General features: G+C 65.0%; 58 protein-coding genes and 1 pseudogene (1 of these 59 only partly in view). 33 read left to right on the plus strand and 26 right to left on the minus strand.

Features of this window, described 5'->3' with window-relative positions; all coding sequences use genetic code 11:
- Window positions 1-20 precede the first annotated feature (20 nt).
- Entirely contained in the window at window positions 21-200 is a 180-nt protein-coding gene (locus tag FJ973_RS02020) for a hypothetical protein (RefSeq protein WP_140491829.1), read from the minus strand.
- Window positions 201-399: 199 nt separating this feature from the next.
- Here FJ973_RS02020 and rsmI point away from each other — a divergent pair, with 199 nt between their 5' ends.
- Window positions 400-1,311: a 16S rRNA (cytidine(1402)-2'-O)-methyltransferase gene (gene rsmI / locus FJ973_RS02025; protein WP_140563839.1), complete on the plus strand. Its 912-nt coding sequence runs from the start codon at window positions 400-402 to the stop codon at window positions 1,309-1,311.
- A complete protein-coding gene (locus tag FJ973_RS02030; protein WP_181165189.1) occupies window positions 1,304-1,681 on the plus strand; it encodes a YraN family protein in 378 nt (125 codons plus the stop codon). Before rsmI ends, FJ973_RS02030 begins: the two co-directional genes overlap by 8 nt.
- Window positions 1,682-1,699: 18 nt before the next feature.
- Here FJ973_RS02030 and FJ973_RS02035 read toward each other — a convergent pair whose 3' ends face one another.
- From FJ973_RS02035 to FJ973_RS02070, 8 genes are all read right to left on the minus strand, one after another.
- Window positions 1,700-2,656 (minus strand): alpha/beta hydrolase, encoded by a 957-nt coding sequence (locus FJ973_RS02035; RefSeq protein WP_140491833.1) that lies wholly within the window; start codon window positions 2,654-2,656, stop codon window positions 1,700-1,702.
- Between the two features lie 34 nt (window positions 2,657-2,690).
- Window positions 2,691-3,371: an isochorismatase family protein gene (locus tag FJ973_RS02040; protein ID WP_140554724.1), complete on the minus strand. Its 681-nt coding sequence runs from the start codon at window positions 3,369-3,371 to the stop codon at window positions 2,691-2,693.
- A 115-nt stretch (window positions 3,372-3,486) separates the two neighbouring features.
- Window positions 3,487-4,791, minus strand: a complete 1,305-nt coding sequence (locus FJ973_RS02045; protein ID WP_140554725.1) for a Xaa-Pro peptidase family protein — start codon at window positions 4,789-4,791, stop codon at window positions 3,487-3,489.
- Window positions 4,792-5,110: 319 nt separating this feature from the next.
- Window positions 5,111-6,076, minus strand: a complete 966-nt coding sequence (locus FJ973_RS02050) for a GlxA family transcriptional regulator (RefSeq protein WP_140554726.1) — start codon at window positions 6,074-6,076, stop codon at window positions 5,111-5,113.
- A 100-nt stretch (window positions 6,077-6,176) separates the two neighbouring features.
- On the minus strand, window positions 6,177-7,346 hold the full coding sequence (locus tag FJ973_RS02055) for a PLP-dependent aspartate aminotransferase family protein (protein ID WP_140554727.1): 1,170 nt from the start codon (window positions 7,344-7,346) through the stop codon (window positions 6,177-6,179).
- Entirely contained in the window at window positions 7,343-8,800 is a 1,458-nt protein-coding gene (locus FJ973_RS02060; RefSeq protein WP_140524460.1) for a pyridoxal-phosphate dependent enzyme, read from the minus strand. Before FJ973_RS02060 ends, FJ973_RS02055 begins: the two co-directional genes overlap by 4 nt.
- Window positions 8,801-9,004: 204 nt before the next feature.
- Window positions 9,005-10,345 carry an FAD/NAD(P)-binding protein gene (locus FJ973_RS02065; RefSeq protein ID WP_140491845.1) on the minus strand — a complete coding sequence of 447 codons (1,341 nt, stop codon included), beginning with the start codon at window positions 10,343-10,345 and terminating at the stop codon, window positions 9,005-9,007.
- Between the two features lie 25 nt (window positions 10,346-10,370).
- A complete protein-coding gene (locus tag FJ973_RS02070) occupies window positions 10,371-10,862 on the minus strand; it encodes an Rrf2 family transcriptional regulator (protein ID WP_140491847.1) in 492 nt (163 codons plus the stop codon).
- 611 nt (window positions 10,863-11,473) lie between these two features.
- On the opposite strand from FJ973_RS02070, the gene tauA reads away from it, so the two are divergent.
- From tauA to FJ973_RS02090, 4 genes are all read left to right on the plus strand, one after another.
- Window positions 11,474-12,490 (plus strand): taurine ABC transporter substrate-binding protein, encoded by a 1,017-nt coding sequence (gene tauA, locus FJ973_RS02075; RefSeq protein WP_140524462.1) that lies wholly within the window; start codon window positions 11,474-11,476, stop codon window positions 12,488-12,490.
- Window positions 12,491-12,642: 152 nt separating this feature from the next.
- On the plus strand, window positions 12,643-13,416 hold the full coding sequence (locus FJ973_RS02080; protein WP_140524464.1) for a taurine ABC transporter ATP-binding protein: 774 nt from the start codon (window positions 12,643-12,645) through the stop codon (window positions 13,414-13,416).
- A complete protein-coding gene (gene tauC / locus FJ973_RS02085) occupies window positions 13,413-14,273 on the plus strand; it encodes a taurine ABC transporter permease TauC (RefSeq protein WP_140554728.1) in 861 nt (286 codons plus the stop codon). Before FJ973_RS02080 ends, tauC begins: the two co-directional genes overlap by 4 nt.
- Window positions 14,274-14,292: 19 nt before the next feature.
- The gene (locus FJ973_RS02090; RefSeq protein WP_140491853.1) at window positions 14,293-14,499 is read left to right on the plus strand and encodes a hypothetical protein; all 207 of its coding nucleotides are present in this window, start codon (window positions 14,293-14,295) and stop codon (window positions 14,497-14,499) included.
- 7 nt (window positions 14,500-14,506) lie between these two features.
- On the opposite strand, the gene FJ973_RS30735 is transcribed toward FJ973_RS02090, so the two are convergent.
- Window positions 14,507-14,692 (minus strand): hypothetical protein, encoded by a 186-nt coding sequence (locus FJ973_RS30735; protein WP_181167265.1) that lies wholly within the window; start codon window positions 14,690-14,692, stop codon window positions 14,507-14,509.
- A 310-nt stretch (window positions 14,693-15,002) separates the two neighbouring features.
- On the opposite strand from FJ973_RS30735, the gene FJ973_RS02100 reads away from it, so the two are divergent.
- The 4 genes from FJ973_RS02100 (at window position 15,003) to FJ973_RS02120 (ending at window position 18,247) form a co-directional block, all read left to right on the plus strand.
- Complete coding sequence (locus tag FJ973_RS02100) at window positions 15,003-15,371, plus strand: septal ring lytic transglycosylase RlpA family protein (RefSeq protein WP_140491856.1); 369 nt, start codon at window positions 15,003-15,005, stop codon at window positions 15,369-15,371.
- Between the two features lie 228 nt (window positions 15,372-15,599).
- Window positions 15,600-16,877 carry a polyhydroxyalkanoate depolymerase gene (locus FJ973_RS02105; RefSeq protein WP_140554729.1) on the plus strand — a complete coding sequence of 426 codons (1,278 nt, stop codon included), beginning with the start codon at window positions 15,600-15,602 and terminating at the stop codon, window positions 16,875-16,877.
- A gap of 173 nt (window positions 16,878-17,050) precedes the next feature.
- On the plus strand, window positions 17,051-17,671 hold the full coding sequence (locus FJ973_RS02110; protein ID WP_140491861.1) for a transglutaminase-like cysteine peptidase: 621 nt from the start codon (window positions 17,051-17,053) through the stop codon (window positions 17,669-17,671).
- A gap of 336 nt (window positions 17,672-18,007) precedes the next feature.
- Window positions 18,008-18,247, plus strand: a complete 240-nt coding sequence (locus FJ973_RS02120) for a hypothetical protein (protein WP_140491863.1) — start codon at window positions 18,008-18,010, stop codon at window positions 18,245-18,247.
- Window positions 18,248-18,336: 89 nt separating this feature from the next.
- Here the strand turns inward: FJ973_RS02120 and FJ973_RS02125 are convergent, their stop codons facing one another.
- Genes FJ973_RS02125 through FJ973_RS02140 form a run of 4 tightly spaced genes read right to left on the minus strand, consistent with a single transcriptional unit; the run spans window position 18,337 to window position 21,075 of the window.
- Entirely contained in the window at window positions 18,337-18,705 is a 369-nt protein-coding gene (locus FJ973_RS02125) for a helix-turn-helix transcriptional regulator (RefSeq protein WP_140491865.1), read from the minus strand.
- Window positions 18,706-18,715: 10 nt separating this feature from the next.
- On the minus strand, window positions 18,716-19,246 hold the full coding sequence (locus FJ973_RS02130; protein ID WP_140491867.1) for a Smr/MutS family protein: 531 nt from the start codon (window positions 19,244-19,246) through the stop codon (window positions 18,716-18,718).
- Window positions 19,243-20,346 carry a murein transglycosylase A gene (locus tag FJ973_RS02135; RefSeq protein WP_140554730.1) on the minus strand — a complete coding sequence of 368 codons (1,104 nt, stop codon included), beginning with the start codon at window positions 20,344-20,346 and terminating at the stop codon, window positions 19,243-19,245. The genes FJ973_RS02130 and FJ973_RS02135 overlap by 4 nt, the downstream gene beginning before the upstream one ends.
- Before the next feature lie 24 nt (window positions 20,347-20,370).
- Window positions 20,371-21,075 carry a Tim44/TimA family putative adaptor protein gene (locus tag FJ973_RS02140; protein ID WP_140514105.1) on the minus strand — a complete coding sequence of 235 codons (705 nt, stop codon included), beginning with the start codon at window positions 21,073-21,075 and terminating at the stop codon, window positions 20,371-20,373.
- Between the two features lie 213 nt (window positions 21,076-21,288).
- Between FJ973_RS02140 and FJ973_RS02145 the strand changes: the two genes are divergently transcribed.
- Both FJ973_RS02145 and secB read left to right on the plus strand, forming a co-directional pair.
- Window positions 21,289-21,789: an FxsA family protein gene (locus tag FJ973_RS02145; protein WP_140491873.1), complete on the plus strand. Its 501-nt coding sequence runs from the start codon at window positions 21,289-21,291 to the stop codon at window positions 21,787-21,789.
- Between the two features lie 165 nt (window positions 21,790-21,954).
- Entirely contained in the window at window positions 21,955-22,452 is a 498-nt protein-coding gene (gene secB, locus FJ973_RS02150; RefSeq protein ID WP_140491875.1) for a protein-export chaperone SecB, read from the plus strand.
- Between the two features lie 176 nt (window positions 22,453-22,628).
- On the opposite strand, the gene dnaQ is transcribed toward secB, so the two are convergent.
- The 5 genes from dnaQ to FJ973_RS02175 all read right to left on the minus strand — a co-directional run bounded on the left by dnaQ (window position 22,629) and on the right by FJ973_RS02175 (window position 26,332).
- Entirely contained in the window at window positions 22,629-23,333 is a 705-nt protein-coding gene (dnaQ, locus tag FJ973_RS02155; protein ID WP_140514104.1) for a DNA polymerase III subunit epsilon, read from the minus strand.
- Between the two features lie 107 nt (window positions 23,334-23,440).
- Window positions 23,441-24,022 carry a dephospho-CoA kinase gene (gene coaE, locus FJ973_RS02160; RefSeq protein WP_140554731.1) on the minus strand — a complete coding sequence of 194 codons (582 nt, stop codon included), beginning with the start codon at window positions 24,020-24,022 and terminating at the stop codon, window positions 23,441-23,443.
- A complete protein-coding gene (locus tag FJ973_RS02165; RefSeq protein WP_140554732.1) occupies window positions 24,019-24,861 on the minus strand; it encodes a shikimate dehydrogenase in 843 nt (280 codons plus the stop codon). The genes coaE and FJ973_RS02165 overlap by 4 nt, the downstream gene beginning before the upstream one ends.
- The gene (locus tag FJ973_RS02170; protein WP_140491900.1) at window positions 24,854-25,453 is read right to left on the minus strand and encodes a Maf-like protein; all 600 of its coding nucleotides are present in this window, start codon (window positions 25,451-25,453) and stop codon (window positions 24,854-24,856) included. The genes FJ973_RS02165 and FJ973_RS02170 overlap by 8 nt, the downstream gene beginning before the upstream one ends.
- A 57-nt stretch (window positions 25,454-25,510) precedes the next feature.
- Window positions 25,511-26,332: a pyruvate, water dikinase regulatory protein gene (locus FJ973_RS02175; RefSeq protein WP_140491905.1), complete on the minus strand. Its 822-nt coding sequence runs from the start codon at window positions 26,330-26,332 to the stop codon at window positions 25,511-25,513.
- A 404-nt stretch (window positions 26,333-26,736) separates the two neighbouring features.
- On the opposite strand from FJ973_RS02175, the gene hemE reads away from it, so the two are divergent.
- The 3 genes from hemE to rho all read left to right on the plus strand — a co-directional run bounded on the left by hemE (window position 26,737) and on the right by rho (window position 29,744).
- Complete coding sequence (gene hemE, locus FJ973_RS02180; RefSeq protein WP_140554733.1) at window positions 26,737-27,768, plus strand: uroporphyrinogen decarboxylase; 1,032 nt, start codon at window positions 26,737-26,739, stop codon at window positions 27,766-27,768.
- Complete coding sequence (hemJ, locus tag FJ973_RS02185) at window positions 27,768-28,304, plus strand: protoporphyrinogen oxidase HemJ (protein WP_140554734.1); 537 nt, start codon at window positions 27,768-27,770, stop codon at window positions 28,302-28,304. Before hemE ends, hemJ begins: the two co-directional genes overlap by 1 nt.
- Window positions 28,305-28,478: 174 nt before the next feature.
- A complete protein-coding gene (rho, locus tag FJ973_RS02190; RefSeq protein ID WP_140491913.1) occupies window positions 28,479-29,744 on the plus strand; it encodes a transcription termination factor Rho in 1,266 nt (421 codons plus the stop codon).
- A gap of 158 nt (window positions 29,745-29,902) precedes the next feature.
- On the opposite strand, the gene FJ973_RS02195 is transcribed toward rho, so the two are convergent.
- Entirely contained in the window at window positions 29,903-31,939 is a 2,037-nt protein-coding gene (locus tag FJ973_RS02195) for a thioredoxin domain-containing protein (RefSeq protein WP_140554735.1), read from the minus strand.
- Window positions 31,940-32,003: 64 nt separating this feature from the next.
- On the opposite strand from FJ973_RS02195, the gene mnmE reads away from it, so the two are divergent.
- The 7 genes from mnmE (at window position 32,004) to FJ973_RS02230 (ending at window position 39,938) form a co-directional block, all read left to right on the plus strand.
- Window positions 32,004-33,326, plus strand: a complete 1,323-nt coding sequence (mnmE, locus tag FJ973_RS02200) for a tRNA uridine-5-carboxymethylaminomethyl(34) synthesis GTPase MnmE (protein ID WP_140554736.1) — start codon at window positions 32,004-32,006, stop codon at window positions 33,324-33,326.
- 541 nt (window positions 33,327-33,867) lie between these two features.
- A complete protein-coding gene (mnmG, locus tag FJ973_RS02205; protein WP_140554737.1) occupies window positions 33,868-35,742 on the plus strand; it encodes a tRNA uridine-5-carboxymethylaminomethyl(34) synthesis enzyme MnmG in 1,875 nt (624 codons plus the stop codon).
- Window positions 35,739-36,371, plus strand: a complete 633-nt coding sequence (gene rsmG / locus FJ973_RS02210) for a 16S rRNA (guanine(527)-N(7))-methyltransferase RsmG (protein ID WP_140524487.1) — start codon at window positions 35,739-35,741, stop codon at window positions 36,369-36,371. Before mnmG ends, rsmG begins: the two co-directional genes overlap by 4 nt.
- A gap of 57 nt (window positions 36,372-36,428) precedes the next feature.
- The gene (locus FJ973_RS02215; RefSeq protein WP_140491929.1) at window positions 36,429-37,229 is read left to right on the plus strand and encodes a ParA family protein; all 801 of its coding nucleotides are present in this window, start codon (window positions 36,429-36,431) and stop codon (window positions 37,227-37,229) included.
- 57 nt (window positions 37,230-37,286) lie between these two features.
- Entirely contained in the window at window positions 37,287-38,174 is an 888-nt protein-coding gene (locus FJ973_RS02220) for a ParB/RepB/Spo0J family partition protein (RefSeq protein ID WP_140554738.1), read from the plus strand.
- Between the two features lie 314 nt (window positions 38,175-38,488).
- Window positions 38,489-39,115 (plus strand): DUF1326 domain-containing protein, encoded by a 627-nt coding sequence (locus FJ973_RS02225; RefSeq protein WP_140554739.1) that lies wholly within the window; start codon window positions 38,489-38,491, stop codon window positions 39,113-39,115.
- A gap of 34 nt (window positions 39,116-39,149) precedes the next feature.
- Window positions 39,150-39,938: a DUF2182 domain-containing protein gene (locus FJ973_RS02230; RefSeq protein ID WP_140524490.1), complete on the plus strand. Its 789-nt coding sequence runs from the start codon at window positions 39,150-39,152 to the stop codon at window positions 39,936-39,938.
- A gap of 50 nt (window positions 39,939-39,988) precedes the next feature.
- On the opposite strand, the gene holA is transcribed toward FJ973_RS02230, so the two are convergent.
- On the minus strand, window positions 39,989-41,032 hold the full coding sequence (holA, locus tag FJ973_RS02235; protein WP_140524492.1) for a DNA polymerase III subunit delta: 1,044 nt from the start codon (window positions 41,030-41,032) through the stop codon (window positions 39,989-39,991).
- 735 nt (window positions 41,033-41,767) lie between these two features.
- On the opposite strand from holA, the gene FJ973_RS02245 reads away from it, so the two are divergent.
- The 4 genes from FJ973_RS02245 (at window position 41,768) to lpdA (ending at window position 47,045) form a co-directional block, all read left to right on the plus strand.
- Complete coding sequence (locus FJ973_RS02245; protein ID WP_140554740.1) at window positions 41,768-43,000, plus strand: 3-methyl-2-oxobutanoate dehydrogenase (2-methylpropanoyl-transferring) subunit alpha; 1,233 nt, start codon at window positions 41,768-41,770, stop codon at window positions 42,998-43,000.
- 3 nt (window positions 43,001-43,003) lie between these two features.
- Entirely contained in the window at window positions 43,004-44,017 is a 1,014-nt protein-coding gene (locus FJ973_RS02250) for an alpha-ketoacid dehydrogenase subunit beta (protein WP_140554741.1), read from the plus strand.
- A 16-nt stretch (window positions 44,018-44,033) separates the two neighbouring features.
- Window positions 44,034-45,413: a dihydrolipoamide acetyltransferase family protein gene (locus tag FJ973_RS02255; protein ID WP_140554742.1), complete on the plus strand. Its 1,380-nt coding sequence runs from the start codon at window positions 44,034-44,036 to the stop codon at window positions 45,411-45,413.
- Between the two features lie 234 nt (window positions 45,414-45,647).
- Complete coding sequence (gene lpdA, locus FJ973_RS02265; protein WP_140554743.1) at window positions 45,648-47,045, plus strand: dihydrolipoyl dehydrogenase; 1,398 nt, start codon at window positions 45,648-45,650, stop codon at window positions 47,043-47,045.
- Window positions 47,046-47,294: 249 nt separating this feature from the next.
- Here the strand turns inward: lpdA and FJ973_RS02270 are convergent, their stop codons facing one another.
- Window positions 47,295-48,215, minus strand: coding sequence for a hypothetical protein (locus tag FJ973_RS02270; protein ID WP_140554744.1), 921 nt, complete (start codon window positions 48,213-48,215; stop codon window positions 47,295-47,297).
- Between the two features lie 69 nt (window positions 48,216-48,284).
- Complete coding sequence (gene leuD / locus FJ973_RS02275) at window positions 48,285-48,890, minus strand: 3-isopropylmalate dehydratase small subunit (RefSeq protein ID WP_140491959.1); 606 nt, start codon at window positions 48,888-48,890, stop codon at window positions 48,285-48,287.
- A 153-nt stretch (window positions 48,891-49,043) separates the two neighbouring features.
- Here leuD and FJ973_RS02280 point away from each other — a divergent pair, with 153 nt between their 5' ends.
- From FJ973_RS02280 to FJ973_RS02295, 4 genes are all read left to right on the plus strand, one after another.
- A complete protein-coding gene (locus FJ973_RS02280; RefSeq protein WP_140491962.1) occupies window positions 49,044-49,463 on the plus strand; it encodes a GNAT family N-acetyltransferase in 420 nt (139 codons plus the stop codon).
- 92 nt (window positions 49,464-49,555) lie between these two features.
- Complete coding sequence (locus FJ973_RS02285) at window positions 49,556-49,867, plus strand: metalloregulator ArsR/SmtB family transcription factor (protein WP_140514430.1); 312 nt, start codon at window positions 49,556-49,558, stop codon at window positions 49,865-49,867.
- Window positions 49,867-50,313, plus strand: coding sequence for an SRPBCC family protein (locus FJ973_RS02290; RefSeq protein WP_140554745.1), 447 nt, complete (start codon window positions 49,867-49,869; stop codon window positions 50,311-50,313). The genes FJ973_RS02285 and FJ973_RS02290 overlap by 1 nt, the downstream gene beginning before the upstream one ends.
- 41 nt (window positions 50,314-50,354) lie before the next feature.
- A complete protein-coding gene (locus FJ973_RS02295; RefSeq protein WP_140524501.1) occupies window positions 50,355-50,858 on the plus strand; it encodes an SRPBCC domain-containing protein in 504 nt (167 codons plus the stop codon).
- Window positions 50,859-50,918: 60 nt separating this feature from the next.
- On the opposite strand, the gene FJ973_RS02300 is transcribed toward FJ973_RS02295, so the two are convergent.
- Both FJ973_RS02300 and FJ973_RS02305 read right to left on the minus strand, forming a co-directional pair.
- Window positions 50,919-52,085 (minus strand): FAD-binding oxidoreductase, encoded by a 1,167-nt coding sequence (locus FJ973_RS02300; protein WP_140554746.1) that lies wholly within the window; start codon window positions 52,083-52,085, stop codon window positions 50,919-50,921.
- A gap of 28 nt (window positions 52,086-52,113) precedes the next feature.
- Window positions 52,114-52,236, minus strand: a pseudogene (locus FJ973_RS02305) (ATP-binding protein); the annotation flags it as partial.
- 63 nt (window positions 52,237-52,299) lie between these two features.
- Between FJ973_RS02305 and FJ973_RS02310 the strand changes: the two are divergent.
- Window positions 52,300-53,196: a CoA ester lyase gene (locus FJ973_RS02310; RefSeq protein WP_140554747.1), complete on the plus strand. Its 897-nt coding sequence runs from the start codon at window positions 52,300-52,302 to the stop codon at window positions 53,194-53,196.
- A 55-nt stretch (window positions 53,197-53,251) separates the two neighbouring features.
- The gene (locus tag FJ973_RS02315; protein WP_140493464.1) at window positions 53,252-53,458 is read left to right on the plus strand and encodes a DUF1737 domain-containing protein; all 207 of its coding nucleotides are present in this window, start codon (window positions 53,252-53,254) and stop codon (window positions 53,456-53,458) included.
- Here FJ973_RS02315 and FJ973_RS02320 read toward each other — a convergent pair.
- A complete protein-coding gene (locus tag FJ973_RS02320; protein ID WP_210240103.1) occupies window positions 53,445-54,122 on the minus strand; it encodes a hypothetical protein in 678 nt (225 codons plus the stop codon). The two genes, FJ973_RS02315 and FJ973_RS02320, sit on opposite strands and share 14 nt — an antisense overlap.
- Window positions 54,123-54,292: 170 nt before the next feature.
- Here FJ973_RS02320 and FJ973_RS02325 point away from each other — a divergent pair, with 170 nt between their 5' ends.
- Window positions 54,293-54,880 carry the 5' portion of a TetR/AcrR family transcriptional regulator gene (locus FJ973_RS02325; RefSeq protein ID WP_140514082.1) on the plus strand. Its footprint extends 42 nt past the window's final position, so 588 of the gene's 630 nt are visible here — the first part of the coding sequence; the start codon lies at window positions 54,293-54,295; its stop codon lies beyond the right edge, outside the window.

A 54,880-nucleotide genomic window follows, 5' to 3' on the forward strand; every position in this document is an offset into this window, starting at 1 on the left:
AGCGATTGGGCATCGTCCGGTCAGTGCTCCGTCGTGCTGTCGGGTTCGTTGTCGGGTAGCTTGATCTCTGGTGGCGGGCGGCGCGCGGGCCCCTGCTTGCCGTCCGTGGTGGCGGGCGGCTTCCCGTCTCCTTGCGCGGCAAAGCGCTTGCGGCCTGCATAGTAGGGCTCGAAAGCGTCCTGTATGGTCAGTCTGTCCATCCTGTCCTCCCGGGGGAATCAGGGGCTAAATCTGCGAAAGACGGTTTCGTTCCCTACTGTGGCGAAGGAATGGCGCTCGCCTTGCATTACAGCGGCTTTTGCAACCCGGCGCGGGCCGTGCCAAACAGGGCGGATGATTTCGGAACGTCCTTCGCGGCTCCATCTGGACGCGGGCGCGCCGCTGACGGAGAAGGCACCGGTGACTGGCGAGACGGGAAAGCGCAGCTATGTGATCGGGCAGACCGAGATCGCGGCCCGGCCGCTCGAACCCGCGCTCTATCTGGTGGCGACGCCGATCGGCAATCTCGCCGACATCACGCTGCGCGCGCTTGAGACGCTGGCCGCCGCCGACATGGTCGCCTGCGAGGACACGCGCGTGTCGCGCGTGCTGCTCGACCGCTACGGCATCCGCCGCCGCACCACGGCCTATCACGAGCACAATGCCGGCGAGGCCGGGCCAAAATTGATAGCGGCGCTCCAGTCGGGGCAGAGCGTGGCGCTGATCTCGGATGCCGGCACGCCGCTGGTTTCCGATCCCGGCTACCGGCTGGTCGGCGAGGCGCTCGACCAGGGCATTCGCGTCGTGCCCATCCCCGGTCCGTCCGCGCCGCTTGCCGCGCTCACCGCATCCGGCTTGCCTTCGGATGCCTTCCTGTTCTCCGGCTTCCTGCCGGTCAAGGCGGGGCAGCGGCTGGCGCGGCTGGACGCGCTTAAAGCGGTGCCGGCGACGCTGATCTTCTTCGAATCGCCGCGCCGGCTGGCCGAGTCTCTCGGCGCGATGGCCGAAGCGCTTGGCGGCGAGCGCAAGGCAGCGATCGGCAGGGAATTGACCAAGACCTTCGAGGAGATGCGCACCGGCACGCTGCGGGCGCTGGCCGACCACTATGCGGCGGCCGATACGCCGAAGGGCGAGATCGTGGTGTGCGTCGGTCCGGCCGAGGCCAGGGCGGACGAGCCGGCCGATATCGACCGGATGCTGTTGTCGCTCGCCGCCGAAATGCCGGCTTCGAAGGCGGCGGCGGAAGCGGCGAAGATGACCGGCGGCCAGAAGCAGGCGCTTTACCGGCGGCTGCTGGAACTCAGGGATGCCTCTGGAGAGGACCGTGGCTAGGCTCCCGAGCGTCAGCCGTCAAAAGGCCTACCGGCGCGGCCATCGCGGCGAATGGCTGGCGGCGGCGGCGCTGGTGCTGAAAGGCTACCGGATCCTGGCGCGCCGCCATCGCACCCGTTTCGGCGAGATCGACCTGATCGCGCGGCGCGGCGACCTGGTGCTGTTCGTCGAGGTCAAGGCGCGCCGCACGCTGATGGAAGCGATGGAGGCGATCGCCCATGAATCGGAGCGCCGCATCGAAGGCGCCGCCGACATCTGGCTGTCGCGCCAGCCGGATTACGGCAGGCTGTCGATGCGGTTCGACATGATCGCCGTGCTGCCATGGCGCTGGCCGGTGCATGTCCCGAACGCGTTTTACGGGCGCAATTGAGGGCTGCGTCGCTCGGGTTCAGTGTTCGACGGGCCATTCGCCCGCGCCAAGTGCCGCGATCGCCGCGATTATGCGCCGGAACGCCTCGGCGGCAGCCGGCACGGTGGTGCGGGCGCGCAGGAAACTGTGCACGAGGCGCTTCTCCTCGTGCCAGCTCGCTTTGCCGCCGGCGGCCAGGATGCGGTCGCGATAGGCCTCGCCGTCCGACGACAGCGGGTCGCATTCGGCGGTAACGACAATGGTGGGCGGCAGGCCGGAGAAGTCGGCGGCGCGCAGCGGCGAGAAGGTCGGATCGTCCGGCGCCTGTCTCTTGGCCGAGCGGACGTGGCGGTAGAAAGCGACGTCGCCGGTCGACAGAAGCGGCGCCTCGGCATGCTCGATGTAGGAGCGGGCAGTCTCGTCGCCGCCGAGGCCGGGATAGATCAGCACCTGGCCGGTCGGCCTCTTCGCGCGAGCGCGCGTCGCGTGACTGACCGCCGCCGCCAGATTGCCGCCGGCGCTCTCGCCGGACAGCAGCAGTGGCCCGTTCGCTCTAGCCGCCGCCCATTCGAAGGCGGCCAGAGCGTCGTCGAAGGCGGCGGGGTGGAGATGTTCGGGCGCCAGCCGATAGTCGACCGAGAGCACGGCAAAGCCGGTGCCGGCGCAGATCTCGGCGCAGATGTCGTCATGGCTGTCGAGCCCGCCCAGGATGAAGCCGCCGCCATGGTAATAAAGCACCGTGGCCCGCGCGGCCGTGCCTGCCATCCCGTAGTGCCGCACCGCGATGTTCCGGCCGGGGGCGGCGATGAGGTCGTCGCTCGCCGTCACCCCCGGCGGATAGGGCTGGCGAAGCGCCCGGCACATCCTGTCATAGATCGCACGCTGCTTGGCGATCGGCAGGTCGATCGTCTCGGGCGGATACCAGGCGTTGATGCCGTCTATATAGGCCCACAGCGCAGGGTCGAGCCGCGTCGCGTATTTGCTGCGACCGGTCATTTCAGTGCTGCCCACGGTTTCGGAAGGCATTGCCTCAAAGCTCGCTGTAAAGCCTGGCCGCGTTTTCAAAGCTGAAGCGCAGCGGCACCGAGCCCTCGACCTGCCAGACGGCGACGCTCTCGCCAGCCAGCAGCAGGCAGGCGCCGTCGGTGTCGGTGACGGCGCCGCCATAGAGCCGGTTGGCGAGGTTGAGGATTGCGGTCTGGTGCATGGCGGCACTGCCGCTGCCGCAGGCGTCCTTGACCAGCAGCACGCGAAAGCCGCGCGCCACGGCGTCCTTCACGGTGGCATCGATGCAGGCCTCGGTCCACACGCCCGATATGACCAGCCATTCGATGCCGGAAGTCTTGAGCCGATCGGCCGCCGGCCCCGCCCGGAAGGCGCTGGCCTCGGCCTTGATCAGCAGCGTCTCCCCCTGGGCCGGCGCCACCTCACGGCAGATCTCGGTCAGCGGATCGCTTTTGTCGGAGAAGGCCGACTTGCCGTCGGCTCCAACGGGATGAAAGGGCCGCTCCTGCTTGTCGAGATCTACGATATAGGCCCAGTGATGGAGCGGCACATTGTTCTGCCGCGCCGCCGCTTGCAGGCGCTGGACGTTGGCGAGGATCGTTTCAAAACCCTCGACCAGGTAGCGCGGGTCCTGCCGGTGCTCTTCCTGCAGGTCGATGAAGACAGCGGCCACGGTGCCGCGCTTGAGGGAGATGGGGCTTTTCATACGGATGCGCCTGGGATCCAAGATACTTCCAAACGCTGGAGGGACAGAGGGGGGCGCCAAGGAATGAGGCGCTCGTTCTTCAGCTGCGGTACGTCAACTAAACCGGCCGCTGGCATCAAACCTGCTTCTCCAGAAACTCATCCTCATAGGGAAAGCGCGACAGGAGCTCGGTGCCGGTCTCGGTGACCAGGATTTCGTCCTCCAGCTTGACGCCCTCGCGGCCGCCCTTCTCGCCAATATAGCTTTCCACGCTCACCACCATGCCTGGCACGATATGGCCGTCGCGGCCATAGGTTTCATAGTCCATGGCGTGCGCGATGAAGGGTGTCTCGCCATGCATGCCGACGCCGTGCATGACCGAGGTGTAGCGCTGGTCGACGAAGCGGTCGGGGATCTTCCAAGCCTTTTCGGCGATCTCGCGGAAAGCCATGCCGGGCTTCACGATCGAGATATTGTGCTGAACCTGGTCGTGCGCCATGCGGTAGAGCGATTTCTGATAGGGGGTCGGCTTGCCGGGCCCGCAGCGGAAGGTGCGCGAGAAATCCGAATAATAGCCATAGCAGCCGATCGTGTCGGTATCGAGCGCCAGCAACTCGCCCGGCCGGATTTTTCGCCCGCTGGCCTCGTTGAACCAGGGATTGGTGCGCTGGCCGGACGTCAACAGCCGCGTCTCGATGAACTCGCCGCCCTGGCGGATGACCTCGCCATACATGATGGCGAACAGCTCGTTCTCGGAAACGCCGGGCTTGATCGCCTCGCGCACCGCATAGACGGCGGCTTCCGCGCCGGCCATCGACACCTGCAGGCATTTCACTTCCTCCGGGGTCTTGACCGCGCGCACCGCCAGGATCTCGCCCTGGCAGTCGCGGACGTCGCAGCCGCGCTTCTCCAGCGCCAGCGCCTGCAGATGGCTGCAACGGTCGAGCCCGAGTTTCATCGAGCCGCCGCCATGCTGCTTCAGGAGTTCGGCGATCTCGTCGGCGAAGGGACCGGCGGTCTCGTCGTCGCGGCCCGATACCGACGACCAGACGAGCTTGGAAGGACGCGCCTCGTCGATCGTGTCGAGCACCATCGAGACATGGTAGCTCTGCGGATATTCGAACAGCACGATCGGCCCTTCGGTCGGAATGAAGAAATAACGGGTCGAGTTGCGCAGAAAATAGCCGAACATGTTGCGCGAGCCGGTGGCGTAGCGCTGGTTGTAGGGATCGAACAGCACCACGCCGCCATAGCCGGCCTCGCGCATCCAGCCGCGCAGCTTGGCCAGCCGGCCTTTACGAAGGGCGTCGGCATCGATGAAGGACGGCTCGGTGTCGGACAGCCACATGCCGCCGGCAGGATCGGCCGCCGCGGGGTGGCGCATGCGGTCCTGGAAGTCAACGTCTTCAGTGCTGTCAGGGTCGAATACGACGATGCTCATGGGGGCTGACCTTGGGTGGTTTGCAAGATCAGACCATGGCGCAGGCGGTAACGAGGGATTGTGCGGAAAACCGCGCTTGTTGTGCGAGATGCCGCTGGGTACCAAGAGATGCAGGTGCCAAGCGCCCCCCTCTGCCCTGCCGGGCATCTCCCCCTCAAGTGGGGAGATTGGCAGCTTTGACCTCGTCGCTTCTTCGGTGAAAATTGGCGAAAGCTGTTGTGAGGTTCGATCTCCCCCTTGAGGGACCCTCGTATGGGAGATGGCCGGCAGGACAGAGGGGGCGCTGTCCCGCCAACGTCTCTCAGCGCCAGCAAGACCTCTAATGCCGTCGCGCCAGCTTCGGAGGATGGCCATGCTCCTCCCGAAAAGCCCGGGCGAAGCTCGACATCGAGGCAAAGCCGCAGGCGAGCGCCACGTCGCGCACGGCGAGTGTCGAGTGCGCCAGGAGATCGGCGGCGCGTTTCAGCCTGAGCCGCCGATAGTAGCCATTGGGCGAGATGGCGAGTTCGGAGCGGAAGGAGCGTTCGAGCTTATCGGAGGAGACGCCGAGCCTGGCCGTCAGCTCCGCCATGCCGAGCCGCTCCTCGACCGCGTCCTCCATGATGGCGATGGCCGACAGCACCAGCTCGTTCCGCACGCCGGTACGGAGGCGCAGCGGCATCAGCTTGCGGTCGACGCTGGAGCGCAGCTGGCTGTGCACGAACCATTCGGCGACGCCGGCCGCAAGCTCGGCGCCGTAGTCGCGGGTGATGATCTCCAGCATCATGTCGAGGCTGCCGACGCCGCCCGCCGAGGTGAAACGCTTGCGGTCGATGACATAGAGGTCGCGTCTCAGCTCGACGTTGGGAAAGGCCTCGGTGAAGGCGGCCTGGCTGGTCCAGTGCAAGGTGCAGGCATGGCCGTCGAGCAGGCCGGCGCGGGCGAGGAAGAAGGCGGCGTCCGCCACCGCGCCGATATGGGCGCCACTGCGCAAGCTGCGGCGGATCCAGCTTGCCGCGTCCTCGGCGACGAGATGATCGGCATCGCCGCCCGAGCAGACGACGATGCGGTCGACCTTCGGCGCATCCTCGGCGTAGAAGCGCGGCTGGATGACGACGCCGTTCGAGGCCTCGACCGCGCCTTGGGTAGCGCCGACGATGATCCAGCGATAGCATTCCCGCTTCGCCAGCACATTGGTCGCGCGCAGCGGCTCGATGACCGAGCTGAACGCCATCATCGGAAAGCCGGGGAAGACCAGCACCGCGAAAGTGAGGGGAGCGTCTGGAGATGTGTCGCGCGTGGCCATAGGCTCTACATCTCGGGCAGATGGGATTTGGGGTCAACGGGGTTGTGGCTGGCTTTCTGGGAAGTTGGAGACTGGCTCGTCTCAGCGGGAGCGCCGCCGCTCAGCCCCCCAGCGCCTGCTCCAGGTCCGCGATCAGATCGTCGCCATCCTCGATGCCCGCCGACAGCCGCACCAGCGAATCCGATATGCCGATCTCTTCGCGCTTCTCCGCCGGGATCGATCCATGCGTCATCAGCGCCGGATGCTCGATCAGGCTCTCCACGCCACCGAGGCTTTCGGCCAGCGTGAACAATTGCGTGCGTTCGAGGAAGCGTTTCGTGCCGGCGAGGTCGCGGTCGAGCACGGCTGATATCATGCCGCCGAACGCATGCATCTGCTGGACGGCAACGGCATGCTGCGGATGGCTGGCGAGGCCGGGATAGATGACCCGGCGCACATCCTTGCGGGCTTCCAGCCACTGCGCGATCTTGAGGCCGTTCGACGAGTGCCGCTCCATCCTCAGCGCCAATGTCTTGAGGCCGCGCAGGGCGAGAAAACTGTCGAACGGGCCCGAAATGGCGCCGATGGCGTTCTGCAGGAATTTCAGGCGATCGGCCAGATCCTTGTTGTCGCCGACAACAGCCACGCCGCCGACCATGTCGGAATGGCCGTTGAGGTACTTCGTCGTCGAATGCACCACGACGTCGATGCCGAGCTCCAGCGGCCGCTGCAAATAGGGGCTGCAGAATGTGTTGTCGGCGACCGAGAGGATGCCCTTGCGCCTTGCAAGGGCTGCGACGCCTTCGAGATCGACGATGCGCAGCAGCGGGTTGGTCGGCGTCTCGACCCAGAGCATTTTCGTCTCCGGGCGGATTGCCGCCTCTATAACCGCAAGGTCGGTGCAGTCGACGAAGCTCACCTTGAGATCGGCGGAGCGCTTGCGCACACGCTCCATCAGGCGGAAGGAGCCGCCATAGATGTCGTCGGTGGCGACGATGTGGGCGCCGGAATCGAGCAGTTCCAGCACGGTGGCGATCGCCGCCAGCCCGGAGGCGAAGGCGAAGGCAGCCGAGCCGCTTTCGAGATCGGCCACCGCGCGCTCGAAGGCAAAGCGCGTCGGATTCTGGCTCCGGGCATATTCAAAGCCCTTGTGCACGCCGGGCGACTGCTGGCCATAGGTCGAGGTGGCGTAAATCGGCACCATCACCGCTCCGGTCAGGGGATCGTGGCTCTGGCCGCCATGGATGGTGCGGGTGGAGAAGGCCAGGCGGTTCTTTCCGGATGCGGTCATCGTGCACGGCGCCTCAAATGGTTGATCAGGTCGATGCGGGTTATCAGGCCGACGAACTCGTCGCCGTCGAAGATGATGGCGACCTCGTTGCGGTCGAATACCGGCAGCAGCGCGTCCAGCGTCTGGCTGGCCTGCAAAGTATGCAGATTGGAGGTCATCGCCGTGCGTACCGGCGCGTTGAAGCGCTCCCAGCGGCCCTCATAGGGGCCGTCGACCTTGGCCAGAATGTCGCTTTCGTCGACGATGCCGACCAGCTTGCCGTCGTCGAGCACCGGCAGCTGCGAGACATCGGAGCGGCGCATGCGGCCATAGGCGTTGAGCAGGCTCTCGTCCGGACCGACATAGACGGTGTCGCCGGTGCGGTGCGTGCGCATCACCAGGTCGCGCAGGTCGCCATGCTGCTCGTGCTCGGCCAGCCCCTGCTCGGCCAGCCAGAAATCGTCGAAGACTTTCGACAGATATTTGTTGCCGCTGTCGCAGACGAAGGTGACGACGCGCTTGGGCGACGTCTGCTCGCGGCAATAGCGCAAGGCGGCCGACAGCAGCGTGCCCGAAGACGAGCCGGCCAGGATGCCTTCCCGGGACAGGAGATCGCGCACCGCCAGCATGCTCTGCTTGTCCGATATGGAATAGGCCTTCTTGACCAGCGACAGCTCGGCATTGGGCGGCACGAAGTCCTCGCCGATGCCTTCCACAGTCCAGCTGCCGGCCTCCACCATCTTGCCGGTCTTGATCAGCGGCGCCAGCACCGAGCCGACCGGATCGGCCAGCACCATTTCCGTCTTCGGCGATGCCTTGGCGAAGAACCGGCCAAGGCCGGTCAGCGTGCCGCCGGAGCCGACGCCGACCACCACCGCGTCGACATCGCCGTCGAGCTGCGAAAAGATTTCCGGACCGGTGGTGGTTTCGTGCGCCTCAGGGTTGGCCGGATTGGCGAACTGGTTGGCGTAGAAAGCGCCGGGCAGCTCGGCCGCGATTTTTTCGGCCATGTCCTGATAATATTCGGGGTGGCCCTTGCCGACATCGGAGCGCGTCATGCGCACTTCCGCGCCCAGTGCGCGCAGGTGCTGGATCTTCTCGCGCGACATCTTGTCGGGCACGACCAGGATGATGCGGTAGCCCTTGGGGATGCCGACCTGGGCCAGCCCCAGGCCCGTATTGCCGGCCGTCGCCTCGACAATCGTGCCGCCTGGCTTCAGCCTGCCCTCCTTCTCGGCCGCCGCGATCATCGACAGCGCGATACGGTCCTTGATCGAGCCGCCGGGATTCTGGCTTTCGAGCTTGATGAACAGCCGGCACTTGCCGGTGTCGAATTGGGTCAGCTCGACCACGGGGGTCTGGCCGATCAGGTCGAGCACCGATCCGTAAGGCGGCCGCAGGCGCGACGTTGCGTTTTCCGAAGCGGCGCTTTCCAAAGGGGCGCTATCCGAGGGCGCAATCTTGTGCCTGCTCATATCGATGCTCCATGATCAAGCGGCCGCCTCGTGCAGGGCGGCAGCGTATCCTCTTTTCCAGCCCTTTGCAGTGGGAAAGAAGATAGATCGTGCCAATCGACCGGCTAGATGGAGAATGAAATTCCGGGGTGCGACGCGCAACGGCTGCAGGACTGTGCGGCACGTCCCCCCTCTGGCCTGCCGTAGAGCGCCGACGTCAACACTTTACCCCAGCAGCTGCTTGCTCAGCCTCGCACACTGGACGCGAATATCCGGAATGGCGTCGATCTCGAAGAAGGTGCCTCTGGTCAGCGGGCCGACGGCGAGGATTTTCCTGGACACCGTGCCGTCGCCGGCGATGATCTCGCAATTGGCCGTCACGTCGAGGCCGATGCGCAGCGGATCCGGCCGCGCCAGCCCGCGGTCGACCAGCGAGCGCACCACGCTGTTCGACGAGGCCGAGATGTCCCTGACGATACCGGAGCAATCATAGATGCGGGCGACCTCGAACCTCTCCAGCCGCTTGGTGTGGCGCGACTGGACCTGGACCGTGAACTCGCCGCCCGCCGCGATGTCGACGACACGGCCGGCGACGAGGCGGATGCGGCCGGACTGCACGGCTTGCGTGACGCGGGCATGGACCTCGGGCGCCATGCGGTGGCGGTGGATGTCCCACCACGCCTTGGTGTGCTCGACGAAACGACGCTTGGCGGAGGCCGGCCAGTTCTGCCAGATCTTCTGGTTGAACGGGCGAAGGCCGTCGACGACGTCGCGCCAGTCGATGCCGGCCTTCTGGTTTTCCCGGATCAGGTCGCGGAACCAGCCGACGAAATAGGAAAGCTGGGTGCCGAGCGGGATATCGGCGACGTCGAGCTTGATCGGATTGCCCTTGCGGTGCGGCGAGGGCAGCAGGCCGCGCCGCGACACCGCGACGATCTCGGCGCGGTGGCCGCGCTGTTCGAGGGCGAGGAACGCGTCGACCATGCTGAGGCCCGTTCCCAGCACCATGACGCTCCGGTCGGGATCGAGCGCGGTGTCGGCCTCAGACCCCATCCGAACCGCATGGCCTTGCCCCATGGCCGGCACCTCGTCATGGCCGGTGGCGAGCACCGCCAGATGGGCGACGACGCTGGTGCCGTTGGCGAGCGCCACTTCCACCCCCGAGGCCGTGGGCGAGATCGACAGGCTTTCCTCATGGATCAGCCGGAGGCGTCCGGTCTCCCTCTCGCGCGCCTCGAGATCGTCCAGCAATTCGCCGAGATAGCGGGCATAGATGCTGCGCGGCGCGTAGACCGGCGCCTGCTCGGGCGTTGCCAGGTCGCGTTCCAGCAGCCAGCGCCAGAAATTGCCGGGATCGTCGGCATAGGCGCTCATACCGGCGGCGCTGACGTTCAGCACATGCGCGGAGAGCAATGTGGAATAGGCGATGCCCTGGCCGAAATGCGGGCGCTTCTCGACCAGCGTGACGCGAAGGTCGGGATTGGGCTGTCTCAGCAGATGCGCGGCGAGCACGACCCCGCTGGCGCCGCCGCCGACGATGATGATCGAGTTGCCGCGGCCGCTCATGCCAGCCCCGTGCGACGCGCCGGCGTCAGGCCTTCACCGCAACCGGCAGATCGTCGCTCGCGACCGAGAGGTCGTCGAGGCCCCTTGCGACCCCAAGGTCGTCGAGGCCGATGTCGCGCATCTCGGCGAGGCTGCGCTGGTCGAGCACCTCGGCGATCGCTTGCCGGACTTCCAGCATCAGATGTCGAACCTGGCATGTCGCCTCGTTACAGTCTTCGCAGCGCTGGTATTGGGTACGGCTGGCGCAAGGGATCGGCGCCAGCGGGCCGTCGAGCACACGCACGACATGGCCGACCCTGATTTCCTCCGGTGGCCGCGCCAGGCGATAGCCGCCATCCTTGCCTTTGCGGCTCTGCACGAAACCGGCATTGCGCAGTTCGCCCAGGATGGCGTCGAGAAACTTCTTCGGGATGTTGTTGCCGGTCGCGATGTCGTTGACGAAGGCAAGCTGCCCGGCCGGCATCCGCGCCAGATGGACGAGCGCCTTGAGGCCGTACTTGCCTTTCTTGGTGAGCATGATCCGAACGTTTCTCTGTCATGCGATGGCTCGAGGCCATCCGTTGCGAAACGCCTGGCGTGCCTCCCGCAGCGCTCAAGCATCCATGACATAAATTCTACCGACATGATATACAAGCCAATCGCGATTGATCTTGCTTGATTTTCAAGCCATTGCGGCGATTTTGGACCTGACTTGTGATGCCGGGGACACAAACCGTGGCGCGACGGCCCGAGACCGGTGCCACCGGCGATCGCCGCGATACGGATGGGTATGACCTCTCATCGTCGCCTCCAAGTCTCTATGTCGATAAGTTTACTATACTTAAACGCGAACAGGCGGAACACGTTTTTAAATTCCAATCCATCTGAAGCATGGATTTGCCTTTCAAGCGGCTGCAACGTGAATTCTCGTTCGCGATCGGAGGCCGTAGCGGTGGCTGGAGCTTCCCGAACGTGATGATCTCGCCACTCTTGAAGCGCCATAGCCGCCAAATCCGCCTGGGGACCTCGGCACCGGCAGCTTTTTCCAACAAATCCAGCCCCGCTAGAAGAATTTAACTCTACAAGAACCATAGAATTAGCGGACTATCATGAAGCAATCCGGTTTTCCCCTGTTTCATGGAGCCCTTGATGTCCACCACCATTTCGCGACGCATCCTTCTCCTGTCTACGGCCGCACTTGCCGGCGCCGCCTTCCTCGGCCCGGCTTTTGCCGACGACCTCAAGATCACCATCGGCTACCAGACGGTGGTCGAACCCTCCAAGGTGCCGCAGGCCGATGGTGCCTATGAAAAGGCTACCAACGCCGCCATCGACTGGCGCAAATTCGATTCCGGCGCCGATGTCATCGCCGCGGTCGCATCCGGCTCGGTAGACATCGGCTATGTCGGTTCGAGCCCGCTGGCGGCGGCGGCGAGCCGCGAATTGCCGGTCCAGACCATCTTCGTCGTCGGCCTGATCGGGCCATCCGAGGCCTTGGTCGCACGCAACGGCGCCGGCATAGAGAAGGTCGCCGACCTCGCCGGCAAGAAGGTGGCCGTGCCCTTCGTCTCGACGACGCATTACAGCCTGCTTGCCGCGCTGAAACATGAGAATGTCGACCCGAAATCGGTCGAGATCCTCAATCTCAGGCCGCCGGAAATCGCCGCTGCCTTTTCGCGCGGCGATATCGATGCGGCCTATGTCTGGGATCCGGCGCTCGGCCAGGTCAAGACATCAGGCAAGGTGGTGCTGGATTCCTCCCAGGTCGCCGCCTGGGGCGCGCCGACCTTCGACGCCTGGATCGTGCGCACCGACTTTGCCGAAAAGAACCCGGAAGCGGTGCGCGACTTCGTCAAGGTGACGGGTGCGGCCTATGCCGAGTACCTGGCTAAGCCCGACGCCTGGTCGGCAGCGTCGCCGCAGGCGGCCGAGATCGCCAAGCTGACCGGCGCCAAGGTCGAGGAAGTGCCTGAACTGCTCAAGGGCTACGTCTTCCCGACACTCGAAGAACAGGCCTCCGACAAGTTCCTCGGCGGCGGCACGGTCAAGGCGATCGCGGCCGCGTCCGCCTTCCTCAAGGAGCAGGGCAAGGTAGACGCCGTGCTGCCGGACTATTCGAAATATGTGACATCGAAATACGTCACCGAGGCGCTGGCCTCGAACTGACCCGAGCGTTGGAGCGCCCCATGCCACGACGGGCAGGTGGCGCCCCGATGAGACGCGCGCGGCTTTCCTGACGCCGCGTGTCGTCTGTCCCGGAGCCGCTGACGAGGCGCGGCTTCGGGCAGGCGGACTTCAACGAACTCCTGCGAGGGCTCATGTCGCATCTCGTGCTCGACAGAATCTCGATCCACTATGACGGCCAGCCCGCACCCGCCGTCGAGCGGGTATCGATCGACGTCGCCAGCGATGACTTCGTCGTCCTTGTCGGCCGTTCCGGCTGCGGCAAGACCTCGCTGCTCAATGTAGCCGCCGGCTTTGTCGCGCCGGCACGCGGCACGGCCGCGATCGACGGCCGGCCGATCGCAGCACCCGGTTCGGACCGTGCGGTGGTGTTCCAGAACGACGCGCTGTTTCCTTGGCTGACGGCGCGCGAGAACGTCGCCTTCGCGCTCAGGCTGCGCGGTGTCGGGCCATCCGAGCGGGCGCGCCGCGCCGACGAATTGCTCGGCCTGGTCAAGCTCACCGATGCCGGCGACAAGCGCATCTGGGAGCTGTCCGGCGGCATGCGCCAGCGCGTCGGCCTTGCCCGGGCGCTGGCTGCCGAGCCGCAATTCCTGCTGCTCGACGAGCCGCTCGGCGCGCTCGATGCGCTGACGCGCGAGCGCATGCAGACGACGCTGCTCGACCTGTGGACGGCAAGCAAGGTCGGCGTGCTTATGGTCACGCACGGCATCGACGAGGCGCTGGTGCTCGCCACCCGCATCGTGGTGCTGGCGCCCGGGCCGGGCCGGGTGGTGCGGACCTTGGAGCCGGGCTTCTCCAGGCGCTACGCAGCGGGCGAGGCCATCCGCGCCATCAAGGCCGATCCTGGCTTCGCCGCGGCGCGCGGCGAACTGACCGACGCGATCTTCGAGGGAGAGGCGGCATGACCATTTCCTCCTACACCGAACGCTCCGGCCCCAGGACCGAAGAGGCCGACGGCCTGTCGGTGCCATGGTCGCGCCCGGTCTCGAAGCGCAAGGGCGTTTCGGCGCGCATGGTCAGCGCGGCCACCATTCTTCTGGTGCTGGCGCTGTGGACGCTGTCGGCCCGCCTGCAACTGGTGTCGCCGGTATTCCTGCCCTCGCCTGTCGCGGTGTGGAACAAATTCATCATCGTCGCCCGCGACGGCTTTGTCGACGCAACGCTCGTCCAGCATATCGCCGCCAGCCTGGGGCGGGTGTTCGCCGCGCTCATCGCGGCGCTCCTCGTCGGCGTGCCGGTTGGCCTCGCCATCGGCATCAGCACCGTCGGCCGCGGCATTTTCGATCCGCTGCTGGAATTCCTGCGGCCGATCCCGCCGCTCGCCTATCTGCCGCTGGTCATCATCTGGTTCGGCATCGGCGAGCCGTCCAAGGTCCTGGTGATAGCCATCGCCATGCTGGCGCCGGTGGCCTTGTCGACCGCGTCCGGCGTCCGCGGCGTCTCGCAGGAGCGCATCAACGCCGCGCGTTCGCTTGGCGCGACGAGGCGCCAGGTGGTCCGCCACGTGATCCTGCCCAGCGCGCTGCCGTCGATCCTGACCGGACTGCGCATCGCTCTCGGCGCCGGGTGGTCCACGCTGGTCGCCGCCGAACTGGTGGCGGCGACGCGCGGGCTTGGCTTCATGATCCAGTCGGCGGCGCAGTTCCTGGTCACCGACGTGGTGGTCATGGGCATTTTGGTGATCGCGGCCATCGCCTTCGTGCTCGAATTCGCCATCCGCAGGATCGAGCGCGCGCTCGTGCCGTGGGCGGGACGCGAATGATCGGGAAACGGAGATGACGATGACCCATTCCACCGCCATGCTGTTCGCCCATTTTGGCACCTGGCTGCTGGGCCTGACATCCGATGGCAAGGCGATAGAGGAGGACAAGGCGACAAGGGAGGACGGTCCGCGCTCGCCGGCGCCCGTCCGACTCCCGGCCGGGCGTGACCGCCTGCCGCCGCGAGACGAAAGCTTCTACTGGGCCTGGCAGTACTGGTCGCAGTGAGAGCGGCTCAACCGCGCGAACGGTTCGCCCACACGAGCCCGGCGAGACCGACCAGCATGACGACGATGCCGATGGTGAGCCATTGCGACTGGCCGGTCATGAAGCTGCCGCCGATCGCGCCGATGCCTTGCAGCGACCACAGCGCGCCGACGGCCAGCACAATCAACGCCAGCAGATTTTTGATCAGTCTCATTGCCGGATTCTCCCTTCCGAAGTTGATCGGTCGCGTCGTCGCCGTCGCGATGAAAGAGGCAAAGGAATCGGTTCGGCAGCAGCATCTTCTACTTGGATGTTGCCGCTCGATCTTGTCAAACAAGACATGGATATCCGCTGGAACATCATCGTGAGTTGATCGCCGACCGTCGGGAAATCACTGACAGCCTGTTACCGGGCGACTCCAAACGTGTGCCGATGCCATGGAACTGCCGGATGATTGCCGCATTTCGTGCCTTATTGTCTCCGTAACGGCTGGGGCCTGTCAAAAACGGAGCCTTCCCCCAAATATGAATAACAACAACCGGACCGCGCTTGCCGCGGTGACGATCGCTGCTGGCCTGATGGTCGGCGCCTCCGCCACTCCAGCCGCCTCCGCCGCCGGTCAATGCGGCCGCGCTTCCTGGTACGCCCTGCACTCCAGGACCGCGTCGGGCGAACGGATGAACCCTTCGGCCTTGACCGCCGCACACCGCACGCTGCCTTTCGGCACCAAGCTGCGGGTCACCAACCAGAACAATGGCCGCAGCGTCGTGGTGCGCATCAACGATCGCGGACCGTTCATCCGGGGACGCGTGCTCGACCTGTCGAAGGGTGCCGCCGGCCAGCTCGGCTTCATCGGTTCGGGCCACACCGCGGTCTGCATGGCGCGCGTCTGACCACCACTGCCCGGCCCGAGGGCCGGGCCGCCTGGCCTTCGCACCTGCACAATGAGCCGGCTTGTACCGTCCAAGGCTGATTTCCAACGCTTTGGACCAAGAATGCGTATAGATCACGCCACGTGACGTATTGCATCGCAGCAATTAGTTGTTAACTTCCCCGCGAGACAGTTAGGGCCAGGCACTGCTCGCCGCCCCTTCGGTCGCAGGCCGCAGCGGGGTAAACGGATGTTCTACCAGCTCTATGAAATGAACCACGCCGCCCTGCAGCCGGCCCGTCTCTATGCCGATGCGGTGCGGCTGTTCTATTCCAACCCGCTCAATCCGTTCTCGCACACGTCCTGGGGCCGCTCGATCGCGGCGGGCGCCGAGTTGTTCGAGCGCACCACGCGCCGCTACGGCAAGCCGCAATTCGGCCTCGACAAGACGGTGGTCGACTGGAAGAGCGTGGCAGTGACCGAGAAGGTCGTCTGGTCACGACCGTTCTGCAACCTGGTGCGTTTCGAGCGCGCCGTGCCCGCCGGGCGGCGGCGCGATCCGAAGCTTCTGATCGTGGCGCCGATGTCGGGCCACTATGCGACGCTGCTGCGCGGCACGGTCGAAGCCATGCTGCCCCATGCCGACGTGCACATCACCGACTGGATCGACGCCCGCATGGTGCCGACGGCCGACGGCCAATTCGATCTCGACGACTATATCGACTATGTCGTCGACATGCTGCATGTGCTGGGCCCCGACACGCATGTGATGGCTGTTTGCCAGCCTTCCGTGCCGGTGCTGGCGGCCGTGGCGCTGATGGAAACGCGCGGCGACCCCTTCGTTCCTGCGACGATGACCCTGATGGGCGGGCCGATCGACACGCGCCGCAACCCGACCGCGGTCAACCTTCTGGCCGAGGAGAAGGGCATAGACTGGTTCCGCGACAATGTCGTGATGCGCGCGCCCTGGCCGGTGCCGGGCTTCGGCCGCGAGGTCTATCCAGGCTTCCTGCAGCTTTCGGGCTTCATGAGCATGAACCTCGACCGCCACATCATCGCCCACAAGGACTTCTTCATGCACCTTGTGAAGCATGACGGCGACAGCGCCGAGAAGCACCGCGACTTCTACGACGAATATCTGGCGGTGATGGACCTGACGGCTGAGTTCTACCTGCAGACGGTCGACACGGTGTTTGTCCGGCATGCCTTGCCCAAGGGCGAGATGACGCATCGCGGCACGCCCATCGATCCCTCGGCCATCCGCAATGTCGCGCTGTTCACGGTGGAGGGCGAGAACGACGACATTTCCGGCCTTGGCCAGACGCGGGCGGCGCACGATCTGTGCGTCAACATTCCCGCCGACAGGAAGGCGCATTACATGCAGTCCGCGGTCGGGCACTACGGCGTCTTCAACGGGTCGCGCTTCCGCGCCGAGATCGTGCCGCGCATCGTCGACTTCATCACCAGCTATGGCCGCCAGAACCGGGTCGCCGTGAAACCGAAGCTGGTCCGCACCGCCAAAAGATAGGCAGCCTGCATTGCCGGCCCGATAGCGCCGGACAGGCCGGGCAGGCCTGTCGCACGGGTGCCGCTGCCATGCGTCTCGCGGGTAACCATGTCGCAAATCACCCAATCGTGGTAATTGACACGGACTGTAGATCGCCCTTAACCTTTCATTAATAACAAGGGCGAGCGGGGACAATGAATTCCTCACCAATGGCGCGAGCGCTTCGTGCGTGCGCAGTAGCCGGACTGGCGACAATGATGGGAGGCTGGGTGGCACCGGCCCTGGCGGCCGGAGCGATGACGACCGGCGGCGTCGCGTCGCAACCGATCGGCCATTATGATTTCTGCAGGCTCAATGCCCGCGAATGCGCAATCCGTCCCGGCAATCTGGCGCCGGCCGCGATGACGGACAGGTTGTGGCGCAAGCTGGCCAAGGTCACCGCCAGGGTGAATGCCGCCGTCAAGCCGATGAGCGACATGGACATCTATGGCAAGGACGAGGTCTGGGCCTATCCCGCCAAGGGCGTCGGCGACTGCGAGGACTATGTGCTGGAAAAGCGGCGCCTGCTGTCCCGGATGGGCATATCGCTTGCCGATCTTCTCATCACCGTGGTGCGCAAACCCGACGGCGAAGGGCACTCGGTGCTGACGGTGCGCACCGACAGGGGCGACTATGTGCTCGACAATCTGACCGACAAGGTCAAGGCCTGGGACGACACCGGCTACCATTTCCTCAAGCGCCAGGCGATCGACAACACCGGCCGCTGGGTCTCGATCCGTGGCGGCCAGCAGGTGCTGGTCGGGTCCGTGGAGTAGGGACTGCGGCGGGCGGCGCGCCCAACCGCCGGATGTCGGCCCCGCCCCTCATTGCCCTGCCGGGCATTTCTCCCCGTATAGTGACGGGAGAAAGACGCTGTCATCGACGATTTCCCCAATTGCCGACGTCGCAAGAAATACGCCAAGGGCGCGGCTGTCTCCCTTCTCCCCGTCCTATACGGGGAGAAGGTGCCGGCAGGCGGATGAGGGGCGGCGCCGACGTTGCAGTCACGCGCCTCGCGCACTCCCCAAAAAAATTCCCACACCCTCCATGAACCATTTCGGCCCGGCCGGCGACACACAGCCGTGAACCGAAACCAACCATGGAGACTTCAAATGACTGCTTTCCTGCGTAACACCCTTCTCGCCGCCGTCGCGGTGTCGGGCATGGCCGGATCCGCTCTGGCCGATCAGACCATTCGAAGCTGCGCCAACACCAATCTCAACGACCTGTGGAGCGGCCGCTGTTGCGGCGCCGCCGGCGCATCGGACTGCCTTGGCGGCGGCAATGGTGGCCGCGGCCATGGTGATCACGGCCGCGGTGGCAATGGCGGCAGCACGGCCGGCAAGAACTGATCTCATCACGGCGGCCCGCCGGCTGCTGCTGGCGGGCCGCCGTTTCGCGATCGGGAGCTCAGCCGCCGCGAGAGCCGGGCAAACCCGGCCTACCGCCGTCGCCCCAGCGCCGCTCGGATAGAGAAGGTTATGCCGCGCAGTTCCTCCTCGTCGAGCTTTTCGATGTTCTCGGCCAGGAGGTTGGCAAGCTCGGTCGCGGCCGGGCTCAGGCCCGACGTGTCGAGCCTGACGCGCGGATGCGAGCCTTCGGCCAGTCGCGCCAGTTCCTCCGCGTCGTCCCAGATGATGTTGAAATAGCCGATGATCTTCTGGATCAGCGTCCAGGTCGGCGCGCCGCGCCTTCCATGCTCGAGCGCCGACAGATAGGCGGCGCTGACGCCGATGGCGGCGGCCATGTCCTTCTGGGTGACGCCGCGCTCGGCCCTCAGCGCCCGCAGCCTCTCGCCGAACGGGGTCACGACCCCATCCTCACGACCGGACCCGCCGCAGCCTGACATAGAGCGCGCCCGAGCCGCCGTGGTTGCGCGCGGCGTGGTCGTGACTGGAGACCAGCGGCCGGAACGCCGGCGTCGACAGCCAGGCCGGCACCGCGCGGCGCAGCACGCCGTCGCCGCCCGACGAAGAGCCCTTGCCGGTGATGACCAGGACATAGCGGATGCCGCCGGCATGCGCGCGGTGCAGGAAGGAGAACAGCAGCGAATAGGCTTCGTCCTGCGTCATGCCGTGCAGGTCGACCCGGCCTTCGATGGGCAGCCGGCCTTTCGACAATTTGTCCAGCGTCGGCTCGTCGAGTGCATGGGAGACATGCTGGGCCTTCGGCTTAGGCGCGCCGGCCGGACCGGCAACGGGCCGGGCTTGTTGCGTCGGCGCCGGCTTCGCCTCGATGCCGAAATCCGGGACAGGCACGGCGGCCTTGCCCTTCAGCGGCTTGGCCGTGCGCGCCACCAAGTTCCACAGCACCCGGTCGTCCTCGCTCAACCTGTCGCTGCGGCGGGTCATGGCTTCGAACCCGAGACGAGCGGGCGCGGCACCAGCGCGTAGAAATCGGCCGGATTGCGCACCACGCCGGCGATCTCGCCGGCGGCGTCGCCCGAGCCGGCGAAGAGATCTCCACGCGCCGGCCCGGTGATGGCGGAGCCCGTGTCTTGCGCGATCATCAGGCACCGGAACGGTTTTGCCTCGAAAGCCGTCAGCGATGGCGCGTCGATGTAGAAGGGCGTGCCGAATGTGTGCAGCAGCCGGTCGACGGCGATCGAGCGACCCGGCGTCAACGGCACCTTGGCGGCGGCGATCGGCCCGAGCGTTGCGTCCTCGACCGCGGCCTCGCGGAAGAAGATATAGGAACGGTTCCGCCACAGGATCTCGTCGACGCGGCCGGGATGCGCCCTGAACCAGGCGCGGATCGACTGCATCGTCACGTTTTCCAGCGGGATCTCGCCGAGCTCGCTCAACACCTTGCCGGGTCCGGTGAAGCGCTGGCCGGACTTGGCCGCATAGGTGACGCGGCACAGCCTGCCGTCGGTCATGAGAAGCCGCGCCGCGCCCTGCACATGGATGAAGAATGCATCGACCCTGTCGGCCAGCCAGGCGATCTCCAGTCCCTTGCCGGCGAGCGCGCCGCGCTCGATCGCGCCACGGTCGAAATATTCGGCCGGCCCGTCCGGCGTCCGGCGCGCGAAAGCGAGATAGGGGTCCATTCCGTCGGGCCGGTTGGCGTCGTCGATGTCGACGAGATCGGCGGGACGCGACAGCAGCGGCACGGCAAAACGCTCCGTGCGCACCGGCGAGGCCTCGACCTCCGGTTCGTAGAAGCCGGTGACGAGGCCGGCGCCGGTCTCTGGACGCACCAGCATGGGGACGAAATGACGCTCGAAGAAGGCGCGGGCCTCCGACCGGCTGGCAGGAGGGGCCGCGCGCGCCTCGGCATAGGCACCGGCAAAGGCGTCGAAATCGACGCCGAGCGCGCCGCTGCGATAGGGCTTGGCCAGGACATGGAAGGCAGAGCGGCGAAAGGCCTCGAAGGCCGCCAGATGGTCGTCGTCATCCCAGCCGGGCAGAGCGCCGAAGGATCTTTCGCTGAATGCCTGATGGAAGGACACGACAGGCCCGCCGCGGTCAGGGATTCAATCTTCTTCTTCGGTGGCGACGAGCTTCCAGTTCGGGTCGCGCGAGCGCGTGTCGCGGGCGAAGGTCCAGACGTCCTTGACCTCGGCGACGGTTTCGGGGTCGCCGTCGATGACCGCACCGGCCTTGTCGCGCGTCGCCGAAATCAGCTCGCTGATGATGCGCAGCGTGACATGCGCCTCGCCGCCCTTCATCTCGGCCGAGACGATGTCGGCCTTGTCGATGCCGACGAAGGAAGACTGGATCTTTTCCGACCGCGCCTCGCGCTCGCCGATCGCGGCGACGAAACCGTCATAGACATCGCGCGACAGAAGGTTCTTCAGCGTTTTGCGATCGCCGTCGGCATAGGCCATGACGATCATCTCGTAAGCCATCTTGGCGCCGTCGACGAAACCCTTCGGGTCGAAGGACGGATCGTTGTCCTTGATCGTGCGCAGGCCCTTGTTGAGGTCGGTGCCGGGCTTGGCAAAGGCGTCGATGGCCGCATAGACCTCGCCGGCCGGCTCGCCGGGCTGGCGCTTGCGCGGCAGCGACACGACATTCTCGGATTTCTGCGCATCCTTGTCGCCGGTGCGGGCGGCGGTATAGGGATCGAAAGGCGGCCGTTCGCTGCCGGTACGACGGCCCAGCACATTGCGCAGCTGGAAAAAGATCACAACTGCCGCAATCAGAAAGAAAATCGTGCCGAAGTCGAAGAAACCCATATCTTCCGCCAATCAATCCTGCCCTCGGCCGGACCGCCCGGCCAACAGGGCAGCGGTCGCATAGCGTTCAACATGCAAACCATATAGAACGCAAGGCGCAATCATTCAAATCAAAGGCAGCCATACCTATCTAACAGCCTCGGCGCCAGCGGCCGGCGGCCGCTGGCGGGCAAAACAGACCAACGCCAGAACGATCGGAAGGATCGGCAAGACTTGCGCATTTCGTTATTTCCCGTTTTTCTTCTGGCGCTTCCGCTGCTGGAGATCGCCGGCTTCGTCATAGTCGGGCGCCAGATCGGCGCGCTGGCGACGGTCGGCCTGGTGCTCGCCTCGAGCATCGCCGGGGCGCTGCTGCTCAGGCATCAGGGTTTTGGCGTCATGAGCCGCATCAGCACCGAGATGGGCGCCGGCCGCGATCCGAGCCGCCAGCTCGCGCACGGCGCCATGATCGTGCTCGCCGCGATCCTGCTGATCATCCCGGGCTTCATATCGGACATTTTCGGCATTCTCCTGTTCCTGCCGCCGGTGCGCGATCTTGCCTGGCGCAGGCTCAAGGGCCGCATCGTGGTGGCGACGAATTTCTCGGCCGGCGGCTTCCGCGGCCGGCCGCGCGACAGGGTCATCGACCTCGACGACGGCGATTATTCGCGCGAAGACGATTTCAAGCGCGGGCCGGACCACAATTCGCCCTGGCGCCGCCTGAAGGACGATTGAGGCTATTGATGTTCAGGTGATGCCGGCCTGACCTGAATCTCGACACAGTCTGGATCCCCTCCGGTCGCAAGGCGGCAAACCTTGTCTTGTCATGCCGGCCATGGTAGCGAACGCCCGATTTCAATTCGGTCAGCAATGCTGCCCAGGCAAAAGGACACAAGGCTCATGGCCAGCAAAGATGACGCGCCGGTCGGCGCCAACGGAAACGGCAATACGGCGCAGCCCTCGCTCAACGTCCTTGCCCAGTATGTGAAGGACCTTTCCTTCGAAAGTCCCGGCGCGCCGAACTCGCTGCGCGGCCGCGACAAGGCGCCCGGCATCGCCATCAACGTCAACGTCAACGCCAATCCGCTCTCCGACAAGCAATTCGACGTCAACCTGACGCTGAACGCCAAGGCCTCCTTCGACCAGGAAGTGCTGTTCAACGTCGAGCTGGTCTATGGCGGCGTTTTCGCCATCAGTGGCTTCCCGCAGGAACACATGCTGCCGATCCTGTTCATCGAATGCCCGCGGCTGCTGTTCCCGTTCGCCCGGCAGATCATCGCCGAGGCAACGCGCAATGGCGGCTTCCCGCCGCTGATGCTCGACCCGATCGATTTCGCGCAGATGTTCCAGCAGAAGCTGGCCGAGGACCAGGCGGCGTCGAAGGTCCAGGTGAGCTGATTCCGGCTCGTACGGATATTGCAGAAAGACCCGGCCTCGCGCCGGGTTTTTCGTTTTCGAGGCTGGTGCGGCCGGTTTGGCCGCAGAGCCCCCGACCTCGTCATCCTAGGGTCTCCGCGACGTCGCTTCGCTCCTGCTCCGCCGTACGATGACGAAGGCGAGGAGAACGACGCGTCCTAGGCGCCCATCACCTTCAGCCAAAGCGCCTTCTCGCCAAGCGTGGCGACCATGCCGGCATGCGCAGCGCGCTCGGCTTCGCTCAGCCGCGGGGGCAGGGCGATCGGCCGTGCGCCGACCGAGATATCGATGTCTGCCACTTCGCCCGCGCCGTTCATCTGCACTGAAACGGTGTCCAGGATCAGAGCCGTCTGCTTGCCGCCGATCAGCTCGATATAGACTTCGGCCAACAGCTCCGAATCCAGCAAGGCGCCGTGCTTGGTGCGCCGCGCATTGTCGATGCCGTAGCGCCGGCAGAGCGCGTCGAGCGAATTGGGACCCATCGGATGCCTGCGCCGCGCCAGCGCCAGCGTGTCGACGACGCGTCCGATGTCGACGGCCGGATGGCCGAGCCGGCCGAACTCGACATTGAGGAAGCCGATGTCGAAGGTGGCGTTGTGGGCGACCAGCTTGGCGCCGTCGGTGAAGGCGATCCACTCCTCGACGATCTCGGCAAAGGACGGCTTGCCTTGCAGGTCCGCCATGCTGATGCCGTGCACGGCCTGCGCCTCGGCATGGATCGAGCGGCCCTGCGGGTTGATGTAGTGGTGGAAGGTCTTGCCGGTTGGAAAGCGGTTGACCAGCTCGACGCCGCCAAGCTCGATGATGCGGTCGTCGCGCATGTCGAGGCCGGTGGTTTCCGTATCGAAAATGATCTCACGCATCGAATCAGTCGCTCCTGGCAAGCAGAATCGTGAGAGCGGAACAAAATGGCAATGGGCAATGGCTTTTTTCCTTCTCCCCCTGTGGGAGAAGGAAAAGAGGCAGCGATCTAACCTCTCAAATCCGCGATGATAGCTTTGACCTCAGCCCGCGCGGCATCCAGGCCCGGGCTGGTGTCGATGACGAAGTCGGCCTGGCGGCGCTTTTGCGCATCCGGCACCTGGCTGGCGAGGATGGAGGCGAGTTTCTCTTCGCTCATGCCGGGCCGCGCCAGCACGCGCTGGCGCTGGACTTCGGCCGGCGCGGTGACGACGACGACCTTGTCGACGCGGTCGCGGCCGCCGGTCTCGAACAGGAGCGGAATGTCGAGAACGGCAAGCGGCTCGCCGGCGGCGCGGTTGCGCGCCAGGAACGCGTCGGCGTCGGCGCGCACCAGCGGATGGATGATCGCTTCCAGCCTTTTCAGCGCGGCCGCATCGCCAAGCACCCGAGCGCCGAGCTTTGCCCGGTCGACGCCTCCGGCGCCGGTGGTTCCTGGAAACGCGGCCTCGACCAGGGGGGCTGCCTTGCCGGCATAGAGGCGATGCACCGTCTCGTCGGAATCGTGGACCGGGATGCCGGCCTCGGCAAACATTTTCGCGGTGGTCGACTTGCCCATGCCGATCGAACCGGTGAGGCCGAGCACGATCATGGTTTTGGCGCCAGATCGGCTTCGACGAGCGCGCGCAATTCGGGTGTGACCTGGGGCCGCACGCCGAACCAGCGCTCGAAACCCGGCACCGCCTGGTTGAGCAGCATGCCGAGGCCGTCCACCGTCTTCAGCTTGCGCGCGCTTGCCGCCGCAAGCAGCGGCGTCTCGAGCGGCACATAGACGATATCGGTGACGATCGCGTGGTCCGGCAAAAGGGCCGGGTCGGCGGCCAGACCCTCATTGCCTTGCATCCCAAGCGCCGTGGTGTTGATGAGCAGGCCGGCATCGGCAAGCAGTTCACCGGTCGCCGCCACGCCATGCGCGGAGACACCGGCGCCGAACCGGTCGCGCAATTCCACCGCCCGGGCAAGCGTGCGGTTGACGATGCGGATATCGCTCACGTCGCGTTGCTTCAGCGCGTGAATGACGGCGCGCGAGGCCCCGCCGGCGCCGAGCACCACCGCCGGGCCATTGATTGCCCAACCCGGCGCATGATCGTCGAGATTGGCGGCGAAGCCATGGCTGTCGGTGTTGCCGCCCCACAATTGGCCGCCCTCCAGCCACAGCGTGTTGACGGCACCGATCTGCTGGGCTGCCTCATCACGGCGCTCGATCAGGGCGAACGCCGCCTCCTTGTGCGGGATGGTGACGTTGCCGCCGAGATAGCCGTTCGCTTGCAATGTGCTCAGGAATTCGGCGAAATCCTGCGGCGCGACATCGATCGCCTGGTAGCTGCCGTCGATGCCGTATCTGGCCAGCCAGTGGCCGTGGATCTTCGGCGAGCGCGAATGCTTGATCGGGTGACCGGTGACGAAGGCCTTTTTGGTCGCCTCAGCCATCGATCGCTCCCAGCGTGCGCAGTTCGGCCAGCAGCGGCAGCAGCGGCAGGCCGACAATGGTGAAGTGGTCGCCCTCGATCTTCTCGAAGAGCTGGATGCCTTCGCCTTCGACCTGGTAGGCGCCGACGCTCGACAGCGCCCTTGAGCCGACGCGCGCCAGGTGGCGGCCGATGAAGGCCGGATCGAGCTTGCGCATGGTGAGGCTGGCGATGCCGACATGGCGCCACAGCACCTCGCCGTCGCGGACCAGGACCGCGGCGCTGTTGAGCTGATGGGTCCTTCCCGACAGCGCCAGCAGATGGCGGCGCGCCCCTTCCATGTCGGCCGGCTTGTGGAACACCTCGTCGCCGAGCGACAGCGTCTGGTCGCAGCCGAGCACCAACGCGCCGGGCCTGCGCTCGCTTACTTCGGTGGCCTTGGCTTCGGCCAGCACCAGCGCGACATCCTCGGGCGAGGCGCCGCTGCCTTGCAGGGGCGCCTCGAGCGCGCGCTCGTCGACATCAGGCGCAACCGCCTCGACGTCGATGCCGGCACCGAGGAGCATCGTCTTGCGGAACGGACTGCCGGAGGCGAGGATGATTTTTTCGGTCATGCTGGTTCACCCAGGATTGGCGTTCCGTCGCGCACCCCTCACTTCTCTCATCTGCACCTACCGCGTCTTCCCCCGCAGGGCAACGATTGCCGCCGCCGTCTCCTCGATCGAGCGGCGGCTGACGTCGATCATCGGCCAGCCATGGCGGGTACAGATCTGGCGGGCATAGGCGAGCTCCTCATTGATGGCGGCGCGGTCGACATAGTCGCCTGGCACATAGGCGCTGCTGTTGCCAAGGATGCGGTTCTGGCGGACATGCGAGATGCGTTCGGCGGTGGCGACAAGGCCGACGATCAGCGGCGTCCTGGCGTTGACCAGGCTTTCGGGCACCGGCACGCCGAGCACGATCGGAATGTTGGCGGTCTTGATGCCCCTGTTGGCGAGATAGATGCTGGTCGGCGTCTTGGACGTGCGCGAAATGCCGACCAGCACGATGTCGGCATCGTCCATATTGGCCGGCAACTGGCCGTCATCATGTTCCATGGTGAAGTTGAGTGCGTCGATGCGGCGGAAATATTCGGCATCGAGGACGTGCTGGGCGCCGACGCGGCGGCCGGCCGGCGTGCCCAGATAGGACTGGAAGACGGTGAGCACCGGCTCCAGCACGGAGACGCAGGGCAGGCCCATGGCGGCGCAACGCTCGTCGATGCCGCGCGCCAGCTTCTGGTCGACGACGGTATAGAGGATGATGCCCGGCTCCTCCTCGATGTCCTCGAACACTTTGGCCACCTGTTTTTCGGTTCGGATGAGCGGGTAGATGTGCTCGATGGCGCGCGCATCCTTGTATTGCGCCGAAGCCGCACGGCCGGCCGCGAGCAGCGTTTCGCCGGTGGCGTCGGAGATCAGGTGCAGGTGGAAGAAGCTCTGGGGTTTGTTCACAGGGTTTTACCTAGGGCTGTGGGCGGATGTGGATAAAGCAGGGTTCGGAAAACCCGCCGGCCGGAGCGACTGTATCAGATGCCGGTTTGTCCACAATTCGATGCGCTGTAGGCTTCGTCGGGCGGCTGGGGACAAGTCCGTGGACGAAGATTTCTGCCTTTTGTCCGTCCACAGGACGTACCTGCAGGATCGCTGCTCTAGCGTGTTGAGTCCAATGGAAGATTCCGGCTCGTCCCCAGAACCATGCAAGGGTCGACTGGAAATGCGCGACAATATGCTTGCTGGTGTTTTGACGGCCAAAGCGGGACAGGTGACAACCACCACAACCAACAGACTCTTAGAATCAGAAGATTCTTTAAAATAAGATATTTGATTATAGGGAAGCCGGGAGAGGCGAGCGCTCTATGCCTGCAAGACGGATCATGCTGGACGTGCTGAAGGGTGAGACGGTGTTTCCGCCGCCGCTCTGGATGATGCGCCAGGCCGGGCGCTATCTACCGGAATACCGCGAGACGCGCCGACGCGCAGGTTCATTCCTCGACCTCTGCTATGATCCCGACCTTGCCTTCGAGGTGACCATGCAGCCGATCGAGCGCTTCGGCTTCGACGCCTCGATCCTGTTCTCCGACATCCTTGTCGTTCCGCATGCGCTTGGCCGCGACGTACGCTTCGAAGAGGGGCGAGGGCCGCTGCTGACGCCGATCACGGCGGCTGAAATCGCGGCCCTGGACAGCACGGTGTTTCACGTGAATCTCGAACCGGTCTACGAGACGGTTCGCCGGTTGCGGGCGAAACTGCCCGATGAAACCACCCTGATCGGCTTCTGCGGCGCGCCGTGGACGGTGGCGACCTACATGATCGCCGGGCACGGCACGCCGGACCAGGCGCCGGCGCGGCTGTTCGCCTATCGGGAGCCGGCGGCGTTTCGTCGGCTGCTCAAGGTGCTGACCGATCATTCGGCCGCCTATCTCATCAGGCAGATCGAGGCCGGCGCCGATGTGGTGCAGATATTCGATTCCTGGTCCGGCGTGCTCGACGATGCTTGTTTCGAGCTGTTCTGCGTCGAGCCGGTGGCCGAGATCGTGAGGCAGGTTCGAGCGGTCCATCCCGATGTGCCGATCATCGGTTTTCCCAAGGGCGCCGGCGCGCGCTACCGGAGCTATCGCGAGAAGACCGGCGTCACGGGGCTGGGGATCGACTGGACGGTGCCGCTGGAGACAGCGAAGGCGTTGCAGCGGGAAGGGGCCGTCCAGGGCAATCTCGATCCGCTGCGGCTGGTCGCCGGCGGCAAGGTGCTGGCCGACGGCGTCAGCGCGATCCTGGAGAGCCTGGGAAGCGGACCGTTGATCTTCAATCTTGGCCACGGCATTACCCCGGAAACGCCGATTGCGCATGTCGAGGCCATGGTGAAACTGGTGAGGAGCGCGACACGCTGATGGCCGGGATGAGCAACACCAACAGCACGGGCCAGGCGATGATGCGCATGGTGATCGGCATCGCGGCCCTGGTCGTGCTCACCGCGCTGCTGTTTCTGGCGGCCCCAGACGGCTTCTATCTCTGGGCCAAGGCGATCCACGTTCTTGCCGTCATCTCGTGGATGGCGGGCATGCTCTATCTGCCGCGGCTGCTGGTCTATCACGCCGATGCCGAGAAGGGTTCGGTGCAGTCGGAGACTTTCAAGGTGATGGAGCGCCGGCTGCTGCGCGGCATCATCAACCCGGCGATGATCGTCACCTGGGTGTTCGGCCTATGGCTGGCCTGGAAAGGTTTCGGTTTCCAGGGCGGCTGGCTGCACGGCAAGATCGCGCTGGTGCTGGTTCTGTCGGGCATCCACGGCTATCTGGCCGGCGCTGTGCGAAAATTCGCTGAGGATCGTAACGAAAAACCCGCGAGGCACTGGCGGATCGTCAACGAGGTCCCCACATTGCTGATGATCGCTATCGTGATCCTGGTCGTCGTCAAGCCGTTCTGAACCTTCGGATCTCTCTCACGACCTGCTAAAAGGCGGCTTGCTCTTTCAGCCGGCCGACGATAAAAGACGGGTCTTCCTTCCCGTCATGCGCCGCCCTTCATTGCTTTTGGCCGCGCCCGGCATTTATCGCATCCCGCCGATTTCCTCCCAAAAGCCTACCCAGAGTCTATCCTAATGCAAGAAATGAAACTCACCGAGTTCAAGAACAAGAAACCGCCAGAGCTGATCGCCTATGCCGAATCGCTCGAGGTGGAGAACGCCAGCGTCATGCGCAAGCAGGAGCTGATGTTCGCAATCCTCAAGAAGCTGGCCGCCCAGGACATCGAGATCATCGGCGACGGCGTGGTCGAAGTCTTGCAGGACGGTTTCGGTTTCCTGCGCTCGGCCAACGCCAATTATCTGCCCGGTCCCGACGACATCTATATTTCGCCCTCGCAGATCCGGCGCTTTTCGCTCAAGACCGGCGATACGGTCGAAGGGCCGATCCGCAGCCCGAAAGAGGGCGAGCGCTATTTCGCGCTGCTCAAGGTCAACACGATCAATTTCGACGATCCCGAAAAGATCCGCCACAAGATCCACTTCGACAATCTGACGCCGCTTTATCCGACCAAGCGGCTGAAGATGGAGATCGACAACCCGACCTCCAAGGATATCTCGCCGCGCGTGATCGATCTGGTGGCGCCGATCGGCAAGGGCCAACGCGCGTTGATCAACGCGCAGCCGCGTACCGGCAAGACGGTTCTCATGCAGAACATCGCCCACTCGATCACCGCCAACCATCCGGAATGCTACCTGATCGTGCTTCTGATCGACGAGCGGCCGGAGGAAGTGACAGACATGCAGCGCTCGGTGAAGGGCGAGGTGATCTCCTCGACCTTCGACGAGCCGGCGGTGCGCCACGTGCAGGTCGCCGAAATGGTCATCGAGAAGGCCAAGCGGCTGGTCGAGCATGGCCGCGACGTCGTCATCCTGCTCGATTCGATCACCCGCCTCGGCCGCGCCTACAACACCGTGGTGCCGTCCTCCGGCAAGGTGCTGACCGGCGGCGTCGACGCCAATGCGCTGCAGCGTCCGAAGCGCTTCTTCGGTGCTGCCCGCAACATCGAGGAAGGCGGTTCGCTGACCATCATCGCCACCGCGCTGATCGATACCGGCAGCCGCATGGACGAAGTCATCTTCGAAGAGTTCAAGGGCACCGGCAACTGCGAAATCCAGCTCGACCGCAAAGTGGCCGACAAGCGCATCTACCCGGCCATGGACATTCTGAAGTCGGGTACCCGCAAGGAAGACCTGCTGGTGCCGCGCGCTGACCTGCAGAAGATCTTCGTGCTGCGCCGCATCCTGGCGCCGATGGGAACAACCGACGCGATCGAGTTCCTCATCGACAAGCTGAAGCAGACCAAGACCAACGCGGACTTCTTCGATTCGATGAATACGTAGTTCGCAGAGCGAACTCCACTTCTTCGTGATCCTCGGGCTTGACCCGAGGATCCATGCCATGGCCTCGGCCAAAGAGCGCGGCGGACTGGATCTTCCACCTGTTGCAGCGCTCGAAAGTCACGGCATGGATCCTAGGGTCTCCGCGACGGAGCTTCGCCCTAGGATGACGAACTCTGTGGTCTTCGTCGCAATAGCCCTTCCAATTCATCCGGATCGCTCACCGCCGGCAAACACACCTGCCCCGTGCACAGCCACGCGCCCGGCCTGTCGGCGGGAGGCAGGATCCCGCCCGGCAACAGCGTTCGATTCGCCTGTGTACCGATCGCCACCACAATATCCACCCGACGCGGATCGGGATTGCGATTCGCTACTGGAACGAGCGTCGGAACCGCCAGATCGTCCACAAGCACCAGCTTTAGCGGCTCTATGGCGAGCGCCGAGGCGTTGACGATGCCGGCCTGTCCATAGGCCTGGTGCGCCGCGCGGCCGGCGGCATGTTCGGCGACTTTCGTCGCTTTCTCCTGCAGGTCGAGATCGCCGGTCAGCGCGGCGAGCCGGACCAGCGCCTCGATGACCTGGCCGGTGGCCGACGCAATAGCCTCGTCGACATCGCCCCTGATGCGGATCGGCACGTCGGTGCTATCGGATGCCGTGAGATAATAGCCGGTGCCGTCGGCATCGGCGTGCCAGCGGTCGAGCTGCTCGACGAATTGCCGGGCCCGATCGGCGTAGCTCCAATCGCCGGTGGCTTCGAACAGGGCGATCGCCGCATCGGTCATCGACGCATAGTCGCTCGACAGGGCCGGGAACAGTTTCTTGGCGCCGAGCATGGAATGCGGCAGCCGTCCGCCCTCGGCGGAAGAGGCGATCTGGTCGAATGCGGTCTTGGCCGCGTCGATCCAGTCTTGCCGCGCCAGCGAGCGGCCGGCCTCGGCGAGTGCTGCGATCATCTGGCCGTTCCAGTCGGCGAGGACCTTGCCGTCGCGGCCTGGCCTGACGCGCCGTTCACGGACTGCCAGCAGCCTTGCCTTGAGAGCGGCCAGAAGCGGCTGCTCGGCAATGCCTTGCACCTGCTGGGCCTGCGTCTGGTGGACAACGGGCTTGCCTTCCCAACCGGGTGGGCTGGAGAGCATGAAGTTGTTGAAAAACAACGGTGAATCGTCGCCGAGCGCGGTCTCGATCTCTTCCCGGCTCCAGGTGTAGAAAAGGCCCTCCTCGCCCTCGCTGTCGGCATCGAGACTGGCGGCGAAGGCGCCGCCATCGAGGCGCATCTCGCGCAGCAGCCAGCCGATGGTCTCCTCGATTCGGACCCGGAACAAACACTTCCCGCTCGCGGCATGGGCCCAGTTGCAAAAACGGATGAGCTGCGCGTTGTCGTAGAGCATCTTTTCGAAATGCGGCACCAGCCATTGCGCGTCGGTGGAATAGCGGCTGAGACCGCCGCCGACATGATCGTAGATGCCGCCGGCCAGCATCCGTTCGAGGCTCAACAGGACATCGTCGCGATGGCCGGTATCGCCGTCGCGCAGCCAGGACAGCCACAGTGTCTGCATGAATGGCGCATTGGGGAATTTCGGCGCGCCGCGCAGGCCGCCGAGATCCTTGTCGATCATGCCGTCTATGCCTCTGGCGAGCGCGGCAAGCGTGTCGCGGTCGAGCGCGGTGCGGGCATGCGCGCCGGCGAGCCGGGTTTCGACATGCGAAGTCAGCCCGTCGGCGCTCTGGTTCAGGCTTGCTCTTTTCTCGCGCCAGGCCTTGTCGATCGCCTCCATGACCTGGATGAAGCCCGGGCGGCCATAGCGCGGCTCGCGCGGGAAATAGGTGCCGCCCCAGAAAGGCTTGCCGTCCGAGGTCAGGAACATGGTGAGCGGCCAGCCGCCCTGCTCGCCCATCGAGGACAGCGCCGCCATGTAGATCTGGTCGATGTCGGGACGCTCCTCGCGGTCGACCTTGATATTGACGAACAGACGGTTCATGACGGCGGCGACGTCGTCATTCTCGAAGCTTTCATGGGCCATGACGTGGCACCAGTGGCAGGCGGCATAGCCGATCGACAGCAGGATCGGCCGATCCAGCGCCCTCGCCTCGTCAAGCGACGCCGGCGACCAGGCCCGCCAATGCACCGGATTGCCGCTGTGCTGCTGCAAATAGGGGCTGGCTTCGTCGGCAAGCAGATTTTGCGCAGGCAGTGTCACGATGAGCGGTCCGGCGAAACAGGGGTTGGATAGTGAAGCTAGGGCGGTCCAACAAGGCGGGCAAATGATTTCGGCCGACACCATCGTCGCGCTTTCCAGCGGCCGCCTGCCCGCCGGCGTCGCCGTCATCCGCATTTCGGGGCCAAAGACTCGATTCGTTGTCGAAACGATCGCCGGCGGTATGGTTAAGGGCCGCGTGGCCAGCCTGCGCAAGCTGCGGGCGCCCGATGGCGGCGTGCTCGACAGTGGCCTGGTGATCTTTTTCCCCGGCCCCGGCAGCTTCACCGGCGAGGACGTGGCGGAATTCCAGGTGCATGGCGGCCGCGCCGTGGTGGCGAGGCTGTTGGAGACGATCGCCGGTTTCGAAGGCGTCAGGCACGCCGAAGCGGGCGAGTTTACGCGCCGGGCCTTCCTCAATGGCAAGGTCGATCTGGTAAGGACGGAAGCGCTGGCCGATCTGGTCAACGCCGAGACCGAGGCGCAGCGGCGCTTCGCGGTGCAGAATGCCGAGGGCGCGCAAGCCGAGCTTTATCTGAGCTGGCGGCAGCGGCTGATCCATGCGCGCGCCATGATCGAGGCCGAGATCGACTTTGCCGACGAGGACGATATTCCCGGGTCCGTTTCGGACACGGTCTGGTCTGACGTCTCGGCGATGATTGGGGAGATCGACCGCCACATTGCCGGGTTTCGTGCCGGCGAAATCCTCCGCGACGGGTTCGAGGTCGTTATCCTCGGCGCCCCAAACGCCGGCAAGTCGAGCCTGTTCAACGCTTTGGCGCGGCGCGATGCAGCTATTGTAACGGATGAGCCGGGCACGACGCGGGACCTGCTCGAGATCGTACTTGACCTCGAAGGCCTGCGGGTCAGGCTGACCGACACCGCAGGCCTGCGCGATGCGGCCGGCAAGGTGGAAGCGATCGGCATCGAGAAGGCGCGATCCAAGGCGCATGGCGCCGACCTCTTGCTCATCCTCGAGGATATGGCCGACCCGCATCCCGTTGCTCTTCAACGCGAGGGGATCGCGACCCTGCGCGTGGGCACCAAGCTCGATCTGGTGCACGGGCAAGCCGCTGCCGGGGGCTATGATCGCGCCATCTCGACGAAGGACGGGACCGGCGTGGCGGAGCTGTTGACCGAAATCGCCAGGCTCGCGGCCGCGCAGGTCGCCGAAGCGGGCGACATCCTGCCCTCACGGCTTCGCCACGTTGAATTGCTAGGCGAAGCCAACCGCTTCCTGCTGCGCGCGGCCGAGAGCCCGGACGCCGGGCAGGAACTGCGCGCCGAGGATCTGCGGCTGGCCGCCGACCGGCTCGGCCGGATCGTCGGCGCGGTCGATGTCGAGGACATGCTGGATGTGATTTTCTCGCAGTTCTGCATCGGGAAATGATTCACGTGGAACATTGTCGGGGCGCGGACGCCGTCGAGCCTCCCTTCTCCCCGTCCCTATACGGGGAGAAGGTGCCGGCAGGCGGATGAGGGGCAGCGCTGACCTCGGCTTCTATCACGACGGGCCCGGCCGATGACTCACGTGAAACAGAGGGGCTCTCCAACCCGACGTTGTTTCACGTGAAACGGCTGCGCCGGGGTCAATCGCCAGCGTCGGCGCTACCCCGTACTTGCCTGCCGGCATTCTCTTATCCGGCATGCTCTTATAAAGACGGGGAGAGGGCCCTGTTATTTCCGGTTTCGGCAATTATCAGCCTTGTAAATGAAGGTGCCGGCTTTGCGGTCAGCGCTGTCTCCCTGTGCCAGGGAGGAGTGCCGACACCGCGCCGGGGGGCGGCGCCGGCGGTCGATACACGTGACGCACGTGAAACACTACAATGAGGCTCGCCGTCCTGTTTCACGTGAAACTCCCGCGAAGTTTCTTGACACCGTCCCGCTGCGGGGACATCTCTCCACCAAACTTCGGATCCAGGACGTTTGAAATGACCGATCACTATGATGTGGTTGTGGTGGGTGGCGGCCATGCGGGCAGCGAGGCGGCCAGCGCGGCTGCGCGTGCGGGCGCCAGGACAGCGCTGGTGACGCTTCGTTTCGACACGATTGGCGTGATGTCCTGCAATCCGGCCATTGGCGGGCTCGGCAAGGGCCATCTGGTGCGCGAGATCGATGCCATGGACGGGCTGATGGGCCGGGTGGCGGACGCGGCCGGCATCCAGTTTCGCCTGCTCAATCGGCGCAAGGGGCCAGCCGTGCGCGGCCCGCGCACCCAGGCCGACCGGAAACTTTACCGGCTCGCCATGCAGGAAGCGATCCGGCAGCAGAACGGTCTCGATGTGATCGAGGGCGAGGTGCTCGACTTCGACATCGACGATTCGGGATGCCTGCGCGCCGTTCTCCTGGCCGATGGCCGGCGCCTTGCCAGCGGCGCGGTGGTCCTGACCACCGGAACCTTCCTACGCGGGCTGATCCATATCGGCGAGAAGAAGATTGTCGCCGGCCGCATGAACGAACAAGCGAGCCTAGGGCTGTCGGCGACGATGAGCCGCGCAGGCTTCAAGCTCGGCCGGCTGAAGACCGGCACGCCGCCGCGCCTCGACGGGCGCACCATCGACTGGGCGTCGCTGGAACGCCAGGCGGCGGATGACGAACCGGTGCCGTTCTCGCTGCTGACCGACCGCATCGAGACGCCGCAGATCGAATGCGGCATCACGCGCACGACCGCGGCCACGCATGAACTGATCCGCGCCAATCTCGGGCGCTCGGCCATGTATTCGGGCTCGATCGAAGGCGTCGGGCCGCGCTACTGTCCGTCGATCGAAGACAAGATCGTCAAGTTCGGCGACCGCGAAGGCCACCAGATTTTTCTAGAGCCGGAAGGCCTGGACGACGACACGGTCTATCCCAACGGCATCTCGACCTCGCTGCCGGAGGAGGTTCAGCTCGAAATCTTGAAGACCATCCCGGGGCTGGACCGAGCGGTGATGCTGCAGCCCGGTTATGCCATCGAATACGACCATGTCGACCCGCGCGAGCTTCATCCGACCTTGGAGACGAAGCGCGTCGGGGGCCTGTTTCTAGCCGGGCAGATCAACGGCACGACCGGCTATGAGGAGGCCGCCGCGCAAGGTCTGCTGGCGGGCCTCAATGCCGCAAGGCGGGCGTCGGGCAGCGAGCAGGTCGTGCTCAGCCGCACCGAAGCCTATATCGGCGTCATGGTCGACGATCTGACCAGCCGCGGCATCAGCGAGCCTTACCGCATGTTCACCTCGCGCGCCGAATTCCGGCTTTCGCTGCGCGCCGACAATGCCGACGAGCGGCTGACGCCGCTGGCTGCAAGTCTGGGTATAGCGTCAGCCGGGCGGATGCGGCGGTTTGGCGAGGTGGAGCAGCGTCTCGCCGAAGCGCGCCGGCTGGCGCTCGGCGTCAAGCTGACACCCAACGAGGCGGCGCGCCACGGGCTGGAGGTCAATCGCGACGGCGTGCGCAGATCCGCCTATGAGCTGCTCGCCTATCCCGGCGTCGACGTGGCTTGGCTGGCCCGAATCGATGGGAATTTCGGGACGATCGACGCCAGGACGGCGGAGCGCCTCGAAACGGAAGCGAAATATTCAGTCTATCTCGATCGCCAGAAGAGCGACGTCGCCCAGATCCGGCACGAGGAAAGCCGGCTCATCCCCGAGTCGCTCGACTTCGCCGAGGTGCCGGGACTATCGAACGAGCTGAAGCAGAAGATGCATGCGCGGCGACCGCGTTCGGTTGCCGACGCGCAGCGCATGGAAGGGATGACGCCAGCGGCGCTGGCCATCATCGTCGCTCATGTCAGGCATTCCGAGAGCGCGCAAAGGGACGTCGCGTGAGCGCTGCCTCCTGGGAGAGCCTGCGCAACGCCGCCGGTCCGGTTTCACGTGAAACATTCGATCGCCTGGTGGCGTTCGAAGAGATGTTCCAGAAATGGAATCGCAGCATCAATCTTGTCGCGCAGTCGACAGCAGGCGATGTCTGGCAACGCCACATACTGGACAGCGCGCAGCTCTGGCGAATCGAGGACAAAGCGCGGCGATGGGTCGATATCGGCTCGGGCGGCGGATTTCCGGGACTGGTGCTGGCGTTCCTGCTTGCCGAGCGTGACGGCGCCAGCATCGACCTGGTCGAAAGCAATCGCAAGAAAGCGGGATTCCTGCAAGCCGTCGTCGGCCAGTTCGGCCTGCCGGCGCGTGTCGTGGCGCGCCGCATCGATGACAGCCATGCGCTTGTTTCGGCACCGGAAATCGTCACGGCGCGGGCGCTGGCGCCGCTTTCGACCTTGCTTGAGCTGGCGGGGCCGTGGCTGACATCAGGCGCGCGTGGGCTGTTCCACAAAGGCCGGGATTACCGCGCCGAAGTGCAAGAAAGCGTTAACCGCTGGAGCTTCGATCTGGTAGAACATCCAAGCATGACCGACCCTGGCGGCGTCATCCTTGAACTGTCCAATGTGCGACCTGTCTGAACAAAGACCTGTCCGAATCTCTGTTGGCGACCCAAAATGAATTCCTGGCATAGACCCATGATGAAGAACGGCCCTCGAATCATCACCGTAGCCAACCAGAAGGGCGGTGTCGGCAAGACCACCACTGCCATCAACCTGGCCACCGCGCTGGCGGCGATCGGCGAGAAGGTGCTGATCGTCGACCTCGATCCGCAAGGCAATGCCAGCACCGGCCTCGGCATCGACCGCAAGGACCGCACGGTGTCGTCCTATGACGTGCTGACCGGCGAGCTGGAGCTGGAGGAGGCGGCGATCCCGACGGCCGTGCCCGGCCTGTCGATCGTGCCATCGACCCTCGATTTGCTCGGCATCGAGATGGAGATCGCCTCGGCGCCGGACCGGGTGCTGCGGCTGCGCAACGCCCTGCGCGCCGCGTCGGCGCGTTCGGCTGGTTTCGGTTATGTGCTGATCGACTGTCCGCCGTCGCTCAATCTCTTGACCTTGAATTCGATGGCGGCGGCCGATTCCGTTCTGGTGCCGCTGCAATGCGAGTTCTTCGCGCTGGAAGGTCTCAGCCAGCTGCTCGAAACCGTCGAGCAGGTGCGCCGCTCGATCAACCCGGATCTCACCATCCAGGGCATCGTGCTGACCATGTATGACGGCCGCAACAACCTCGCCAACCAGGTGGTGCAGGACGTGCGCGAGCATATGGGTGACAAGGTCTACGAGACCATCATTCCGCGCAATGTGCGGGTGTCTGAAGCGCCGTCCTACGGCAAACCGGCGATCCTCTACGACCTCAAATGCTCCGGCAGCCAGGCTTATCTGCAGCTTGCGTCGGAAGTGATCCGCCGCGAGCGTAAATTGCGCGCCGCTTAACAAGCGGCCGCGCATGGAGCAAAAGCCGATTCGATACCGAAACAATCTGGAACCGAAATGAGCGAAGACCTTTCGAGAAAGAGACTGGGCCGCGGGCTGGCGGCGCTGATCGGCGAGATCGACCGTCCGAGCGCGCCGGAGAAGCCTGGGATGAGTGCCGACGGCAAGGTACCGATCGAGTTCCTGACGCCCAATCCGAAAAACCCGCGCCGGCATTTCGGCGACGCCGAGTTGACCGACCTGGCGCAATCGATCCGCGAGCATGGGGTGGTGCAGCCGGTGGTGGCGCGGCCTTCGCCGTCGCAGGCCGGGCGCTACGAGATCATCGCCGGCGAGCGGCGCTGGCGTGCCGCGCAACGCGCCGGATTGACCGAGATCCCGGTCATCGTGCGCGAGGTCAACGACCGCACGGCGCTGGAACTGGCAATCATCGAGAACGTCCAGCGCGCCGATCTCAACCCGGTCGAGGAAGCGCTCGGCTATCAGCAGCTCATCGACGATCACGGCTACACCCAGGCCGATCTCGGCCAGGTCATCGGCAAAAGCCGCAGCCATGTCGCCAACACGCTGCGGCTGCTGAAGCTGCCCGACGTGATCCGCGACATGCTGGTCGACGGGGCGTTGTCGGCGGGCCATGCCCGCACGCTGGTGACGGCGGAGGACCCGGCGGGGCTTGCCAAGCGCATCGTCGAGGAAGGGCTCTCGGTGCGCCAGGCCGAAGCGCTGGCGCAGATGCTGGCCGGTCCGACCCCGGCGAAGCCGAAGCAGGCGAAAAGCGCGCCGGAAAAAGACGCCGACACGCTGGCGCTGGAAAAGCTGATGACCGGCACGCTCGGCATGATCGTGACCATCGACCACACGAACAAAGGCGGCGAGATTCGCGTGGCGTACCGGACGCTGGAGCAGCTTGACGAGCTGTGTCGGAGATTGAAACAAGAGCGGTAGTTAGCCGGCGAACTTCAACAAAGCGGAAGCTACAACGCAGGGAAAACGAGGGCTGGCTGTCCGCCAGCCCTTTCGTTTGAAGCGCTGGGGATTGGCGAAAAAGCAGCGCCATCGGCATCCGTCGCCAGCCGCGCTCGCGGCTTGACAGTGCCCGGCAACGGCGTAACCTCTATTAGACAAGGCTTAAATTAATTGCCCTAGCGTGCCGGTCAGTCGCGGCGAGGGCTATCTGCCATTCCTGCAACAGGCGTGAAATGGCACCGCCTCGCCAAAGCAATATGCCGACGCGCGCCTGACGCAAATGGGAGGTGCAAATGGCAGTCCGTTGGCAATTGTCCGGAAGTTACTTCGAAAACTGTAGCTGCGATGTCGTGTGTCCTTGCCTGCTGTCCACCAACGCGCAGCTGACATCAAGGCCGACGAACGGCGTTTGCGACGTCGGCCTGGTCTTTCATATCGATACGGGCAGTTACGGCGACGTCCGGTTGGATGGGCTCAGCGTCGCCATGGTTGCCCACACGCCGGGTCCGATGGCAGACGGCAATTGGACGGCCGCCGCCTATATCGACGAACGGGCCGATGACAGGCAGACAGAGGCGCTAGGCGCCATCTTCACTGGCGTCGCGGGCGGCCCGATGGCGGTGCTGGCACCCTTGATCGGCACGAATCTCGGCGCCAAGAAGGTACCAATAACCTACCGGATAGACGGCAAGAAGCGGTCGGCGGAGATTGCCGGCGTCATGCGAATGGCGGTCGAGCCGCTGCCGACGATGCGCGAGGACGGGCAGATGTGGGCGGCCACCGGCCATCCCGTCAATCCCGACTGGCTCGCCTTGGCGATGGGGGCGGAAGGCAGTACATTCAGCGACCATGGCATGAGCTGGGACAATTCCCGCCGAAACGGACACTACGCCCCGATCAACTGGTCTGGCCAGCAGTAGCCGTTGGCCGCATGGTACGGGACGTACTTCGTCCATGGTGCAGACGTTGCAGCGATACATCATTCTCGCGCTGCTGATCGCTATCGCGGCGGCGGCATGGACCTTGCTCATCCGGCAGCAGGCGGGCATGGGCGCGGACATGCGCATGGAAATGTACTCGCTCACCATGGGCATGAAGGCGCCGCTGTTTCTTGCCGTCTGGATGATCATGATGATTGCCATGATGTTTCCGACGGCCGCACCCATGATCCTGACATTTCACCGGGTCCAGGCGGGCAAACGGGGCCGGGGCGAGACCTTTGTCTCGAGCTGGGTGTTCGTGGCCGGGTACATGCTAGTCTGGGGCGTGATGGGCGTTATCGCCTTTGCCGGCGCGGCGGGTGCAGAGATGCTCGCCGGGCATGTGGGATTGTCCACGGCGACGGCCGCGCGTTTCGGCGGCGCGCTGCTGATGCTTGGGGGCGCCTATCAACTTTCCCCACTGAAGGATCTGTGTCTGGCCAAATGCCGCACGCCGATCGGCTTCATCCTGACCTCATGGCGCGATGGTTACTGGGGCGCGGTTCGCATGGGCCTGGAGCATGGACTTTTCTGCCTGGGCTGCTGCTGGCTTCTGTTTCTCGCCCTCTTTCCTCTCGGGATCATGAACGTTGCCGCAATGGCCGTGGTCACCTTGCTGATATTCGCGGAAAAGACCCTGCCGTCTGGAAATGGGATCGCGAAGCTGTCGGGGATCGCTCTGCTGCTCTATGGCGCGGCGGTGCTGGTCTTTCCACAGGCGCTGCCGACCTTTGAGCCGGTAGGCGCCATGACAATGAATTGACCAACGGAGGGAATTGACCAACGGAGGCAGGCGCCCGGTGCCGAAAGGGCCTAACGCTGTGCCAGCCTCGCGCTTTCCACCGCGATGCCGAGCAGCGCCTGCCTTGCCAGCGCCACCGACAGGTCCGGCCTTCGCCGCGTCTGCAGCACGGCGGTCTGCAGCCGGGTCAGCGCGCGGCCGAGCGCCTCGACGCTCCAGCGTTCCAGCGCCTTCTCCACCAGCTTGCGGCGCGAGAAGAAAACCGGCGGGCGCGCCGCCGCCACCACCGACGCGGCATTGCGGCCGCCGGCCTCCATCTGGCCGCGCATGGACTGCATCGCCTGAAACTGCCGCATCGCCGAGGACAGCACCAGGAAGGGTTGGCCGCCTGCCTGGCAATGGCGGGTGAAGGCGGTGTCGAACTCGCCGACCTTGCCTTCGAGAAGCGCGTCGACGGCATCGTCGAAGGACGCGCCGGAAACGTCGCCGGACATCGCCCTGACGTCGTCGAGGCCGATTTCCTTCTGGCCATGGACATAAAGCAGCAGCTTGTCGATCTCGCCGCGCGAGGCCAGCCGGTCGCCGCCGAGATTGCGGCGCAGCGCCTGTCTTGCCTCAAGCGTCATCGTCGCGCCGGTCTTGCGCAGCTCGTCGTCGATCACGGCATCGATGTCCCTGGCCTCGTCGGCATAGCAGGGCAGCGCCATGGCGTTGTCGGCCGCCTCGACGACGGCGCGCAGCCCGACGCCCTTCTTGAGATCGCCGGCCTCGATGAGGATGATCGCGTCCCGCACGGGCTCCGCCGTCAGCGCCTTGACGTCGTCGGCCAGCGCCTTCTGGCCGCCGGCATTGCGCACCCACAGCAGGCGGCGGTCGGAAAACATCGGCACGGTGCGCGCCTCGTCGAGCAGCCGGCCCTCGTCGCGCTCGACTTCGGAGCCGTCGAGCCTGACCACCGAGAAGGGGTCGTCGAGCGGCAGGCCGGTCGCGGCGGCAAAAGCCTTGGCGCGCTCCGAGACAAGGCCGCGATCGGGGCCATAAAGCAGGACGATCGCCATGCGCGGGTCCGGCTTCGCGAGCCAGGAATCCACTTCGTATGCTTTCTTCTGTGCCATCGAGGGTGGTTAGCATGATGTTGGGGCGGAGTGAACGTCTTCCAGTTCAACTCCGAAGGACTGCTTCGAGGGAAGATCGACCCCCACTCCGTCGAGCTGCGCTCGACACCTCTCCCCCGATCGACGGGGGAGAGGAAGGGCGCGGGTTCGCCAAGGTTGACGCCTTTCTCTCCTTCCATGGGGAGAAGAACAGCGCGGGTTCGCCAAAGCTTGGCGCCTTTCCTCTCCCTCCGGAGGGGGGAGAGGTGGCCCGGCGCAGCCGGGACGGAGTGGGGGAAGCCGTTTGCCAAACGCGCCGCCGCCGCAAGACACGCGCAACCCCGGCGAGGAAGAAAACCCAGGCAATCAGGCGGAGCATCGCTTCGATGAAAGGTCGACCCCCACTCCGTCGAGCTGCGCTCGACACCTCTCCCCCGATCGACGGGGGAGAGGAATGCGCCTGGCTTGGCGAACCGGCGCCTTTTCTTTTCTTCCGCAGGCGTGAAAGTGGGCGCGGCAGCCAAGCTTGCCAAGCAATCACCTTATCTGGCGACAAACCTCACGCGACCTTGCACCTAATTGCGCGGCGCCGCCCAACATCGACAAGAAATTTCGCCGACATATCTTCATCTTGGTGCGCGGCAGGCTGTATCGGCCGGCTTGGCCGGCCCGATGCCCGGAGGCTTGCCCGGTGAATTCGCACTGGCGGCGCGGATATGCAAATATCGGTGCCGGGCGACATGGAGGACGAAGGTCATGGCCGATGCTGGGATGTTGCGCTTCCATGTTCCGGAGCCCGAGGTGCGGCCGGGCGGCACGCCTGATTTCTCCAACGTGACCATTGCCGCGGCCGGCTCGGTGCCGCGCCCCGAAATCGATGTCGATCCGCGCATCATCCGCGACATGGCCTTCTCGATCATCCGGGTGCTGAACCGCGCCGGCGAGGCGGTGGGGCCGTGGGCGGGGCTGCTCTCCGACGAGGAACTGCTCGAAGGCCTGCGCCACATGATGACGCTGAGGACCTTCGATGCGCGCATGCAGATGGCGCAGCGGCAGGGCAAGACCTCCTTCTACATGCAGCATCTGGGCGAAGAGGCGGTGAGCTGCGCCTTCCGCAAGGCGCTCGCCCCCGGCGACATGAATTTCCCGACCTATCGGCAGGCCGGGCTGCTCATCGCCGACGGCTACCCGATGGTCACGATGATGAACCAGATCTATTCCAACGAGGCCGACCCGCTGAAGGGCCGGCAATTGCCCATCATGTATTCGTCGAAGGAGCACGGCTTCTTCTCGATCTCGGGCAATCTGGCGACGCAGTATATCCAGGCGGTCGGCTGGGCTATGGCCTCGGCGATCTCGAACGACTCAAGGATCGCCGCGGCCTGGATCGGCGACGGCTCGACCGCGGAATCCGACTTCCATTCGGCGCTGGTGTTCGCCTCCACCTACAAGGCGCCCGTGGTGCTCAATGTCGTCAACAACCAGTGGGCAATCTCGACGTTTCAAGGCATAGCGCGCGGCGGCGCGGGCACTTTCGCCGCGCGCGGGCTGGGTTTCGGCATCCCGGCGCTGCGCGTCGACGGCAACGACTATCTCGCCGTCCATGCGGTGGCGAAATGGGCGGCCGAGCGCGCGCGCAGCAACCTGGGGCCGACGCTGGTCGAATATGTCACCTACCGCGCCGGCGCCCATTCGAGCTCGGACGATCCCTCGGCCTACCGGCCGAAGACCGAATCCGATGCCTGGCCGCTCGGCGACCCGGTGGTGCGGCTGAAGAACCATCTCATCCGGCTCGGCGTCTGGTCGGAGGAGCGGCACAAGCAGGCCGAAGCGGAAATCCTCGATACGGTGATCGCGGCGCAGAAGGAGGCCGAAAGCCACGGCACGCTGCACGCCGGCGGCAAGCCGTCGACGCGCGACATGTTCGAGGGGCTCTATGCCGAGATGCCGCCGCATCTCAGGCGCCAGCGCCAGCAGGCGGGGGTCTGAGCCATGCCGAGGCGGACCATGATCGAGGCCATTCGCGACGCCATGGACGTGTCGATGGAGCGCGACGAGAAAGTGGTGGTGTTCGGCGAGGATGTCGGCTTTTTCGGCGGCGTGTTCCGCTGCACGCAAGGCCTGCAGGCGAAATACGGCAAGAGCCGCTGCTTCGACGCACCGATCAACGAATCCGGCATTGTCGGCTCGGCCATCGGCATGGCCGCCTATGGGCTGAAGCCGTGCGTGGAGATCCAGTTTGCCGACTACATGTACCCGGCTTACGACCAGCTGACCCAGGAAGCCGCGAGGCTGCGCTATCGCTCGAACGGCGACTTCACCTGCCCGATCGTGGTGCGCATGCCGACCGGCGGCGGCATATTCGGCGGCCAGACGCACAGCCAGAGCCCGGAAGCGTTGTTCACCCATGTGTCGGGGCTGAAGACTGTCGTGCCCTCGAACCCGCATGACGCCAAGGGACTGCTGATCGCGGCGATCGAAGATCCCGACCCGGTCATCTTCCTCGAGCCGAAGCGGCTCTACAACGGTCCGTTCGACGGCCATCACGACCGTCCGGTGACGCCGTGGTCGAAGCACGAGCTGGGCGAGGTCGCCGACGGCCACTACATCGTGCCGCTCGGCAAGGCCGCGATCCGCCGGGCCGGCTCCGCCGTCACGGTGTTGGCGTACGGCACAATGGTCTATGTCGCGCAGGCGGCGGCCGAGGAGACCGGCATCGATGCCGAGATCGTCGATCTCAGGACGCTGTTGCCGCTCGACCTCGACACCATCGTGGCGTCGGTGAAGAAGACCGGACGCTGCGTCGTGGTGCACGAGGCGACGCTGACCTCCGGCTTCGGAGCGGAGCTGGTCGCGCTTGTGCAGGAAAACTGCTTCTACCATCTGGAGGGACCGGTGGCCCGCGTCGCCGGCTGGGACACGCCCTATCCGCATGCGCAGGAATGGGACTATTTCCCCGGTCCGGCCCGCGTCGGCCGGGCGCTTACGGAAACATTGGAAGCCTAGAACGGGGAGGCCCGACATGGGCGAACACATCATCAAGCTGCCCGATGTCGGCGAGGGCGTCGCCGAGGCGGAACTCGTCGAATGGCATGTCAAGGTCGGCGACATTGTGCGCGAGGACATGATGCTTGCCGCCGTGATGACCGACAAGGCCACGGTCGAAATCCCTTCCCCCGTCGATGGCGAGATCCTGTGGCTGGGTGCCGAGATCGGCGACACCGTGGCGATCGGCTCGCCCATCGTGCGGCTGAAGGTGGCCGGCGAGGGCAATGTCGTTGGCGGTGCGATGCCGGCGGAAGTGACGGCTGAAAGTACCTCCGATGATACGGGGGCTCGCCCGGTGTCGAGCGTGAATCCGTCATCACCCAATCTGGCGCCGTCGTCCTCGGGTTTGTCCCGAGGATCCGCCGTCCCACACGGATATGACGCGACCAGTTCCGGAAGGTCGGTAGATCGTCGGGACAAGCCCGAGGATGACGGCGCTAGGTCCAAGGTCAACAGCGCGCCGCGTGCGCAAGGTGAAAGGCCGCTGGCGTCGCCGGCCGTGCGGCTGCGTGCGAAGGAAGCGGGCATTGACCTCAGGCAGGTCCAGGGAAGCGGCCCGGCCGGTCGCATCGGCCATGAGGACATCGAGGCGTTCCTGGCGCGCGGGCCGCACATGGCCAAGGCATCCGGCCTCGCCCGCAACGATGCCGTCGAGGACATCAAGGTGGTGGGCCTGCGGCGCAAGATCGCCGAGAAGATGACGCTGGCGGCGTCGCGCATCCCGCACATCACCTATGTCGAGGAGGTCGACGTCACCGCGCTCGAGGATCTGCGCGCCGCGCTCAACAAGGAGAAGCGGGCGGCCAAGGGGGTAGAAAGGCCAAAGCTGACGCTGCTGCCGTTCCTGATGCGCGCGATGGTCAGGGCGATCGCGGACCAGCCCAACCTCAATGCGCTGTTCGACGACGAGGCCGGCATCATCCACCAGCATGGCGGCATCCATATCGGCATCGCCGCGCAGACGCCGTCGGGACTGGTCGTGCCCGTCGTCAAGCACGCCGAGGCGCTGGACATCTGGGAATGCGGCGCGGAGGTCGCCAGGCTGGCCGAGGCGGCCAAGTCGGGAACCGCGACGCGCGACGAGCTCTCCGGTTCGACCATAACCATCACCTCGCTCGGCGCCATGGGCGGCGTGGCGACGACTCCGGTCATCAACCACCCGGAAGTCGCGATCCTCGGCGTTAACAAGATGATGGTGCGGCCGGTATGGGACGGCACCCAGTTCATCCCGCGCAAGATGATGAACCTGTCGTCGAGCTTCGACCATCGCGTCATCGACGGCTGGGACGCGGCGGTGTTCATCCAGCGCATCAAGACGCTCCTGGAAACGCCGGCGCTGATTTTCGTGGATTGAGGGTGGATCATTCGAGATGATGGCGGGAGAGCGCCCCCCTCTGCCTTGCCAGGCATCTCCCCCACAAGGGGGGAGATCAGATGTCACGCCGGCTTTCGCCAATCACCAGCGCTGCGGGATTGAGCGAGGCGCCGAAGCCTCCAATCTCCCCCCTCGTGGGGGAGATGTCCGGCAGGACAGAGGGGGGCGCGAAGAATCTCGACGGAGCGTTTCCTCGGATCGAAGGGTCACGTCATGAAAGAAATCTCCTGCAAGCTGCTGGTCATCGGCGCGGGGCCGGGCGGCTATGTCTGCGCTATTCGTGCCGGGCAGCTCGGCGTCGACACCGTCATCGTCGAGGCCGGCAAGCCGGGCGGCACCTGTCTCAATGTTGGCTGCATTCCTTCCAAGGCACTGATCCATGCAGCGGAGGAGTTCGAGAAGGTCGCGCAGATGGCGGGCGGCAACAGCCCGCTCGGCATTTCGGTGGCCGCGCCGGCGCTGGATCTGGGCAAGACGGTCGCCTGGAAGGACGGCATCGTTAGTCGGCTTAACAGCGGGGTCGCCGGCCTGCTCAAGAAGGCCGGGGTGAAGACCGTGCACGGCTGGGCGACGTTTCGAGACGGCAAGACCGTCGCGGTCGAGACCGAGACGGGAAGCCAGGTGATCCGCGCCGAAGCGGTGGTGATCGCCACCGGCTCGGCGCCGGTCGAGTTGCCGTTCCTGCCGTTCGGCGGGCCGGTGATCTCGTCGACGGAAGCGCTGGCGCTGAAGGAGGTGCCGCGGCGGCTGGCGGTGGTCGGCGGCGGCTATATCGGCCTGGAGCTCGGCACTGTCTTCGCCAAGATGGGCGCGGCGGTGACCGTGGTCGAGGCCTTGCCGCGCGTGCTGGCGCAGTATGACGCCGAACTGACGCGGCCGGTGGTCAAGCGGCTGGCGGCACTCGGCGTCGAGGTTATCACGGGGGCCAAGGCCAAGGGCCTGTCGACGAAGGGCGACGCGCTGCTGGTCGAGACCCCGGACGGCAAGGATGCGAGGATCGCCGCCGACAAGATCCTGGTCACGGTCGGCCGCAAGCCGGTGACGGAAGGGTGGGGGCTCGACCAGATCGACCTCGACATGGCGGGGCGATTCATCCGCATCGACGAGCAGTGCCGCACCTCCATGCGCGGCATCTTCGCCATTGGCGACGTCACCGGCGAGCCGATGCTGGCGCACCGGGCGATGGCGCAAGGCGAGATGGTCGCCGAAATCGTCGCCGGCCATAAGCGGAGCTGGGACAAGCGGGCTATCCCCGCCGTCTGCTTCACCGATCCGGAGCTGGTCACCGTCGGCCTGTCGCCCGAAGAGGCCAAGGCGCTCGGTGGGGAAATCAAGGTCGGGATGTTTCCCTTCGCCGCCAATGGCCGCGCGATGACCAGGATTGGCGAGGACGGCTTTGTCCGCGTCGTCGCCCGCGCGGACAATCATCTGGTGCTGGGCATCCAGGCGGTCGGCCAAAGCGTGTCGGAACTGTCGACGGCCTTCGGCCTGGCGCTCGAAATGGGCGCGCGGCTGGAGGACATCGCCGGCACCATCCACGCCCACCCGACGCAGGGCGAAGGCTTCCAGGAAGCGGCCCTGAAGGCGCTGGGACACGCGCTGCATATTTAGAGCGCGACAGCAAAAACTGGTGATGTTGGCGGGGCACTGCCCCCCTCTGCCCTACCGGGCATCTCCCCCTCAAGGGGGGAGATCGGCCGTCACCTCTGCCTTCGCCAATTTCCCAACGTAGCCAAGTGAGCGGGGCGCCGAAACTGTCAATCTCCCCCCTTGAGGGGGAGATGTCCGGCAGGACAGAGGGGGGTGCTGGCCCGCCACCGGTGCGCAATTCCGGACTGAAAACCGTTTCCCGGAATTGCTCTAATTCGGCGCGCTCATCGCCTTGTCGAGCGCTGCCTTCACGTCCGCCGGCCAGGTCTTCACCGGGGGCTTGGCGTCCGGCTGGCCGTTCTCGCCGCGGCGGGCGAAATAGAGCTTGTGCTGGCCCGGGTCGACCGCCATGAAGCCGTCATTGCCGCCGCAATCGTGCGGCACGCAGCCGCTGGCGTAGAAGGCGCCGGACGCGGTCTTTTCTGTGCCGCCACCGACCAGCAGGCTGGTCGCCATGTCGGGCATCTCCTTGCCGAGCAGCGTCTCGGCCGCCTTGTAGACGGCCTCATTGTGGAAGGCGTCGATGATGTTGTCGTATTTCGACGGATCGATGTCCTTCCAGTCGGTGCCGGGTTCGGGCATGTAGGTCAGATTGCCCGCGATCGTCAGCCCCGATGTCGGCGACCATTGCAATGCCGGCTTCGAATCGCCGGGCAGGAGATAAGGCACGAAATAGATGGCGCTGTCGGAGACGGCCGTGGGCGGGGCGCCGCACTCGTCCTGCTCGACGGTGGTGCTCTGGATCTCCGCGCCTTCCGGTTTCCAGACGATCACCGTCGCCGGCCCGCACTGATTGCCTCCGTCGCCGACGTCGAACAGCGCCACCTTGACGCCGCCGACCTCGACGATCTTGTCGAAGAAGACGTCGTAATTGCTGGCCAGATGCTTGCCGTCATAGGCAAGCACCTTCTCGCCATACTGTTCCTGCTGGGTGATGGTGAACTGGCCGCCCTCGAACGGCACCGGCGCCTGTTTGTCGTCGTCGGAAACGTCGGCGGCTCCCTGATCCGTGGCCGGCGTCTCGCTTGCTGCCGGTGGCTGCTGCCCCGTCTCGGCCTGCGCATGCGCGCCGGCCAGCGTCGCCACGGTCATGGCCAGGGCGCAGGCGCTGGCAAGAAGCGGGCGTGTCATGGCTGTTCCTCCTTCAGCCGCCGCAAACCCGGCCAGCGACGGCCGGGCCGATATCGTCAGCCGCGCCGCTCAGGCCCAGGGGCGCAGCTCGGCGTTCTTCTTCTCGAACGAAGCGATGGCGCCGGCCTTCTCCATGGTCAGGCCGATATCGTCGAGGCCGTTCAGCAGGCAATGACGCTTGAAGTCGTCGAGATCGAACTTGACCACGCCGCCATCGGGCCCGCGGATCTCCTTGGCCTCGAGGTCGATCGACAAGGTGGCGTTGGAGCCGCGCGACGCGTCGTCCATCAGCTTGTCGAGATCCTCGGGGCTGACGGTGATGGGCAGCACGCCGTTCTTGAAGCAGTTGTTGTAGAAGATGTCGGCGAAAGAGGTCGAGATGACGCAGCGTATGCCGAAATCGAGCAGCGCCCACGGCGCGTGCTCGCGCGAGGAGCCGCAGCCGAAATTGTCGCCGGCGACGAGGATCTGCGCCTTGCGGTAGGCCGGCTTGTTGAGCACGAAATCCGGATTCTCCGAACCGTCGTCCTTGTAGCGCATCTCGGCGAACAGGCCGCTGCCGAGCCCGGTGCGCTTGATCGTCTTGAGATAGTCCTTGGGGATGATCATGTCGGTGTCGACGTTGACGATCGGCATGGGCGCGGCGACGCCGGTGAGCTTGGTGAATTTTTCCATGGTCTTTGCCCGTCTTCCTGGCATTGCGGGGGATTGCTGGCGCCCGGTTTACACAAAGCCGGCGATAAATAAAAGGCAGGTGTTCGCGCGCGTCGGCACGGGTGCCGCACAAACGGCTTCGAATTCGCGGCCCGATGGTGCAGTCTGGCTGTGATGGCTGAAAAAATTCTCTATGCACGCGAACCCGCGCTCGACGTCGCCGAATTCCGCCGCGTGCTGGTGGACTCCGGCCTTGGCGAGATCCGTCCCGTCGATGATGCCGACAGGCTGCGGGCGATGCTGTCGGGCGCCAATCTGGTGCTGACCGCGCGGCTGGATACCGAAGGCAAGCCGCTGGTCGGCGTCATCAGGGCCGTGACGGACTTCTCCTGGGTCTGCTACATCTCCGATCTCGCCGTTTCCGGATCGGCGCAGGGGCTCGGCATCGGCAAGGGACTGATGGACGAGGCGCGGCGGCAGCTCGGCCCGTCCGTCGCCATCAGCCTGGTTTCCGTGCCCGACGCCGCCGGCTTCTACGAACGCATCGGCATGATGCGCATGGCCGACGCCTTCTGGTTCTCCCGCACGCGCTGACATTTTTTCTCCTGTGGCCGGATCCAGCAGCCGTTGGCATGACATGTTGTGCTTGACATGCAACCATTTGGTTGCATATTAGAGCCATGAGCATGGACGCCGTCTTTCGCGCTTTGGCCGACCCGACCCGCCGGCAATTGCTGGACAGCCTTCATGACAGGAACGGGCAGACGCTGAACGGGCTGTGCGCTGAGATGGATATGACCCGCCAGGCGGTGACCAAGCACCTGGCGATCCTCGAGGAGGCGAACCTTGTCACCACAATCCGCAAGGGGCGCGAGAAGGAGCACTACCTCAACCCGGTTCCGATCAACGAGATCGCCGAGCGCTGGATCGGCAAATTCGAGCGGGGGCGGCTCTCCGCCCTCGGCGATCTGAAGAGACGCCTCGAAAGGGAAGACTGATGAGCAACGCCTTCGTTTATGTGACCTACATCCGCACCACGCCCGACAAGCTTTGGCAGGCGCTGACCGAACCGGAATTCCACGAGCAATATTTTCTCGGCGCCCATATGCAGAGCGATTGGAGAAAGGGCTCGGCGTGGAAGATGGTCTATGCCGACGGCCGGGTGACCGACAGCGGCGAGATCCTCGAAGTCGATCCGCCAAGGCGCCTGGTGATCAAATGGCGCAACGAGTTCATGCCGGACGTGAAGGCCGATGGCTACACCACCTGCACCTTCGTCATCGAGCAGGAGGGCGACATGATGAAGCTTGCCGTCACCCATGCGGCCGACGGCCCGCACAAGCTGCTGGAGCATGTCGGCAAGGGCTGGCCGCTCGTCCTGTCGAGCCTGAAAAGCCTACTCGAAACCGGGCAGGGCCTGTCGCGGCCGGCGTCGAAAGGCTGAAAATCATCGTTTCCGAGCGAAACAATCATCCGGAGGCATCGATGATGCATGTTCCAGTGCCAACGTCAGCCGTGCAGAGCATGACCAATGGCGAGACCGTCATGGCCCAGGCCGAGATCGGCGCGCCGGCCGAGCGCGTCTTCCGCGCGCTGATCTCCGACGAGGTCGAACAATGGTGGGGGTCCGCCGACACCTACCGGATGGTGAAATGGTCGGCAGACCCTCGCGCCGGCGGCCGATGGGCCGTCACGGTCCGTGGAGCCGACGGCAGCGAGCTGCCGGCCAACGGGGAATTCCTCGATATCGAGGTGCCGCGCCGGATCGTGCAGACAAGGGCCTATGCCTGGGACCATCCGACGCTTGGCCGCCGGCAAACGACGGTCGCCTGGCTGCTGGAACCAACCGCCGCGGGCACGCGCCTCACCATCTGCCATGGCGGCTTCGCCGGGCTGGCCGAAGCGGCGGCCGAACATGCCGAGGGCTGGGGACGCGTGCTGGGCTGGCTACAGGCGTATTTGGGTGCGGGAAGCCGAGTGGCGGCTTAGCCGACTGGTGGCGGTGCAGACCCTTTTGATGTCAGCGTCAAAGAGGGACCTTGACTCGGCTCAAATCACATTCAACTCGCGGAACGCCCGCCCTTCGGCAACGCGTTCGTAGCCAAAGGGGGAGCAATCGATCGTGCGGTAGCCACCATGGACGATCAGCTCGGCCAGCGCCTTGCCCACGGCGGGCGCCTGCTGCAGGCCGTGGCCGGAAAAGCCGTTGGCGAAGAGGAAATTGCCGACTTCGGGATGCGGGCCGATCACCGCGTTCTGGTCGAGCGTGTTGTAGTCGTAATGACCGGCCCAGGCGCGCGTCGGCTTGATCGCCTCGAAGGCCGGGATGCGGGTCGCCAGCACCGGCCAGATCACCTCTTCGAACAGCGGCCAGTCGACGTCGAAATCGGCGGGATCGGCCGGGCCGTCGCCCTCCTCCGGCTCGGCGCCGCCGGTGAGATAGACCGAGCCTTCCGGCCTGACATAGATGCCGGACGGGTCGACCAGCAGCGGCATGTCGGCATATTTCTCGCGCGCCTCGAAGACGAAGACGTTGCGCTTGCGCGGCTCGACCGGCAGCGCCAGCCCGGCGAGTGCGGCGACCTTGCCGGCGTTCGGCCCTGCGGCATTGACAAGGATGCCGGCCTCGAGCCGTTCGCCATTGTCGAGGCTGACGCCGGTAACGCGGGCACCCTGCCGCTCGATGCCGGTGACCGAAGCATTGATGAAGTCGATCTTCTTCTCACGCAACGCCTTGCGGAACAGCATCAGCATCGCATGCGCGTCGAACCAGCCCTCGCCGCTGCGGCCATAGGCGCCGGCGGTGATGCCCTCAGCCGACAGCCATGGAAAACGGCGCACGAGCTGTTCGGCATCCTCCAGTAAAATGTCGGCCCCTTCGGCAACCTGCGCCTCGTGGTTGGCCCTGAGGATCGGCAGCCCGGCCTCGCCGGCGAGAATGAGATAGCCGCCCTCGCGAAAACCGATGTCGGCGTCTGCGCCGAATTCTTCCTTCAGCCGGCGGAACAGTTTCAGCGTGAATTGCGACAGGCGGATATTTTCCGGAATGGAGAATTGCTGACGGATCGAGGCCATGGATAGCGTTGTCGCCGCGTGGGAAAATTGCGGGTCGCGCTCGACCAGCGCGATCCTGCCGGAAAAGCCCTCCTCGCGCAGATAATAGGCGATCGAGGAGCCGACGATGGCTCCGCCGATGATGACGATGTCGTAGCGCACTTTTTTCTCCGATCCGCTGCCGGCGTCCTTACGCAACCGGCAAGACAATCTCGAAGCGCGTGCCGCGCTCGGAGTCAACCAGCCTGATCGTGCCATCCTGCGCTTTCAGGAGGGCCAGCACGATGCCGAGCCCCATGCCGGTGCCCCCGGTAGAGCACCGCGCGATGCCGCCTGCTCCCTTGCCTCAACCCGCGGCAGGCGGCATAGATCTGGCATGACGACCGATCTCTACCGCCCGCGCCGCTCGGTGCTCTATGTTCCCGCCTCGAACGACAAGGCGCTGGCCAAGATGGCGCAGCTTGCCTGCGATACCGTCATCATCGACCTGGAGGATGCCGTCGCCCCGGCCGAGAAGGTCGCGGCGCGCGAAAAACTGGCCGGCATCTTCAGCAATCGTCCTGATACCAACCATAGTGGCCGGCGCTGCGAGATGGTGGTGCGCATCAATGCGCTCTCGAGCGAATGGGGCGGCGCCGACCTGCTGGCGGCGGCCAAGGCGGAGCCGGACGGCATCCTGCTGGCCAAGGTCGACACGCCCCGCGACGTGCTCGAGGCGGGTGACGTGCTCGACGACAATTCCGCCCCCGACAGCGTGAAACTATGGGCGATGATCGAGACGCCGAAGGCTGTGCTCAATGTCGGCGCCATCGCCGAACTTGGCCGCGATCCTGCCTCGCGGCTTGTTTGTTTCGTTGCCGGAACGAATGACCTGACCAAGGACACCGGCGTTATGGCGACGTCGGACCGGCGTTATCTCCTGCCGTGGCTGATGCAGATGGTGCTGGCGGCGCGTGCCGGCGATCTCGATATCGTCGACGGCGTCTTCAACGATTTTCGCGCGCTCGATGCTTTCAGCCGCGAATGCACGGAAGCGGCCGCCATGGGCTTCGACGGCAAGACGCTCATCCATCCCGCCCAGATCGAGGCGGCGAACCGCGCCTTTGCGCCGTCGGCGGAGGCGGTGGCCAAGGCCCGCGCGGTGAAGCAGGCCTTTGCGCTTCCGGAAAATGCCGGCAAGAACGTGATTGCGCTGGAGGGAAGGATGGTCGAACGGCTGCACCTTGCGCAGGCCGAAAAACTGCTGGCGAAGGCGACGGCCGTCGGCGCATGATGTGCCGTGTTGGATTGCCGATCGCGGGCGATGGACTGACGACAGGAATTGAATGATGAAACTCTACCGCTTTCTCACCGCTCCGGACGACGCCAGCTTCTGTCACAAGGTGACGGCGGCGCTGAACAAGGGCTGGCACCTGTTCGGCTCGCCCACCTACGCCTACGACAAAAAGACCAAGACCATGCGCTGCGGCCAGGCCGTGGTGAAGGATGTCGAGGGCCAGGAATACGGGCCGGACACCAAGCTCAGCGATTGGTAGCCCCTCGCATCCACAGCCACGCCGCCAGCCAGGCGATCGATGCCGCAAGCATCGCCAAGCCCAGGTCAAGAGCCAGCTCCGGAACGAACGCACGAAGCGCGATCGGCACCGCGCCAATGAGATAAAGAGCGAGAGGAATGCGCGGCACGCCTCTTGCAACGGCGAGAGAGATTACAAACGCGAGCGTTCCAACCAGAAAAAGAACCGAACTGGCGACCAGAGCCAGACCGAGCGGTCCGGCTCGCAGCTCGACGATGGTGGTGAGCGGAAGCTTCGAAAATACCAGATTGATCACTGCTTCCACGCCTACCAAACTTGCCAACGCAACGAAGTTGATGACAAACGCGATAGTGCCGAACAGCCCCGCGCGCCGGCCAAACGCAAGAAACAGGCCCACGACGAGGCCAAGCGCCAATATCTCGGCGACGGGCGCGAGAAGTTGCGTCAGATCAGTGGTCGCGATGAGCAAGCTGCGTTTAGCCGCGTTGACCAGAAGAATAAGCGCGCTTCCCATCCCGGCGACGGCGGCAAGCCGATAAAGCGTGAGGCTGGGCACAGTCGCGCTCGACCGAACAATCGCGAAATTCTCCTGCTGAAGTTCTTCGGCTGGACTCTGATGCGAAATGACCGATTGCGGGCGGGGTGGGGCTGTTCTGGCGAGCATGTTCGTCTCCTCAGCTGGGAGTTCGGGAGCCGCGAAGACCGTAGGCCTGTTCCGATCCCATCAGTAATCACTGCTTACATCCTCTGGCCGGGATTGTAAACGGCGATTACATAAATCGCGGAATCATGCTACAGAGGCGGGGAGCTGCTCCACGGAACGAAGGGAAAGAGATGGCAAAAGCCAAGGCGCCTCATCGCACTGGTTACCACCATGGCAATTTGCGGGAGGTCCTGATCGATGCCGCGGTTCAACTGGTCGAGGAAGGCGGCCCCGACAATGTGAGCGTGCGCGAAGCCGCAAAACGTGCCGGGGTTTCCCCCGGCGCGCCATTCCGTCACTTCAGCAACAAGACCGCGTTGATGACGGCTGTCGCGGAGCAGGCAATGAGCCGATTCCGCTCGGAGATCACGAATGCGGTCGAGAAGGTTGCGACGGACGATCCGATCGAACGCTTTGCCGCTGTTGGAATCGCCTATTTGCGCTGGGCAATTCGAAACCCCACCCACTTCCAGATCATCTCGACACGCAATCTTATTGATTGGGATGCTTCGGAGTCGCTGCGTCACGATAATGAAGCGGTGCGTTCGCTGATGGAAGCGTCAATGGCAGAAGCACAGCGGCGAAACATGCTCCGGTCGGACGACATGGCAGAGACCCAGATAGCCGCGAGGGCGCTCGTCTACGGGCTCGCACGCATGTACATTGATGGACATTTTGCGCAATGGGCAGTGGCAGGACATACCGGGGAGCAGACTGTG

Origin of the sequence: Mesorhizobium sp. B2-1-3, from assembly GCF_006442495.1 — a bacterium.
GTDB lineage: Bacteria > Pseudomonadota > Alphaproteobacteria > Rhizobiales > Rhizobiaceae > Mesorhizobium.

Excerpts from the sequence above, each read along its gene's own strand:
- FJ973_RS02020 (WP_140491829.1), bottom strand. The coding sequence starts at position 200 with ATGGACAGACTGACCATACAGGACGCTTTCGAGCCCTACTATGCAGGC.
- FJ973_RS02035 (WP_140491833.1), bottom strand. The coding sequence starts at position 2,656 with ATGACCGGTCGCAGCAAATACGCGACGCGGCTCGACCCTGCGCTGTGG.
- FJ973_RS02040 (WP_140554724.1), bottom strand. The coding sequence starts at position 3,371 with ATGAAAAGCCCCATCTCCCTCAAGCGCGGCACCGTGGCCGCTGTCTTC.
- FJ973_RS02045 (WP_140554725.1), bottom strand. The coding sequence starts at position 4,791 with ATGAGCATCGTCGTATTCGACCCTGACAGCACTGAAGACGTTGACTTC.
- FJ973_RS02050 (WP_140554726.1), bottom strand. The coding sequence starts at position 6,076 with ATGGCCACGCGCGACACATCTCCAGACGCTCCCCTCACTTTCGCGGTG.
- FJ973_RS02055 (WP_140554727.1), bottom strand. The coding sequence starts at position 7,346 with ATGACCGCATCCGGAAAGAACCGCCTGGCCTTCTCCACCCGCACCATC.
- FJ973_RS02060 (WP_140524460.1), bottom strand. The coding sequence starts at position 8,800 with ATGAGCAGGCACAAGATTGCGCCCTCGGATAGCGCCCCTTTGGAAAGC.
- FJ973_RS02065 (WP_140491845.1), bottom strand. The coding sequence starts at position 10,345 with ATGAGCGGCCGCGGCAACTCGATCATCATCGTCGGCGGCGGCGCCAGC.
- FJ973_RS02070 (WP_140491847.1), bottom strand. The coding sequence starts at position 10,862 with ATGCTCACCAAGAAAGGCAAGTACGGCCTCAAGGCGCTCGTCCATCTG.
- tauA (WP_140524462.1), top strand. The coding sequence starts at position 11,474 with ATGTCCACCACCATTTCGCGACGCATCCTTCTCCTGTCTACGGCCGCA.
- FJ973_RS02080 (WP_140524464.1), top strand. The coding sequence starts at position 12,643 with ATGTCGCATCTCGTGCTCGACAGAATCTCGATCCACTATGACGGCCAG.
- tauC (WP_140554728.1), top strand. The coding sequence starts at position 13,413 with ATGACCATTTCCTCCTACACCGAACGCTCCGGCCCCAGGACCGAAGAG.
- FJ973_RS02090 (WP_140491853.1), top strand. The coding sequence starts at position 14,293 with ATGACCCATTCCACCGCCATGCTGTTCGCCCATTTTGGCACCTGGCTG.
- FJ973_RS30735 (WP_181167265.1), bottom strand. The coding sequence starts at position 14,692 with ATGAGACTGATCAAAAATCTGCTGGCGTTGATTGTGCTGGCCGTCGGC.
- FJ973_RS02100 (WP_140491856.1), top strand. The coding sequence starts at position 15,003 with ATGAATAACAACAACCGGACCGCGCTTGCCGCGGTGACGATCGCTGCT.
- FJ973_RS02105 (WP_140554729.1), top strand. The coding sequence starts at position 15,600 with ATGTTCTACCAGCTCTATGAAATGAACCACGCCGCCCTGCAGCCGGCC.
- FJ973_RS02110 (WP_140491861.1), top strand. The coding sequence starts at position 17,051 with ATGAATTCCTCACCAATGGCGCGAGCGCTTCGTGCGTGCGCAGTAGCC.
- FJ973_RS02120 (WP_140491863.1), top strand. The coding sequence starts at position 18,008 with ATGACTGCTTTCCTGCGTAACACCCTTCTCGCCGCCGTCGCGGTGTCG.
- FJ973_RS02130 (WP_140491867.1), bottom strand. The coding sequence starts at position 19,246 with ATGACCCGCCGCAGCGACAGGTTGAGCGAGGACGACCGGGTGCTGTGG.
- FJ973_RS02140 (WP_140514105.1), bottom strand. The coding sequence starts at position 21,075 with ATGGGTTTCTTCGACTTCGGCACGATTTTCTTTCTGATTGCGGCAGTT.
- secB (WP_140491875.1), top strand. The coding sequence starts at position 21,955 with ATGGCCAGCAAAGATGACGCGCCGGTCGGCGCCAACGGAAACGGCAAT.
- dnaQ (WP_140514104.1), bottom strand. The coding sequence starts at position 23,333 with ATGCGTGAGATCATTTTCGATACGGAAACCACCGGCCTCGACATGCGC.
- coaE (WP_140554731.1), bottom strand. The coding sequence starts at position 24,022 with ATGATCGTGCTCGGCCTCACCGGTTCGATCGGCATGGGCAAGTCGACC.
- FJ973_RS02165 (WP_140554732.1), bottom strand. The coding sequence starts at position 24,861 with ATGGCTGAGGCGACCAAAAAGGCCTTCGTCACCGGTCACCCGATCAAG.
- FJ973_RS02170 (WP_140491900.1), bottom strand. The coding sequence starts at position 25,453 with ATGACCGAAAAAATCATCCTCGCCTCCGGCAGTCCGTTCCGCAAGACG.
- hemE (WP_140554733.1), top strand. The coding sequence starts at position 26,737 with ATGCCTGCAAGACGGATCATGCTGGACGTGCTGAAGGGTGAGACGGTG.
- hemJ (WP_140554734.1), top strand. The coding sequence starts at position 27,768 with ATGGCCGGGATGAGCAACACCAACAGCACGGGCCAGGCGATGATGCGC.
- rho (WP_140491913.1), top strand. The coding sequence starts at position 28,479 with ATGCAAGAAATGAAACTCACCGAGTTCAAGAACAAGAAACCGCCAGAG.
- mnmE (WP_140554736.1), top strand. The coding sequence starts at position 32,004 with ATGATTTCGGCCGACACCATCGTCGCGCTTTCCAGCGGCCGCCTGCCC.
- mnmG (WP_140554737.1), top strand. The coding sequence starts at position 33,868 with ATGACCGATCACTATGATGTGGTTGTGGTGGGTGGCGGCCATGCGGGC.
- FJ973_RS02215 (WP_140491929.1), top strand. The coding sequence starts at position 36,429 with ATGATGAAGAACGGCCCTCGAATCATCACCGTAGCCAACCAGAAGGGC.
- FJ973_RS02220 (WP_140554738.1), top strand. The coding sequence starts at position 37,287 with ATGAGCGAAGACCTTTCGAGAAAGAGACTGGGCCGCGGGCTGGCGGCG.
- FJ973_RS02225 (WP_140554739.1), top strand. The coding sequence starts at position 38,489 with ATGGCAGTCCGTTGGCAATTGTCCGGAAGTTACTTCGAAAACTGTAGC.
- FJ973_RS02230 (WP_140524490.1), top strand. The coding sequence starts at position 39,150 with ATGGTGCAGACGTTGCAGCGATACATCATTCTCGCGCTGCTGATCGCT.
- holA (WP_140524492.1), bottom strand. The coding sequence starts at position 41,032 with ATGGCACAGAAGAAAGCATACGAAGTGGATTCCTGGCTCGCGAAGCCG.
- FJ973_RS02245 (WP_140554740.1), top strand. The coding sequence starts at position 41,768 with ATGGCCGATGCTGGGATGTTGCGCTTCCATGTTCCGGAGCCCGAGGTG.
- FJ973_RS02250 (WP_140554741.1), top strand. The coding sequence starts at position 43,004 with ATGCCGAGGCGGACCATGATCGAGGCCATTCGCGACGCCATGGACGTG.
- FJ973_RS02255 (WP_140554742.1), top strand. The coding sequence starts at position 44,034 with ATGGGCGAACACATCATCAAGCTGCCCGATGTCGGCGAGGGCGTCGCC.
- lpdA (WP_140554743.1), top strand. The coding sequence starts at position 45,648 with ATGAAAGAAATCTCCTGCAAGCTGCTGGTCATCGGCGCGGGGCCGGGC.
- FJ973_RS02270 (WP_140554744.1), bottom strand. The coding sequence starts at position 48,215 with ATGACACGCCCGCTTCTTGCCAGCGCCTGCGCCCTGGCCATGACCGTG.
- leuD (WP_140491959.1), bottom strand. The coding sequence starts at position 48,890 with ATGGAAAAATTCACCAAGCTCACCGGCGTCGCCGCGCCCATGCCGATC.
- FJ973_RS02280 (WP_140491962.1), top strand. The coding sequence starts at position 49,044 with ATGGCTGAAAAAATTCTCTATGCACGCGAACCCGCGCTCGACGTCGCC.
- FJ973_RS02285 (WP_140514430.1), top strand. The coding sequence starts at position 49,556 with ATGGACGCCGTCTTTCGCGCTTTGGCCGACCCGACCCGCCGGCAATTG.
- FJ973_RS02290 (WP_140554745.1), top strand. The coding sequence starts at position 49,867 with ATGAGCAACGCCTTCGTTTATGTGACCTACATCCGCACCACGCCCGAC.
- FJ973_RS02295 (WP_140524501.1), top strand. The coding sequence starts at position 50,355 with ATGATGCATGTTCCAGTGCCAACGTCAGCCGTGCAGAGCATGACCAAT.
- FJ973_RS02310 (WP_140554747.1), top strand. The coding sequence starts at position 52,300 with ATGACGACCGATCTCTACCGCCCGCGCCGCTCGGTGCTCTATGTTCCC.
- FJ973_RS02315 (WP_140493464.1), top strand. The coding sequence starts at position 53,252 with ATGAAACTCTACCGCTTTCTCACCGCTCCGGACGACGCCAGCTTCTGT.
- FJ973_RS02320 (WP_210240103.1), bottom strand. The coding sequence starts at position 54,122 with ATGCTCGCCAGAACAGCCCCACCCCGCCCGCAATCGGTCATTTCGCAT.